The 45,315-nt window shown below is 64.4% G+C and carries 36 protein-coding genes and 1 pseudogene; 14 read left to right on the forward strand and 23 right to left on the reverse strand.

The features are described 5' to 3' along the window. Window positions 1–136 precede the first annotated feature (136 nt). Window positions 137–2,401 (reverse strand): marine proteobacterial sortase target protein, encoded by a 2,265-nt coding sequence (locus tag SO139_RS31055; RefSeq protein ID WP_449377833.1) that lies wholly within the window; start codon window positions 2,399–2,401, stop codon window positions 137–139. Window positions 2,402–2,587: 186 nt separating this feature from the next. Here SO139_RS31055 and SO139_RS31060 point away from each other — a divergent pair, with 186 nt between their 5' ends. Then, the gene (locus tag SO139_RS31060; protein WP_449377832.1) at window positions 2,588–3,349 is read left to right on the forward strand and encodes a helix-turn-helix domain-containing protein; all 762 of its coding nucleotides are present in this window, start codon (window positions 2,588–2,590) and stop codon (window positions 3,347–3,349) included. Window positions 3,350–3,397: 48 nt separating this feature from the next. Here SO139_RS31060 and SO139_RS31065 read toward each other — a convergent pair whose 3' ends face one another. Next, a complete protein-coding gene (locus tag SO139_RS31065) occupies window positions 3,398–3,958 on the reverse strand; it encodes a hypothetical protein (protein WP_474798595.1) in 561 nt (186 codons plus the stop codon). Between SO139_RS31065 and SO139_RS31070 the strand changes: the two genes are divergently transcribed. Continuing rightward, on the forward strand, window positions 3,938–4,879 hold the full coding sequence (locus tag SO139_RS31070) for a hypothetical protein (RefSeq protein ID WP_474798593.1): 942 nt from the start codon (window positions 3,938–3,940) through the stop codon (window positions 4,877–4,879). The genes SO139_RS31065 and SO139_RS31070 overlap by 21 nt on opposite strands. A 3-nt stretch (window positions 4,880–4,882) precedes the next feature. On the opposite strand, the gene SO139_RS31075 is transcribed toward SO139_RS31070, so the two are convergent. Then, the gene (locus SO139_RS31075) at window positions 4,883–6,436 is read right to left on the reverse strand and encodes an acyl-CoA synthetase (RefSeq protein ID WP_449377829.1); all 1,554 of its coding nucleotides are present in this window, start codon (window positions 6,434–6,436) and stop codon (window positions 4,883–4,885) included. 268 nt (window positions 6,437–6,704) lie between these two features. Between SO139_RS31075 and SO139_RS31080 the strand changes: the two genes are divergently transcribed. The 7 genes from SO139_RS31080 to SO139_RS31110 all read left to right on the forward strand — a co-directional run bounded on the left by SO139_RS31080 (window position 6,705) and on the right by SO139_RS31110 (window position 15,627). Then, complete coding sequence (locus tag SO139_RS31080) at window positions 6,705–7,841, forward strand: acyl-CoA dehydrogenase family protein (RefSeq protein WP_449377841.1); 1,137 nt, start codon at window positions 6,705–6,707, stop codon at window positions 7,839–7,841. 117 nt (window positions 7,842–7,958) lie between these two features. Then, window positions 7,959–9,119 carry an acyl-CoA dehydrogenase family protein gene (locus tag SO139_RS31085; RefSeq protein ID WP_449377828.1) on the forward strand — a complete coding sequence of 387 codons (1,161 nt, stop codon included), beginning with the start codon at window positions 7,959–7,961 and terminating at the stop codon, window positions 9,117–9,119. Between the two features lie 83 nt (window positions 9,120–9,202). Then, window positions 9,203–9,859, forward strand: coding sequence for a glutathione S-transferase family protein (locus tag SO139_RS31090; protein WP_449377827.1), 657 nt, complete (start codon window positions 9,203–9,205; stop codon window positions 9,857–9,859). A gap of 186 nt (window positions 9,860–10,045) precedes the next feature. Next, window positions 10,046–10,846, forward strand: coding sequence for a helix-turn-helix domain-containing protein (locus SO139_RS31095; protein WP_449377826.1), 801 nt, complete (start codon window positions 10,046–10,048; stop codon window positions 10,844–10,846). A 199-nt stretch (window positions 10,847–11,045) separates the two neighbouring features. Next, complete coding sequence (locus SO139_RS31100; protein WP_449377825.1) at window positions 11,046–11,912, forward strand: beta-keto acid cleavage family enzyme; 867 nt, start codon at window positions 11,046–11,048, stop codon at window positions 11,910–11,912. A gap of 113 nt (window positions 11,913–12,025) precedes the next feature. Next, window positions 12,026–13,642 carry an acyl-CoA carboxylase subunit beta gene (locus tag SO139_RS31105; protein WP_449377824.1) on the forward strand — a complete coding sequence of 539 codons (1,617 nt, stop codon included), beginning with the start codon at window positions 12,026–12,028 and terminating at the stop codon, window positions 13,640–13,642. Continuing rightward, complete coding sequence (locus SO139_RS31110; protein ID WP_449377823.1) at window positions 13,639–15,627, forward strand: acetyl/propionyl/methylcrotonyl-CoA carboxylase subunit alpha; 1,989 nt, start codon at window positions 13,639–13,641, stop codon at window positions 15,625–15,627. The genes SO139_RS31105 and SO139_RS31110 overlap by 4 nt, the downstream gene beginning before the upstream one ends. A gap of 88 nt (window positions 15,628–15,715) precedes the next feature. Here SO139_RS31110 and SO139_RS31115 read toward each other — a convergent pair whose 3' ends face one another. The 7 genes from SO139_RS31115 to kce form a co-directional block, all read right to left on the reverse strand. Then, entirely contained in the window at window positions 15,716–16,702 is a 987-nt protein-coding gene (locus SO139_RS31115) for an ABC transporter ATP-binding protein (RefSeq protein ID WP_449377822.1), read from the reverse strand. Beyond that, entirely contained in the window at window positions 16,699–17,709 is a 1,011-nt protein-coding gene (locus SO139_RS31120; RefSeq protein WP_449377821.1) for an ABC transporter ATP-binding protein, read from the reverse strand. The genes SO139_RS31115 and SO139_RS31120 overlap by 4 nt, the downstream gene beginning before the upstream one ends. Beyond that, a complete protein-coding gene (locus SO139_RS31125; RefSeq protein ID WP_449377820.1) occupies window positions 17,709–18,602 on the reverse strand; it encodes an ABC transporter permease in 894 nt (297 codons plus the stop codon). The genes SO139_RS31120 and SO139_RS31125 overlap by 1 nt, the downstream gene beginning before the upstream one ends. A 9-nt stretch (window positions 18,603–18,611) precedes the next feature. Beyond that, window positions 18,612–19,559 carry an ABC transporter permease gene (locus SO139_RS31130; RefSeq protein ID WP_449377819.1) on the reverse strand — a complete coding sequence of 316 codons (948 nt, stop codon included), beginning with the start codon at window positions 19,557–19,559 and terminating at the stop codon, window positions 18,612–18,614. Between the two features lie 43 nt (window positions 19,560–19,602). Continuing rightward, window positions 19,603–21,201, reverse strand: a complete 1,599-nt coding sequence (locus SO139_RS31135; protein ID WP_449377818.1) for an ABC transporter substrate-binding protein — start codon at window positions 21,199–21,201, stop codon at window positions 19,603–19,605. 190 nt (window positions 21,202–21,391) lie between these two features. Beyond that, window positions 21,392–21,580, reverse strand: a complete 189-nt coding sequence (locus SO139_RS31140) for a hypothetical protein (protein WP_449377817.1) — start codon at window positions 21,578–21,580, stop codon at window positions 21,392–21,394. A 98-nt stretch (window positions 21,581–21,678) separates the two neighbouring features. Continuing rightward, window positions 21,679–22,617 (reverse strand): 3,5-dioxohexanoate:acetyl-CoA acetone transferase, encoded by a 939-nt coding sequence (gene kce / locus SO139_RS31145; RefSeq protein WP_449377816.1) that lies wholly within the window; start codon window positions 22,615–22,617, stop codon window positions 21,679–21,681. Window positions 22,618–22,685: 68 nt separating this feature from the next. Here kce and SO139_RS31150 point away from each other — a divergent pair, with 68 nt between their 5' ends. Next, on the forward strand, window positions 22,686–23,462 hold the full coding sequence (locus SO139_RS31150; protein ID WP_449377815.1) for an SDR family oxidoreductase: 777 nt from the start codon (window positions 22,686–22,688) through the stop codon (window positions 23,460–23,462). A gap of 96 nt (window positions 23,463–23,558) precedes the next feature. Here SO139_RS31150 and SO139_RS31155 read toward each other — a convergent pair whose 3' ends face one another. Together SO139_RS31155 and SO139_RS31160 are read right to left on the reverse strand one after the other, a co-directional pair. Further along, on the reverse strand, window positions 23,559–25,109 hold the full coding sequence (locus SO139_RS31155) for an AMP-binding protein (RefSeq protein ID WP_449377814.1): 1,551 nt from the start codon (window positions 25,107–25,109) through the stop codon (window positions 23,559–23,561). A gap of 18 nt (window positions 25,110–25,127) precedes the next feature. Next, entirely contained in the window at window positions 25,128–26,282 is a 1,155-nt protein-coding gene (locus tag SO139_RS31160) for an iron-containing alcohol dehydrogenase (protein WP_449377813.1), read from the reverse strand. A gap of 387 nt (window positions 26,283–26,669) precedes the next feature. Here SO139_RS31160 and SO139_RS31165 point away from each other — a divergent pair, with 387 nt between their 5' ends. From SO139_RS31165 to SO139_RS31175, 3 genes are all read left to right on the forward strand, one after another. Next, window positions 26,670–27,869, forward strand: a complete 1,200-nt coding sequence (locus SO139_RS31165; protein ID WP_449377812.1) for an efflux RND transporter periplasmic adaptor subunit — start codon at window positions 26,670–26,672, stop codon at window positions 27,867–27,869. Beyond that, window positions 27,866–31,021, forward strand: coding sequence for an efflux RND transporter permease subunit (locus tag SO139_RS31170; RefSeq protein ID WP_449377811.1), 3,156 nt, complete (start codon window positions 27,866–27,868; stop codon window positions 31,019–31,021). The genes SO139_RS31165 and SO139_RS31170 overlap by 4 nt, the downstream gene beginning before the upstream one ends. 205 nt (window positions 31,022–31,226) lie before the next feature. Beyond that, on the forward strand, window positions 31,227–32,426 hold the full coding sequence (locus SO139_RS31175) for an ABC transporter substrate-binding protein (RefSeq protein ID WP_449377810.1): 1,200 nt from the start codon (window positions 31,227–31,229) through the stop codon (window positions 32,424–32,426). Window positions 32,427–32,617: 191 nt separating this feature from the next. On the opposite strand, the pseudogene SO139_RS31180 reads toward SO139_RS31175, so the two are convergent. The 4 genes and pseudogenes from SO139_RS31180 to SO139_RS31195 all read right to left on the reverse strand — a co-directional run bounded on the left by SO139_RS31180 (window position 32,618) and on the right by SO139_RS31195 (window position 37,217). Next, window positions 32,618–33,003: pseudogene (locus SO139_RS31180) on the reverse strand (MAPEG family protein). Between the two features lie 29 nt (window positions 33,004–33,032). Beyond that, window positions 33,033–34,115, reverse strand: coding sequence for a lipocalin-like domain-containing protein (locus SO139_RS31185; protein WP_449377809.1), 1,083 nt, complete (start codon window positions 34,113–34,115; stop codon window positions 33,033–33,035). Next, window positions 34,105–36,567 carry an ABC transporter permease gene (locus SO139_RS31190; RefSeq protein WP_449377808.1) on the reverse strand — a complete coding sequence of 821 codons (2,463 nt, stop codon included), beginning with the start codon at window positions 36,565–36,567 and terminating at the stop codon, window positions 34,105–34,107. Before SO139_RS31190 ends, SO139_RS31185 begins: the two co-directional genes overlap by 11 nt. Then, on the reverse strand, window positions 36,564–37,217 hold the full coding sequence (locus tag SO139_RS31195) for an ABC transporter ATP-binding protein (RefSeq protein WP_449377807.1): 654 nt from the start codon (window positions 37,215–37,217) through the stop codon (window positions 36,564–36,566). Before SO139_RS31195 ends, SO139_RS31190 begins: the two co-directional genes overlap by 4 nt. 146 nt (window positions 37,218–37,363) lie before the next feature. Between SO139_RS31195 and SO139_RS31200 the strand changes: the two genes are divergently transcribed. Further along, window positions 37,364–38,695: an MFS transporter gene (locus tag SO139_RS31200; protein WP_449377806.1), complete on the forward strand. Its 1,332-nt coding sequence runs from the start codon at window positions 37,364–37,366 to the stop codon at window positions 38,693–38,695. Between the two features lie 172 nt (window positions 38,696–38,867). Here the strand turns inward: SO139_RS31200 and SO139_RS31205 are convergent, their stop codons facing one another. From SO139_RS31205 to soxA, 7 genes are all read right to left on the reverse strand, one after another. Further along, the gene (locus SO139_RS31205) at window positions 38,868–40,076 is read right to left on the reverse strand and encodes an MFS transporter (protein ID WP_449377805.1); all 1,209 of its coding nucleotides are present in this window, start codon (window positions 40,074–40,076) and stop codon (window positions 38,868–38,870) included. Window positions 40,077–40,333: 257 nt separating this feature from the next. After that, on the reverse strand, window positions 40,334–40,486 hold the full coding sequence (locus SO139_RS31210) for a hypothetical protein (RefSeq protein ID WP_498541112.1): 153 nt from the start codon (window positions 40,484–40,486) through the stop codon (window positions 40,334–40,336). Window positions 40,487–40,592: 106 nt separating this feature from the next. Then, a complete protein-coding gene (locus SO139_RS31215) occupies window positions 40,593–41,633 on the reverse strand; it encodes an MBL fold metallo-hydrolase (RefSeq protein WP_449377803.1) in 1,041 nt (346 codons plus the stop codon). Between the two features lie 350 nt (window positions 41,634–41,983). Then, window positions 41,984–42,442, reverse strand: a complete 459-nt coding sequence (locus SO139_RS31220) for a DsrE family protein (protein ID WP_449377802.1) — start codon at window positions 42,440–42,442, stop codon at window positions 41,984–41,986. Continuing rightward, the gene (soxB, locus tag SO139_RS31225; protein ID WP_449377801.1) at window positions 42,439–44,187 is read right to left on the reverse strand and encodes a thiosulfohydrolase SoxB; all 1,749 of its coding nucleotides are present in this window, start codon (window positions 44,185–44,187) and stop codon (window positions 42,439–42,441) included. The genes SO139_RS31220 and soxB overlap by 4 nt, the downstream gene beginning before the upstream one ends. A 57-nt stretch (window positions 44,188–44,244) precedes the next feature. Then, window positions 44,245–44,565, reverse strand: coding sequence for a hypothetical protein (locus SO139_RS31230; protein ID WP_449377800.1), 321 nt, complete (start codon window positions 44,563–44,565; stop codon window positions 44,245–44,247). Next, window positions 44,562–45,315 (reverse strand): sulfur oxidation c-type cytochrome SoxA (soxA, locus tag SO139_RS31235; protein ID WP_498541113.1); only part of this gene is annotated, 754 nt, incomplete at its 5' end. The genes SO139_RS31230 and soxA, both read right to left, overlap by 4 nt.

Genomic DNA, 45,315 nt, shown 5'->3' on the forward strand with positions numbered 1-45,315 from the left:
GACGATGAGAGTGTGGCGCGTGCGCGCCCCAAACTCGCAATGACGGTGTTGAGACAAAAGGCGCGCGCGGCTGTTTGGGGCGGGTGACGGGCAGCCGCGCGCGCTGAAGAAGAGGAGGTGGCTGAGACCTCCTCTTTCATCCGGCGTCAGTGAGCAAAGGCTGACGCCGGTTGAACACGAACAGGACCAGGCTGAGCAGCAGCACGATCAGTCCCGCGATCATCTTCAACTCGGCCGAGGTTGCCGTCTTCGGCAGGCGGACCGTGTCGGCTGCCGCAGGCGTCGGACGCCGCGCGGTCGGCTTGGTACTCGCATCGGCATGACGCTCGCGGAGCTGCGTCGGCGCTAGTTGCGGTCGTTCGCCGAACACCTTTTCGAAGTCCCAGCCGGCCGGCAGGTTGATCGGCAGCTCACTGAGCCTCAGCGGCTGGCCTTCGGGGCGGCTCGGCGTCTTGTCGACGGCGACGAGGCTGGTCAGTCGGGTGACGATCTGGTGCTGCAGCGCCAGCCGCAAAATGGCCTTGTCGGCATCCTCGGGGCTCATCTGGCGCATCGTCCGCGCCACCTCGGCGTCGCCGATCTTGCGATTGGCCCAGAGCTTTGACAGACCCTTGCCCTCGGCGGCGTTCTGCAGAGGCAGCGTCACTGACCACGGCCGGTCACCGACGCGGCCCTTGATCTCGAGCGAGCCAGCAAGCTTGTCGAGCTTTGCCGCAAGCACCAGCGGCTCGTCGCGATACACGTCGGGAATGATCGCCGGCGTAATATCGGCCGAGGCGTCCGAGAACCTGGCGGAGAGGCCAGTCACGGCCGGATTTTCCAGCTTGGCGAACAGGCCGCGCATGCGTTCCTCGACCTGCTCGACCGAGCCGATATGGGTGAAGGCGCCGCGTCCGAGCTCGGACGCGCGGGTCATCAGATAAGTGTTGGGCGCAGAGCCGATGCCGACCATGAAGATGCGTGAGCGGCCGCGCATCGCCGTGATCGTTTCGAACAATTGCTGCTCATTGCCGATTGCACCGTCGGTCAGGAACACGACCTGGCGGACCATGCTGGTGTCGCCGAGACTGTCGGTCAGCGCGGCGCGCATCGCCGGCACCATCTCGGTGCCGCCGCGGGCTTGAAGCGCGTCCACGAAAGCGGTTGCCTGCCGCACATGCTCGATGTCGGCGGGCACTGATGTCGTGAACAGCACGTCCATGGTGTCGTCGAAGCGGATGACGTTGAAGCGATCGTTCGGCTGGAGGCGCGCGAGGGCGTAGTTCAGGCTCGCCTTGGCCTGGATGATCGACGTGCCGCCCATCGAGCCGGAATTGTCGATCACGAACACGACTTCGCGCGGCAAGGGCTTTTGAGTCGCTTGCTCGATCGACGGCGGGGTCACGAAGGCGAGCAGGTAGTCGGCGTCGCCGACATGCTCGCGGAACAGGCCGACCGATGGCGCCTTCTCGGCAGCGGGCTTCCAGGTCAGCTCGAAATCGCGATCCGCAGGCACGGTGTCGTCTGCGAGACGAACGACCCGCGTTGCATTGTCGGGACTCTCGATCTTGACGGCATGGTGATGGCTCTTGACCTCGCCGAGCGCAAAGCCGCCCTGGAGGTGAACCGTGATGCTGGTCGGATTGACCGGCAGATTCTTGGCGGGATCCAGCACGGGCGGCGATATGCGATCACGATCCGGAACCGGGTCGGTCTTGCTCGCGCCCCAGCCGGAGCCATCGGACTGGAAATCGACGCTCTGTACGATCGGCGCCGGATTGTAGCGTGGCCCGACCACGAGCGGCACGCGCAGCGAATATTCGTTGCCGGACTGGTGCACCGGTTCCTGATATTCGATCTGCACCAGCACGGTTTCGCCCGGGCCGATATTGGCAACCGAGTTGGTAAAGATGTTCGGCCGTTCCTGTTCGGTGAGCGCGGCCTTCTGGCCGTCGCGGCGCGCCTGCTCGTAGATCACGCGCGCCTGTTGCCGCTCCTTGATGTCGCCGACGATGACGCGGTCGCCGACCACCATCTTCAGCGTGTCGACGGCACCGTTGTTGGCCATCGGATAGACGTAGGTCGCCTCGACCCAGTCCTTGGAGGGATTCCTGAACACTTGCGTGACACGGGCCCGCAGCGTCGGGCCGGAGACGGTGATGTCGACGTCGATGCCGAGACGGATGGCCTCTGTGGTGGCACCGTCGTCCTTCAGAAACAGCGTCCCCGAACGGGCCTCGCCGGGTTGCAGCAGGCTTGCCTGCTCTGACGTGGCCGACCAGCTCGGCACGAAGCTCACGAGCAGGGCCACGAAGGCGATCAGGATCACGGCAACGCCCTGCGCCAGCAGAAACAGCCCCAGATTGATCAGCTTTCGCAGCATGGGGTGCTCGTCATTGTCGGTCTCGTCATAAATGCTCATTTCACCTGCTCCCGAAGCACGTTTGGCTGGCCTCTATTTCGGCCGCGGAGGCTTGATTTCGCGAGCAGAATGATCGGCAATGTTCGGCCGCCGGCCACCTGGGCCGGCCGCCGCGGAGACGGCCCCGTACGGTTTTGTGCTGATTTGTCCGGCCTGCTAGAATGTCCGTCTGGAGCAGGAATAACGATGCATACGCCGGACAAGCAGCTTACCGATGAGCAAAGCCGCGAGGTCGCGGAGAAAATCCGCGAGGAGCTTGCCAAACGGCGCATCTCCCGGCAGGCGCTGGCCGAGCAGGCCAAGCTCAGCCTGTCGACGCTGGAGAAGGTGCTGGGCGGCCGGCGCCCGTTCACGCTGGCGACCACGGTGCGGCTGGAGCAGGCCCTGGGGGTCGCCTTGCGGAAAAATCACGCCGCGCCGCCGGCGCCTGCCGCAGGCAACGATGTCGCGCCCGACAGTCTCGGCTCCTATTCGCACCGCGCGGTGACCTGGCTCGAGGACGTCTACATCACGCTGCGGCCGTCATTTGGCGACAAGGATGCGCTCTTTGCCTACCGCACCGAGATCGCCTGGGAGCCGAAGGTATCGTCGCTGGTCTTCCGCGAGGGTGAGCGCACGGACGCTGCCTATGAGCATACCGGCGAGGTCGCCGTTCCCCATCAGTCCGGCTTCATCTATCTCGTCATCAACCGGCACGGGCAGCATCGCGTGATCACGGTGTCGCGGCCGACAGTGGCCGGCGAGATGTATGGCATCATCTCGACGTTGCGCGCCGGACCGGGCTCCCAGCTGACGCCGATCGCGGCACCCATTGCCCTCGTGCCGGCGCGAAACGTCAAGACGCCGACCTTGGGGCGGATTTCTCCCGACAACGTCAATTACGCGCTGTACCGTGACCATCTGCGCCGCACGGTGGACGAATCGTTCGCGCTTTTCCTTCCGGTCTAGCGGCTCTTTCGTTCCGGCGTCGCTTTTTGTTGAATTCATTTGCCCGTGTCATTCATGCCCAGTTCGCAAGCCGAGCCCGACGCCGAGCGTCCGCTGTTCTCCGTCATCATTCCACTCGATGATCACCGCGGGCAGTGGCAGCGATCCTGGTCCGGTTGGAACGCGCAGAGCGTCGATAGATCCTTGTACGAGATCATCTTTGTCGTACCGCCCGACCGGCTGCTCCGTGCCGAGCTCAAGAGTATCGTTGGAGATCAGGCTCATCTCGAATATGCCGAATCCGATCATGATATCGAGCTGAGCGCGCTCGGCGCCACGAAAGCCCGAGGTCGCTTCCTCTTCTTCACGGAATCGCATTGCTGGCCCGAGCCCGACGTCCTCGAACTCTGCATCCGAACTATCGAGGATCAACCCGGCTGGTCGGGCTTCTCCTGCAAATCGATTCCGATTTGCCACAATTCTCTGTCGGAAGCGGAAGCTGCGATGTATCAGGCCGACATCGAGTTCGGTATGAAGTTGCATCCTTGGCTCAAGGTGCTCGACCAATGCTTTGTGACGCGACGTGATGCATACGAGGAGTGCGGAGGCTTGCGCAGCGAGTTCGGCCATTTCGCCGAATGGCTCCTCGCTGCCAGCTATCATACGCGCGGCCACGCGATTGGCTATTTGGAAGAAGCCCGCGTACATCACTATTACATCGGCAGGCTCGATGAGCTCGAGATGTTCACGCGCGATTTCGTGGAAGGTGAGATTCGCTACCTGAGCGAAGGACGGCGTGAACCCGGCAGCGAGCTTCTGGAAATTCCCGTCGAATGGAGCCGCCAGGACAATTTCGATCCCGCGCTTGCGCGGAGAGCGTTTGGCGCGCTGGTGCTTGATGGCCGTTCTTGGTCGAAGCCAACTCACGAGACATGGCGCGGATTCCGGCGCTGGATCGGACCTGCGCTGTTTGGCGACCTCCACTCGCGCAGTGCGGCGCGGTTCGCGGCTGCCTATGACCGCTGCGTCCTGACCGTTCTGACGCGTGTCGGCTCGCGCGAGAGCGTAGCGCGATGGATGAAGCGTTACATCGCGGCCCTGATCGATTTTCAGCGTCTCGAAAGCATCCACCGCGTTCGCAACGCCAAAGGCGCTCCCTTGCAGCGGTTGGGCGATCCCGTGCTTGCGCAGGCCGGCTTCAATGCGGCGGAGATCTGGCAGGGCCGCGCCTTCCGCTGGAGTGAGCCCGAAGCCGCGGTCCGGATCAGCGCACGACCCGGCCGCAATGTCGTCCGTGTTCAATGCCTCAACGTCCGCGGACCGCTCGACCGAATCGGGCTTCGCTTCTATCTCGACGGCGCGCGTATCGCCGACCGATCGATCGCGATCCAGGAGGACGGCTTCGAGCTGCGCCTTCAGCTGCCATCGTCGGGCGAGTCCACGCTGGCGTGGACCTGCCCGCGTTTTGCGGCCGCGGGCGATCCGCGCCGCCTCGGCTTGCCGGTGGTGGCAATCGAAGTGACTAATGACGTTCAGCCGCGCGAGGCCTGAGGCTCAGGCGGTCGCGGGCGTGGCTTTGTCGGCTTCCGAAGCCGCCGAAAATTCCTTGCGCAGCGTCGGCTTGTGGATCTTGCCGGTGGCGTTGCGCGGGAGCGCGTCGACGAAGCGGACCTGGCGCGGGCATTTGAAGCGCGCGAGATTGGCGGCGCAGTGCGCGAAGATGTCCGCTTCGCTCAAGGCTAGTCCGGGCTTGACCGCGACGATGGCAAGGCCGACCTCGCCCCATTGTGCATCGGGAATGCCGATCACGGCGGCTTCCGCGATGGCCGCGATCTGATGCAGGGCGTTCTCGACCTCGGCCGGATAGACGTTCTCGCCGCCGGAAATGTACATGTCCTTCCAGCGGTCGACGATGTAGTAAAAGCCCTCCTCGTCGACGCGGCTGGCATCGCCCGTGTGCAGCCAGCCGTCAGTGAAGGAGGATCTGTTGGCTTCCGGCCGGTTCCAGTAGCCGGGCGTGATGTTCGGTCCTTTCACCCAGAGCTCACCAAGCTCGCCGACAGTGGCATCACTGCCGTCCGGCCGCACGATCCGCACCTCCGTATGCAGCACCGGCTTGCCGGCGGAGCCTGCTTTCCGCGCCGCATCCTCGCGGTCAAGCACCAGCACCGCCGGCGAGGTCTCGGTCATGCCGTAGCCCTGCTGAAGCGCGACACCGCGCGCCTCCCAGACCTTCAGCAGCGGCACCGGCATTGGCGCGCCGCCGACGCCGCAGGTCGCCAGCCGGCCCAGATCGGTGGTCGTAAAGGCTGGATGCTGCGCCATGAACTGGTAGATCGCGGGCACGCCGAAGAACACGTTGATGCCCTGCGCGGGATCGCCGATCAGTTGCAGCGCAAGGCCGGGATCGAAGGCGCGCATGATCAGCACGGTGCCGCCGGCATGCAGCGCAGGGTTGGTGTAGCAATTGAGCCCGCCAGTGTGGAACAGCGGCAGCACGGTGAGCAGCACCGTGGACGGCCCGATGCCGGCGGGGCCGCCGAGGTTGACGCAATTCCAGAACGTCATGCCATGGGTGATCGTCGCACCCTTGGGATGGCCCGTGGTGCCCGAGGTGTACATGATGGTCGAGATGTCATCGAGCGTCACTTGCTCGATCCTGTCGAGCGGCTTTGACGCCGCGATGCCCGCTTCGTACGAGCCCCCAGGGCCAAGCAGCAGCGTCGTGCCAACGCCGCAAAGCTTCGTCACCGCAAGCGCGGTCTCGCCGAGATCGCCGTCATGGACCATCACTTTCGGCGCGCAATCGGTGACGATGAACTGCAATTCCGGAACGGTGAGGCGTGTATTCAGCGGCACGAAGACCGCGCCGAGCCGGAAGCAGGCGAACTGCACCTCGAGCGTATCGGTCGTATTTTGAGCCAGCACGGTGACGCGATCACCGCGCGTGACGTTCAGGCCGTCGCGCAGATGCGTGGCGAGGCGCGAGATCCGCGCGTCGAATTGTTCGTAGCTGAAGCGACGCCGGCTCGCCAGGTCGACGACCGCGATCTTGTCAGGCGCGCGGCGGCTGTGATGAGCGATCCAGTCGTAATGGCGAACGGTCAAGTGTCCCTCCATTTGCGGTCTTGCGCCGTCTGCCTCTCATTGCCTTGCAACATGCCAGGCCGGCCCCGAGGGGCTGGCCTGAGTTTTTTGCAAGTTTCTTTTTTGGTTCGGAGTTGCTCCGCGAGGGGCTAAACTGTCTTGCGTTGAGTTGCTGGAGCATGGCCCGACGGAAGTCGGATGCTCCCGGCCAGCCACTCGACGCAAGTGGGCGGGTGGTGTTCCGGCCATGGTGGCAACAAGAATCGCCGCCAGCGAAAGCGACCACGCGATGACGAGCCCGTTCTATACCGCCGAGCACGACGCTTTCCGCGCCGTGATGCGCCGCTTCGTCGAAAAGGAGATCGAGCCTCACGCCCAGGAATGGGACGAGGCCGGCGAATTCCCGCGCGCGTTGTATCGCAAGGCTGCGGAGATCGGCCTTTTGGGGCTCGGGTTCCCCGAACAATTTGGCGGCAGCCCCGCCGATCAGTTCATGAAGATCGTGGCCAGCCAGGAGCTGGCGCGCGCCGGTGCTGGCGGTATCAGTGCGTCGCTGATGAGCCATACCATCGGCTCACCGCCGATCGCGCGCGCAGGCCGCGCCGAGATCAAGGCGAGGGTGCTGCCGCAGATCCTCGCCGGCGAAAAGATCTCCGCGCTCGCGATCACCGAGCCCAGCGGCGGCTCCGACGTTGCGAACCTGCGCACCAGGGCACAGCGCGATGGCGATCATTACGTCGTGAGCGGCGAGAAGACGTTCATCACCTCGGGCATGCGCGCCGACTATCTGACCGTTGCCGTGCGCACGGGCGGCGAGGGCGCCGGCGGCGTCAGCCTGCTTCTGATTGATGGCGATACGCCCGGCCTGTCGCGCACCAAGCTGAAGAAGATGGGCTGGTGGGCCTCCGATACCGCGACGCTGCATTTCGACGACTGCCGCGTGCCGGCCGAGAACCTGATCGGCGAAGAAGGGCAGGGCTTCAAGATCATCATGCAAAACTTCAACAGCGAACGCATGGGCATGGCGGCCGGCTGCACGGCCTTTGCCCGCGTCTGCCTCGACGAGGCGGTCGCGTATGCCAAAGAGCGCAAGACCTTCGGCAAGCCGCTGGCCCAGCACCAGGTGATCCGTCACAAGATCGTCGACATGGCGCAGAAGGTTGCTGCCAGCCAGGCTATGCTGGAAATGCTGGCCTGGCGGCTCGAGCAGGGCGAGAGCCCGGTCGCTGAAATCTGCATGATGAAGAACCAGGCGACGCAGACGATGGCGTTCTGCGCCTCGGAAGCTGTGCAGATCTTTGGCGGCGCCGGCTTCATGCGCGGCATCAAGGCCGAGCGCATCTACCGCGAGGTCAAGGTCAACGCCATCGGCGGTGGTACCGAGGAGATCATGAAGGATCTGGCTAGCCGGCAGATGGGGTTGTGATCTTCACCGTCATTCCGGGGCGACGCGAAGCGTCCAATCCGGAATCTCGATATGTAGGACTCATCTCTGGATTCCGGGTTCGCGCTTCGCGCGCCCTGGAATGACGAAGGGAAAGAAATGCTGTTCACTGTCGACCACGACGACATCCGCCGCTCCCTGCAGAAATTCATCGCAGGCGAGATCAACCCCCATGTCGATGACTGGGAGAAGGCGGACGTCTTCCCAGCGCACGAGCTGTTCAAGAAGATGGGCAGCCTTGGCTTCCTCGGGCTGAACAAGCCGGTCGAGTTCGGCGGCTCGGGGCTCGACTACTCGTATGCACTGATGATGGCGGAGGAGTTGGGGTCCATCACCTGCGGCGGGGTGCCGATGGCGATCGGCGTGCAGACCGATATGGCGACGCCTGCGTTGGCCCGCTTCGGCTCCGACGAGGTGCGGCGTGAGTTCCTGGCGCCCTCGATCGCAGGCGATTTCGTCGCCTGCATCGGCGTCTCCGAGCCCGGCGCGGGCTCCGACGTCGCCTCGATCAAGACCAATGCGCGTTCCGACGGCGACGACTACGTCATCAATGGCGGCAAGATGTGGATCACCAACGGCACGCAGGCCGACTGGATCTGCCTGCTCGCCAACACCGGCGATGGGCCCGTTCACCGCAACAAGTCGCTGATCTGCGTCCCCATGAAGAGCAAGGGCGTCACGGTGGCACGCAAGCTCGACAAGATGGGCATGCGTTCCTCCGACACCGCGCAGATCTTCTTCGACAATGTCCGCGTGCCCAAGCGCAACCGGATCGGCGACGAGGGCAAGGGCTTTACCTATCAGATGATCCAGTTCCAGGAGGAGCGGCTGTGGGGTGCGGCCGCCTGCCTGAGGGCGCACGAATACATTATCGACCAGACCATCGAATATACCCGCAACCGCAAGGCCTTCGGCCGGAGCATTCTTGACAACCAGGTCGTGCACTACAAGCTTGCGGAGATGCAGACCGAGGTCGAGCTGTTGCGTGCGCTGGTTTATCGTGCCGGCGAGGCGTTGGTGGCGGGTGAGGACGTGACGAAGCTCGCGACGATGGCCAAGCTCAAGGCCGGCCGTCTCGGCCGCGAGCTCACCGATGCCTGCCTGCAATATTGGGGCGGCATGGGCTTTACCAACGAGACGCCGGTCAGCCGCGCCTATCGCGATAGCCGCCTGACCTCGATCGGCGGCGGTGCCGATGAAGTGATGCTGATGGTCTTGTGCAAGATGATGGGAACGCTGCCCGATAGCATCAGAGTCTGAGCATGATCTTTTCGGAAAACCACTGCACACTTTGCGCTGCCGCGGCCCTTCGGGTCCGGATCATGCTCTAGGGGAACCGCCCGATGATCACGCTCTATCACTGCGACGCCGCGCGCTCCTTCCGCCCGCTCTGGATGCTGGAGGAAATGGGTCTGCCGTATGAGCTGAAGATGCTGCCGTTCCCGCCGCGCGTCTTCGCCAAGGAGTACTTGGCGATCAATCCACTGGGCACGATCCCTTTTTTGATCGACGGCGAGACACGGATGACGGAGTCTTCCGGTATCTGCCACTACCTCGGCACCAGATACGGGCCAACTCCGCTGATGGTCGATGCCAATGATCCCGATTTCGGCGCGTTCCTGAACTGGATGTATTTCAGCGATGCGACACTAACCTTCCCGCAGACGCTGGTACTTCGCTACGCCCAGCTCGAGCCGGAAGAGCGGCGCAATCCCCAGGTCGCCGGCGACTATGCAAAATGGTTCCTGGGTCGCCTGCGCGCGGTGGAGGCAGCGACCGCAAATGCCGAGGCCTTGTGCGCCGGCCGCTTCACCGCCGCCGATATCGTGATTGGCTACGCCCTGCGGCTTGCAGAAAGCATCGGGCTTTCGCGCGATTTCGGTCCAAATGTCGCAGCCTACTGGGCGCGCCTGCAACAGCGCGAGGGTTTCAAGCGAGCAGTAGCGGCGGAGCGTAAGGCGGGAATCGAGCAGAACGTCGCGCCAAGGCTGAGGGCGTGAGGGAACCGTCATTCCGGGGCGCCCGAAGGGCGAGCCCGGAATCTCGAGATTCCGGGTTCGATGCTTCGCATCGCCCCGGAATGACGACTATTTGTGACAGCGCTATCCCGTCGTGACACCATGCAAAATTCCGCTAAGGTGGCCACGTCCGCAGCGGCCAAAAGAGCTGTGCGAGGAGGACCGCCGATGGAAGATAAGGGTCGCGAATCCGACCATTTGATGCTGATCACGCCGGAGCGCGTGTTCTATGCGGGGTTACTCGGCCGGCCGCGCCGGCGGACCGCCGGTTGCTGCCACGTCTATGTCGCGATCAAGGGCAGCCTGCATCTGACCATCGACGACGTCCACACCACCGACATCCTCGTCGTGACCCTGCCGAACCAGCGGCACACCATCGCGAGCGACTATCGCACGGTCATCAGCGTGACGCTCGAGCCCGAGAGCATGCCGGACGGCGTGATTGAGGCACTGGCCGAGCGCCTGACCGGACCGGACAAGGCAGCCTACGCGCGAAAGATCCTCGCGGCTTATGCGTTCCTGCGCCAGCGCCGCTATGGCGATGTCACCACCGCCGAATTCGACGAGATGTGCTTTGGCGAGGCATTGTCGCGCCGTGTGCTCGATCCGCGCGTGATCCGGGCGATCGCGCGCATCGAGCGCTTCTCCGGCGAACCGGTGACGGCGGACACCTGTGCGGCGGAAGCCAGCCTCTCGGCTTCGCGCTTCCTGCATCTGTTCAAGGAAGAGACCGGCATTTCCTTCCGCTCCTTCCGCGCCTGGAAACGCGCGCGGCATCTCCTTCATTTCGCCAACCAGGACCTCAACCTCGCCCATCTCGCGCAGGACATCGGGTATCCCGACAGTACTCATTTCAGCCATTCGATTCGCCGCTTCTATGGCCTGAAGCCGCGCGCCATCTTCGTCGGTTCGCGCGATCTTGCGATCTATCGCAGCGGCGAGACGGCGAAGCTTGCGGAAGCAAGCTAGACTCGCTTCGGGTGGGTTAGCCGAAGGCGTAACCCACCACTTCTGCATCCGCGGGACGCGCCTGTGGGTTACGCTTCGCTAACCCACCCTACGCAGCTACTGCTACGGCAGCCATCCCTAGCTTCTCCGCGCAAGAAGCCGCAGCTTTCGCGTCACATGATCGCAGCGTTGCATTCTCAACCTGCGAGAACCCCAACGCATGAGCGACAAGGCCGTCATCACATGTGCGCTCAACGGCGTGCTCACCGACCCCCGGCAGCACAACGTGCCGGTGACGCCCGAAGAGATGGCGCGCGAGGCCCGGGCTGCGTTCGACGCCGGCGCCAGCATCATGCACATCCATCTGCGCCAGCAAGCGCCGAACAAGGGGCACTTGCCGTCCTGGGAGGTCGGCGTCAGCAAGGAGATCCAGCAGGCGATCCGCGAAGCCTGCCCCGGCGTGATCATCAATCACACCTCGGGCGTGTCGGGGCCGAACTACAGCGGCGCACTCGATTGCATTCGCGAGACGAAGCCGGAGATCGCCGCCTGCAACGCCGGCTCGCTGAACTATCTGAAGGTGAAGGCCGATCACACCTGGGCCTGGCCGCCGATGATGTTCGACAACGCAGTCGAGAAGGTGAAGGACTATCTCGACGTCATGAACGCGGTCGGCACCATCCCCGAGTTCGAATGCTTCGACGTCGGCATCGTCCGCTGCGTCGGCATGTACACCCAAGTCGGCATGTACGAGGGGCCGCTCGAATACAATTTCGTCATGGGCGTTGCCTCCGGCATGCCCGCTGATCCCGAGCTGCTGCCGATCCTGCTCAAGCTGAAGCGTCCCGAGGCGCATTGGCAGGTCACGGCGATCGGCCGCGAAGAAATCTGGCCCCTGCATCAGCGCTGCGCCGATCTCGGCGGGCACCTGAGGACCGGCCTCGAAGACACCTTCTATCTCGCTGACGGCAAGAAGGTGACGTCGAACGGTCAATTGATCGAAGCGGTGGCCGCTTGTGCACGTCGCGCCGGCCGCGAGATCGCGAGTCCGGCCGAGGCGCGGAAGATTTTTGGGACGAACCGGTAGGTATTACCCCCACCGTCATTGCGAGCGAAGCGAAGCAATCCACAATGTATCCGCGGAAACAGCCTGGATTGCTTCGTCGCTTCGCTCCTCGCAATGACGGGTAGGATAGAGCTATGTCCATCATCGAAAACACCATTTCCGCCGGCAACGCCGCCTACCACGCCAACCGTGACGGCATGCTGGCGCTAATCGACCGGATGCGTGCGCTGGAAGAGCGCACGCGCGGGGCGTCCGCCGCCGCAAAGGATCGCTTCCACAAGCGCGGCCAGCTGCTGCCGCGCGAGCGTGTCGCGCTGGTTCTCGACCCCGGCGCGCCGTTCATCGAGCTCTCCACGCTGGCCGGCTACATGTTCGACGTGAGCGATGCCAACACGAGCGTGCCCGGCGGCGGCGTCATCGCAGGCATCGGCTTCGTCTCCGGCATCCGCTGCATGGTCAGCGCCAGCGACGCCGGCATCGATGCCGGCGCGCTGCAACCCTATGGCCTCGACAAGACGCTGCGCGTGCAGGAGCTCGCGCTGGAGAACAGGCTGCCCTATGTGCAGCTCGTCGAAAGCGCCGGCGCCAATCTCCTGCGCTACCGCGTCGAAGACTTTGTTCGCGGCGGCAACATCTTTCGCAACCTCGCGCGGCTCTCTGCGGCGGGCCTCCCCGTTGTCACCGTGACGCATGGTTCGTCGACCGCGGGTGGTGCCTATCAGACGGGTCTGTCCGACTACATCGTCATGGTGCGTGGCCGCACCCGCGCCTTCCTCGCGGGACCGCCGCTGCTCAAGGCCGCAACCGGCGAGTTCGCGACCGAAGAGGAGCTCGGCGGCGCCGAGATGCATACGCAGATCTCCGGTCTCGGCGACTACCTCGCCGAGGACGACCGCGATGCCCTGCGCATCGCGCGTGAAATCATGGCAGCGCTGGAATGGGAGCGGCCGGGCCGGGCGAGCGCGCACTACAAGCCGCCACGCTACGATCAGGACGAGCTGCTTGGCATCATGCCGATGGATCACAAGCGCCCCGTCGACATGAAGCAGGTCATCGCGCGCATCGTCGACGATTCCGACTTCACCGAGATGGCGCCGAATTATGGCCCCGCCACCATTTGTGGCCATGCCCGCATCGAAGGTCAGGCGATCGGCATCATCACCAACAACGGTCCGCTCGATCCGGCCGGAGCCAACAAGGCGACGCACTTCATCCAGGCTTGCTGCCAGACCCGCACGCCGTTGCTGTATCTGAACAACACCACCGGCTACATGGTCGGAAAATCCTATGAAGAGGCCGGCATGATCAAGCACGGCTCGAAAATGATCCAGGCGGTGACGTCGGCGACGGTGCCGCAGATCACCATCTATTGCGGCGCTTCCTTCGGTGCCGGCAATTACGGCATGTGCGGCCGCGGCTTCCATCCGCGCTTCTGTTTCTCCTGGCCCAATGCCAAGACCGCCGTGATGGGCGGCGAGCAGGCGGCCGAGACCATGGCGATCGTGACGGAAGCTGCTGCCGCGCGCCGCGGCAAGCCGATCGAGAGGGACAAGCTCGAGGCCATGAAGGCAGAGATCATCGGCGTATTCGACGGCCAGATGGATGTGTTTTCGACCAGCGCCCGCGTGCTCGATGATGGCGTGATCGATCCGCGCGACACTCGCGCGGTCCTCTCCGAAGTGCTCGCGATCTGCCGCGAGGGCGACGCTCGGACGCCCCAGCGCATGCAATTCTCGGTGGCCCGCCCATGAGGAACGGATCAGTGCAGCACCGGCCGTTCTTCAAGGTGTTGGTCGCCAATCGCGGCGAGATCGCGCTGCGGGTGATGCGCAGCGCGCGCCGTCTCGGCCTTGGCGTCGTCGCGGTCTATTCGGATGCGGATCGCGATGCCTTGCATGTGCGGCAGGCTGACCAGGCCGTACGGATCGGCGAAGCCTTGCCGGCGCAATCCTATCTCAACATATCAGCCATCATTGCCGCTGCGAAAGCGAGCGGGGCGGATGCCGTGCACCCCGGCTATGGCTTCCTCGCCGAGAACGAGGCGTTTGCGAAGGCTTGCAAGGATGCCGGCCTCGTCTTCATCGGCCCGTCGACCCAGGCAATCGAGGCGATGGGTAACAAGGCCGGCGCCAAGGAGATCATGAAGAAGGCCGGCGTGCCTATCGTGCCGGGCTATCAGGGCGCCGACCAGAGTGACGAGGTGATGCTCGCGGAAGCCGGGAAGATCGGCTTCCCCGTGATGATCAAGGCGGTCGCCGGCGGCGGCGGTCGCGGCATGCGGCTGGTGGCTGATGCCGCGGCCTTCCCCGACGCGCTGTGCAGCGCGCGCTCCGAAGCGAAGGCCGCGTTCGGCGATCCCACGGTTATCCTCGAACGCGCGATCCAGGACCCGCGGCACATCGAGATTCAGGTATTCGGCGACTCCTATGGCAACGCCATTCATCTCGGCGAGCGCGATTGCTCCGTGCAGCGACGGCACCAGAAGCTGATCGAGGAGGCGCCGTCGCCGGCAGTGACGCCGGAGTTGCGTGCGAGAATGGGCGAGGTCGCGGTCGCAGCCGTGAGGGCGCTGCGTTATGAGGGCGCCGGCACGCTGGAATTCCTGCTCGACGAAAGCGGCGAGTTCTACTTCATGGAGATGAACACGCGCCTGCAGGTTGAGCATCCCGTGACCGAGGCGATCACCGGCCTGGACCTCGTCGAGCTGCAACTGCGCGTCGCCCGCGGTGAGCCGCTGCCGGTCAAGCAGCAGGACATCAGGTTCTCCGGCCACGCCATCGAAGTGCGGCTGTGCTCGGAGGACGCCGCACACGATTTCATGCCGCAGTCCGGCCGCATCGCGCGCTGGCAGGTGCCGGACGGCATCCGCGTCGAGCACGCGCTGCAATCGGGAACGGAGATTCCGCCGTTCTACGATTCCATGATCGCCAAGGTCATTAGCCATGGCGCGACGCGCGAGGAAGCGCGAGGTCGCCTGATCTGCGGGCTGGAACAGCTCACCGCCTTCGGCGTCGCCACCAACCAGGCGTTCCTGATGTCGTGCCTGCGGCATTCCGGCTTTGCCAAGGGCGAGACGACGACGGCGTTCATCGGCGCGCATCGCGATGAGCTTCTGGTGCCGCGCAAGGACGGAGCGTTCGGCGCTGCGCTCGCAGGCCTGTTGCTTTACGTCACCAACCCGCACGCCCCGTCGTGGCGCGGCGGGCGGAGCTTGGCGACGACGTTTCCGCTGCCGGTGAAGATCGAGATCGAGGGGCACACGCATGAGCTCGAAGTCACGCGCGAGCGTGATGGCAGCTACGTGGTCTCCACTGATGGACAAATGCATCGGTTCGAGGTCGATGAGCTAGATTCAGAGACGATTCGTTTCCATCACGCCGGCCTCATGGACACCGCAAAATTCCTGCGCGATGGCGGTCGGCTTTGGCTCCAGCACCGCGGCTTCCCGCTCGTGGTCGCCGATCTTACCCACGCCGCGCCGAAAGCCGCCGCAGCGAATGGCGGCGACGGCAAGGTCCGCGCCGCCATGAACGGCCGCGTCGTCGCAGTGCTGGTCAAGCCAGGCGACCGCGTCCTCGCCGGCCAGCCGGTGATGATACTGGAGGCGATGAAGATGGAGCACGTCCACAAGGCCGGCATCGATGGCGTGGTCGTGGCGATCGATATCGCCGAGGGTGAGCAAGTGAAGACGGGGAAGGTCGTGGTGGAGATCGAGCCGCAAACACCGCAATCGTAGGGTGGGTTAGCCGGAGGCGTAACCCACCACTTCTCTCGACGTAGAAACAAAAGAGGTGGGTTACGCTTCGCTAACCCACCCTACAATTCTATTGCCCTCGCCCCGTTCCCTCATTGAGCAAGCACGCCACCTGGTGCCCCTCGCTGGCCTCCACCAGCGACGGTCGCTCCGTGTTGCATCGCGCCATCGCAAAGCGGCAGCGCGTGTGGAAGGCGCATCCCGATGGCGGATTGACCGGGCTCGGCACGTCGCCGTCGACCAGCGGCGTGAGCCGCTTCGCGTGCGGATTGGCGATCGGGACCGAGGCGAGCAGCGCCTGCGTATAGGGATGGCGCGGATTTCTGAACAGCTCATCCTTGTCCGCGATCTCGACGATGCGACCGAGATACATCACGGCGACACGGTGGCTGATGTGAGCGACCACCGCCAGATCATGCGCGATGAACAGATAGGAGAAGCCGTGCTGGCGCTGCAGGTCGATCAGGAGGTTGATGACCTGCGCCTGGATCGAGACGTCGAGCGCGGAGACGGGCTCGTCGCAGACGATTAGCCGTGGCTGAAGCGCGAGCGCGCGGGCAATGCAGATGCGCTGGCGCTGGCCGCCGGAGAATTGATGCGGGAAATTGCGCATCTGGTCGGGCCGCAGGCCCACCTGCTCGAACAGTTTTGCGACGCGCGTCTCCAGCGCTTTCCCGCTTGCGAGGCCATGCACTGCGAGAGGCTCGCCGACGATGTCGCCCGCTGTCATGCGCGGGTTGAGCGAGGCAAAGGGGTCCTGGAACACGATCTGCATCGAACGGCGATGCGGCCGCAGCTCGGTCTTGGAGAGATGCGTGATATCCTCACCGTCGAGGCGAATCTGGCCCGAGGTCGGCTCGACCAGCCGCAGCACGCTGCGCGCCACTGTCGACTTGCCGCAGCCGGATTCGCCGACGAGGCCGAGCGTTTCGCCCGTATGAAGCGAGAAGCTGACGCCATCGACTGCATGCACGGTGCCGACCCGCTTGCGCAGCACGCCGGCGCGCACCGGATAGTGCTTGAAGAGGTCGGTGACCTCGAGCAACGTCTCGCTCATGCCACCTCCTCCGCGACCTCGGCCGCACGCCAGCAGGCGGCGAGATGGCCGCCACCCCAATCCTGAAGCGGCGGATATTCGGCCTCGCAGCGCTTGATGGCGAGCTTGCAACGCGGCGCGAAGGCGCAGCCTTTCGGCAGCCGCACCAGCGACGGCACGGTCCCGGGAATCTCGTTCAGCCGCGCCTGCGCCGCGACGCCGGATGCCGGGACCGCCGGGATCGAAGCCATCAACCCGCGCGTATAGGGATGTTTTGGTGCAGCGAACAATGCTTCCACCGTCGCTTCCTCGACCTTCTTCCCCGCATACATTACGATCACGCGCTGCGCGGTCTGCGCCACGACGCCGAGGTCATGCGTGATCAGCACGAGGCCGGTGCCGAGCTCCTTCTGAAGGTCGAGGATCAGCGCGAGGATCTGCGCCTGGATCGTGACGTCGAGCGCGGTGGTCGGCTCGTCCGCGATCAACAGCGCCGGCCGGCAGGCCAGCGCCATCGCGATCATCGCGCGCTGGCGCATGCCGCCGGAAAGCTGATGCGGATATTCCTTCGCGCGCCGGGCCGGCTCGGGAATGCGCACCAGCCGCAGCATCTCGACCGCGATGTCTTGGGCCTCTCTGGTCGAGATGCTGCGATGCAGCCGCACGGCCTCCGTGATCTGGTCGCCGATCCGCATCACCGGATTGAGCGAAGTCATCGGCTCCTGGAAGATCATGGAAATGCGGTTGCCGCGAATGGCGCGCATCTTCGCATCATCCAGTGCGAGCAGGTCAGTGCCCTCGAGCGTCACTGAGCCGCCGACGATGCGGCCGGGCGGGTTGGGCACGAGCCGCATCAAGGAGAGCGCGGTGACGCTCTTGCCGCAGCCGGATTCGCCGACGATCGCCAGCGTCTCGCCGCGCCGCACCTGGAATGAGACGTCGTCGACGGCCTTGAAGAGTCCGGAATTGGTGAAGAACACCGTTTTCAGGTTCCTCACATCGAGCACGAGATCGGAGGTGTCGCTCATCAGCCCCGCTGCCTCGGATCCAGGATGTCGCGCAGCGCGTCACCGAACAGATTGGTGCCGAACACGGCGAGGCTGATCGCGATCCCCGGGAAGATCACCAGCCACGGTGCGGTGCGGACATATTCGGCAGCCGATTCCGACAGCATGCGGCCCCAGGACGGGTAGGGCTCGGGAATGCCGAGGCCGAGGAAGGAGAGCGAGGCCTCGGTGAGGATGGTCGAGCCGAGCTGCGCCGTGGCGAGCACGATCAGCGGCGCCAACGTGTTCGGCAGCACGTGGCGGAGCGCGATCCGCATCTCGCTCATGCCGATCGATTTGGCGGCTTCCACGAACGGCTGCTCGCGCAGGGCCAGCGTGTTGGCGCGGATCACGCGTGCCACCGTCGGGATCAGCGGAATGGCGATCGCGATGATGACGTTGGGCAGCGACGGCCCAAGCGCGGCCGTCATCACCAGCGCCAGCACCAGGAGCGGCAGCGCCTGAAGGATGTCGGAGACACGCTGAAACACGAGATCGACCCAGCCGGAGAGATAGCCCGAGGTGAGGCCGACGATCACGCCGATGGAGGCGCCAAGCGCGGTCGAGCCGATGCCAACCGCGAGCGATATCCGCGCACCGTGGATGATGCGGCTGAAGACGTCGCGGCCGAAAGAATCCGTGCCCATCCAGTGCAGCGCGCTCGGGCGTGCCAGCGCATGCGCGGCATCGACGGTGAGGGGATCGAAGCGGGCGAGGAAATTGGCGAAGATCGCCGTGAACACGAACAGCGTCATGATGATCAGCCCGGCCGCGCCCAGCACATGCCGCTGCGCCAGGAACAGCACGCGCCGCCAACCGCCTGTCGCGCCCGCACCGGCGCGCTTCAGTTCGAGATCATAGTCGATCGCGGCCAAGCAATTCTCCTAGTCCGTATACCGGATGCGCGGGTCGAACACGGCGTACAGCATGTCGACGGTGAAGTTCGCGAACACCACGACGACGGCGATGAACATCACGAGGTTCTGCACGATGGGATAATCCCGCCAGCGGATCGCCTCGACCAGGAAGCGCGCGACGCCGGGAATGTTGAACACGGTCTCGGTCACGATGAGGCCGCCGATCAGGAAGGCCGCTTCGATGCCGATCACGGTGATCACGGGCAACATCGCGTTCTTCAGCGCATGCTGATAATTCACGGCGGCATCGGAGGCACCCTTGGCGCGTGCGGTGCGGATATAGTCCTGCCGCAGCACCTCCAGCATCGAGGAGCGCGTGATGCGCATGGTGAGCGCGGCGCTGCGGAAGCCGACCGCGGCAGCCGGCACCGCATAGGTCGCAAACGCCTCCACCCAGGTCTGCGGATTGGGATTGAAGATCGGCATCTGGCCGAACATCGCGACCGACGCGGTGAGGATCAAAAGCCCGAGCCAGAACGAGGGTAGCGACAGCCCGCTGAGGCTGACGACACGCAACGCATAGTCGAGTTTTGTTCCCTGCTTCACCGCGCTGATGACGCCCAAGGGAATGCCGATCGAGGCGGAGAACAGCAATGCGAGCCCGGCAAGCCGCGCGGTGATGGGAATCCGTGGCAGTATCTCCTGGAGCGCCGGCTTCTCCGAGACATAGGAGTAACCAAAATCGCCGCGAAGAAAGCCGCCGATCCAATGCAGATACTGCATCACCAGCGGCTGATCGATGCCGAGCTCCTTTTCCAGATTGGCCTTGTCTGCGGGATCGACGTAACCGGCAGCCGCAAACAGGATATCGACGATGTTGCCCGGCACGATGCGCAGCAGGAAGAAGATGACGATCGAGATCCCGAACAGGGTCACGAGCATCAGGAAGAGGCGGCGCACCAGATAGGCAAACATCCCAACGCCTCCTGCCGAGCCCCTCAGCTGCCCGTCCGCCGCATTACTTGTCCAGCCACAGATCCTCGTAGCGGTAGCCATTATAGGACGAGTTGGTCATGATCGTCACACCCTTGACATAGGGCTGCCAGCAGGTGCCCATGCGGCTGTGGAAGATGATCGGGCGGGCGACGTCCTCCTGCAGCTTCTTGTCGATCTCCCAAACCAGCTTCTTGCGCTTGCCAGCGTCGGTCTCCTGCGACTGCACGTCGAACAGTTTTTCGATCTCCTTGTTGCAGTAGTTGGTGTAGTTGCGTTCGGAGCCGCAGGAATAGTTCTCGTAGAAGGACTGGTCGGGATCATCCACCGCATTGCCGGTGAGGTTGAGTCCGATCATGTAGTCCTTGCGCGCGACCTTCGGGAACCAGTTCGCGGTTTCCACGACGTCGAGCTCACCGTCGATATAGATGCTCTTGAGCTGGTCGATCAGGATCACCGCGGGGTCGCGATAGACGGGAATGTTGCGCGTGGAAACCTTCACGGCGAGATGCTTATCCGGCCCATATCCGGCCTTTTGCATCAGCTTCTTCGCCTCCTCGCGGTTGGCGTTCACGTCCGGGCCGTAGCCGGGAATGGTCTCCAGCATCTCCTTGGGCATCCCCCACAGGCCGTTCGGCGGCGGCAGCATGGTGCCGCCGATGTCGCCCTGGCCCTCGAACATGATCGAGATGAACGCCTTGCGGTCGAGCGCCAGCGCCATGGCGCGGCGGATGTCGCTATTGTCGAACGGCGGCGCGCTGGAGTTGACGATGATGTTGGTCGCGACATTGGTCGACGCGATCTCGCAGATCGCATTCGGCGCCTGCGACTTGACGTCCTTCACCAGCGGGATCGTCACCTCGGTCGGGAAGGTCATGTCGAACTTGCCGGCGACGAAAGCGAGGATTGCGGTCGAACGGTTCGGGATGATGGTGAACTCGATGCCGTCGAGATAGGGCCGGCCCTTCTTCCAGTAGTCGGGATTGCGGGTCAGCTTGATCGATTCATTGGCCTTGAACTCGACGAACTTGAAGGGACCGGTGCCGATCGGATGCGTGCGCATGTCGCCGGGCGTGACGTGGCAGGGATAAACCGGCGTGTAGCCCGAGGCGAGCAGCGCCAGCAGCGAGGGCTGCGGCCGCTTCAGGTTGAACGAGACCTCGAGATCGCCATTCGTCGAGATGTCATTGACCTCGTTGTACCAGGCCTTGCGCGGGTTCTGCCGGAACTTTTGCTGCGACTTGCCCATCAGCATGTCGAAGGTGCATTTGACGTCGGCCGAGGTGAACGGCTTGCCGTCGTGCCATTTCACGCCCTGGCGCAGCTTGAAGGTCAGCGTCTTGTTGTCATTGACCCAGGCCCAGCTTTCGGCGAGCTCGGGGACGATGTCGTCCATGCTGTTCTGCGGCTCGTCCTGCTTGTAGATGACGAGATTGTTGAAGACGGGCATGAAGGGAATGTTGACCGAATAGGTCGCGCCTTCGTGGATCGAAGCATTTGCGGGGCTGTCGCGGTGGTACATCCGCAGGATGCCGCCTTGCTTGCCCTCGTCGGCCAACGCGATGGTTGAGACCGTCAGCACCGATAGCGCCGCCATCGCGGCGAGCGCCGTCACGCTCCGCATGCTTCTCTCCCTCGAGCCTCAAGGCCTTGTGCGGCCTGTTTGATCACGACGATAGCCATGCGCGCGAGGGCAGGCAACGGCCAAGGCTGGCGGCGGCCTTGGCAATTCGGATGACGTAAAGCCGCATGCCGCAGTCTCTCACGATGTGAGAGAGGCTGATGTCGTCATTTCGATTGGAACCAGATCGTCTTTAGCGTTGCGCCTGCGCGCGGGATGGCAGCAGCGCCAGTGCGATCGAGGGCAACGGAAAGAACAGGGCGCCCAGGACGAACCAGACGCTCCGCGAGCGTCCCTTCTCCGCCGCGAATTTCGCAGTGCAGCGGCCGCACAGGATCAAGATGGCAAGAAGGCCGGCAATGAAGAGAAACGCGGCGAGCATGGGGGCTCCTGTCAATGCCTGCTGAGCATACAGGACCGCGGTCGCGGCGACGACGGGCGACAACATCCCAGCGAAATCAAAATCCAGAGAGTTGCGGACTACACCTGCAACGTGTCGCCACCCTTCAAATGCAGCATCTCGCGCGCCTCGTCGGAGCTGGCGACCTCGAGGCCGAGGCCCTCGATGATCTTGCAGGCAAGGCGCACCTGCTCGGCATTGGAAGAGGCCATGCGGCCGGGCGCGGCCCAGAGCGAGTCTTCCAGGCCGACGCGGATATTGCCGCCCATGGCGGCGGCCATCGCCGCGATCGGAAGCTGATGCCGTCCGGCGCCCAGCACCGACCAGATGAACTTGTCGCCGAACAGTCGCTCCGCGGTGCGTTTCATGTGCAGCACGTCCTCGGGATGCGGGCCGATGCCGCCCTGCAGGCCGAATACGGTCTGAATGAACAGCGGTGGCTTCACCAGGCCCTGATCGAGGAAGTACTGGAGATTATAGAGATGCGCGGTGTCGTAGCATTCGAACTCGAAACGGGTTCCGGTCTCGGACAGCGTCCTCAGCACGAACTCAATGTCCTGGAAGGTGTTGCGAAACACGATGTCCTTGTTCTCGACATGCTTGCGTTCCCAATCATGCTTGAAGGTCTTGAAGCGGTTGAGCATGCCGAAGAAGCCGAAATTCATCGAGCCCATGTTCAGCGAGGCCACTTCCGGCTTGTAGACCGCGGCAGGCCGCACGCGCTCGTCCACCGTCATTGTTGGCGAGCCGCCGGTGGTGAGGTTGATCACGGCGTTGGAACGCTGCTTGATGATCTTGAGGAACGGCGCAAAGGCCTCCGGCGATTGATCCGGCTGACCGGTTTCGGGGTTGCGCGCGTGCAGGTGCACGATCGCTGCACCGGCTTCGGCGGCTTCCACCGCGGCGTCCGCGATCTCCTGCGGCGTCACAGGCAGGGCAGCGGACATCGACGGCGTGTGGATCGCGCCGGTGACGGCGCAGGTGATGATGACTTTGCGGGCCGATACCTTGCTAACCATGGGTTTGCAACTCCGAGGCGGCTGTGATCTACCGTCACGCTTAGCATCAAGACACGATCGGAGCCATCATGGATCTCGACATCAAGGGGTTGCGCGTACTGGTGACCGCGGGAGCGGGCGGCATAGGGCTTGCAATCGCCCGCCGCTTCCTCGCCGAAGGCGCAAAGGTGCATGTCTGCGATGTCGACGAGATGGCGCTTGCCGCGCTTGCGAACAGCGATATCGCAATTACGCGCTCGCAATGCGACGTCGCTGATCGCGCCGCGGTGAAGACGATGTTCGACGAGGCGGTCCGCGCGCTCGGTGGGCTGGATGTGCTCGTCAACAACGCCGGCATCGCCGGCCCGACCGCGAAGGTCGAGGAGATGAATCCGGAGGACTGGGACCGCTGCGTCGAGGTCTGCCTTACCGGCCAGTTCAACTGCACGCGGCTCGCGGTGCCGCTGCTCCGCGAGAGCGAGAACGCCTCGATCGTCAACATCTCGTCCGCTGCCGGAAAGGTCGGCTTCGCCATGCGCACGCCTTATGCGGCGGCGAAGTGGGGCGTCATCGGCCTCACCAAGTCGCTGGCGATCGAGCTCGGCCCCGACAAGATCCGCGTCAACGCCATTCTGCCCGGTCTCGTCGCCGGCGACCGCCAGCGCCGGGTGCTGGAAGCGAAGGCGCAGCAGCGTGGCATCTCCTACGCCCAGATGGAGCGCATCGCGTTCTCCTATACCTCGATCAAGGACTACGTCACGCCGGAGCAGATCGCGGACCAGATCCTGTTGATGGCAAGCCCCCGCGGTCGCACCATCTCCGGCCAGGCGATCTCGATCTGCGGCGATACGCAGATGTTGGGGTAGGGCGTACCGACAAATTCAGTCGTCGTCCCGGCCTTCGCCGGGACAACACAGAATGTGTGGCGCGCACTTTCCCCATCCATGCCGCGCAAGAACGCCTCACACGATCCTGGACGTCTTGTTCCCCCAATAGCGATCCCGTAGCAGGCGCTTGTAGAGTTTTCCGGTCGGCAGGCGCGGCAATTCCTTTTCGAAGTCGACCGAGCGCGGCACCTTTTGCCGCGACAGTGATTTGGCACAGAACACGATCAGCTCCTCGGCGAGCGCCGGCCCCGGCACCACGCCCGGCATCGGCTGCACCACTGCCTTCACTTCTTCGCCGAGATCGCTGTTGGGCACGCCGAACACCGCGGCGTCGGCGACCTTCGGGTGCGTGATCAGCAAATTCTCGCATTCCTGCGGATAGATGTTCACCCCGCCCGAGATGATCATGAAGGTGGCGCGGTCGGTGAGGTAGAGGAAGCGGTCCGCATCGACATAGCCGACGTCGCCGACCGTGCTCATGCTGCCATCGGCCGAGCGCGCTTCCTTTGTTTTCTCGGGATCGTTGAAATATTCAAAGGCCGAGGCCGTCTTGAACCACACCGTGCCGGCCGTGCCCGTCGGACACTCCTTCATGGTCTCGTCGAGAATATGCAGGTCGCCAAAGAGCACCTTGCCGACGGTGCCGCGATGGGCGAGCCACTCTTCAGTGTTGCAGGCGGTGAAGCCGAGCCCTTCGGTCGCGCCGTAATATTCATGAATGATCGGCCCCCACCATTTGATGATGTCGTCCTTCACCAGCGCCGGGCAGGGCGCGGCAGCATGGATCGCTATCTCGAGAGAGGACAGGTCGTGGCGGGCGCGCACCTCCTCCGGCAGCTTCAGCATGCGCGAGAACATCGTCGGCACGAGCTGGGTGTGGGTGACGCCCCATTTCTCCACGAGCTCGAGGTAACGCTCGGGATCAAAACTCTCCATGATGATCACGGTGCCGCCCATGCGGATCGTCAGATTGACCGCGGCCTGCGGCGCGGAGTGATAGAGCGGCGCCGGCGACAGATAGATCATGCCCTCGCGGTAGTGCCAAAGTTTCGTGAGGAATTCGAACAGTGGCATATTGTGCCGCGGCGGCTCCTCCGCCAGCGGCCGCAAGATGCCCTTCGGCCGTCCCGTCGTGCCTGACGAATACAGCATAGCCGTGCCCAGCCATTCATCGGCGATCGGCGTCTTCGGCAGGCCTGCCGTTGCCTGCTCCAGCCCGACGATGCGGTCGCTCTCACCGGGTCCATCGGCGACGACGCAGAGCTCGACCTTTGGACATTCCTTCAGCGCTTCGCGCGCGATGTCGAGCTTGGCCACCGAGGTGATCAGGATACGCGACTGGCTGTTGGTCAGGATGTAGGCGAGCTCGCTCGGCGTGAGGAACGAGTTGACGCACGTATAGTAGAGCCCGGACCGCTCGCCCGCGCCGCAGGCTTCGAGATAGCGCGAATTGTTCTCCATGAAGATCGAATAGTGGTCGAGCCGCTTCAAGCCCTGCTCGCGAAACAGATGCGCCAAGCGGTTGCTGCGCGCGTCGAGCTCGCGATAGGTGACGGTCTCGCCCGTGCCGGCCATGATGAAGGCGGACTGCAGCGGGCGCCGACGGGCATGCGTACCTGTGTACATCGATCCTCCGAGGTTGCGTCATGCGGCGAGAAGCAGGATTTCGCGCACTTGCGCTGGCGTATCAATCTTGCGTGGGTTGCGCGGCACCCAGGGGGTGCGCATCGCCTGCTCGGCGATGCCATCGAAATGCTCGGGCGATACGCGCACATCGGCGAGGCTGCGCGGCATGCCCAGCGAGCGGATGAAGGCACCCAGCACGTCGGCGGCATCTTTACCGGGAAAGCCCATGGCGGCGGCGACGATCGCCTGGCGCTCGGCATTATCGGGCGCGTTCCAGCGCATCACTGCCGGCAGCATGACGCAGGAAGTGTAGCCATGCGGCACGTCGAAGGCCGCGCCCAGCACGTAACCGATGCCGTGGCTCGCGCCCATGGGAACGCCGGCGGCGAGCGCGCCCATCGACAGCCAGGTGCCGATCTGCGCATCCATCCGCGCGTCGAGATCTGAAGGGTTGGCCTTCACCCGCGGCAACGCATCGGCGAGCATCGCAAGCCCCTTTACCGATTGTGCGTCGGCATAAGGGTGCGTCTCGCGCGAGCAGATCGCCTCGACGCAATGGTCGACAGCACGGATGCCGGTCGAGAGGAACAGCCATTCCGGCGTATGCACGGTGATGGCGGGATCGAGGATCGTCGCGCGCGGCACCATCAGCGGATGGCGCAGCATCTGCTTCACATGGGTGCTGCGGTCGGTGACCCCCGCGATGGAGCTGAACTCGCCGCCGGCGATCGTCGTCGGCACGCTGATCTGGCGGACGCTCGGCGCATTCATCTCGGGCACGACGCCCTTGCGAACGCGGATGCGCTCGATGCCATCGGTGCTGTCGATGTCGTTGGCAAGGCAGAGTTGCACCGCCTTGGCGCCGTCGGTGATCGATCCGCCACCGACGGTGACGATCAGGTCCGCCTTCACGTCTCGCGCCATGTTGGCGGCCGCGATCACCGCCTCGCGCGGCGTGTGCGCTTGCATGGCGTCGAATACGCCCGCACAGCGTGCGCCCAGTGCTTCTCTGATCGTTTGGATTTCGTCGGTCTGCCGATTGAGCGTGCCGGAGACCATGAGGAAGGCGCGGTTCGAGCCCAGGCGGTCCATCTGCGCCAGAATCGCGCCTGCGGCCGGATGGCCGAACACGACCTCCTCGATCGCGCCGAAAACGACACGCCCTTGGTGCACGCCTGTCCTCCCGGACAATTCGTCTTTTCTGTTTGGAATAATCTAGCCGAGCTTGCCCCGCGCGTCATGCGCGAAGACGCTGGTGCAGAGAGATGCCGTAGGGCAAAGGCGGACGCTTTGCCCACCCAGCACAGTTGGGCAAGCGGGGAAAAACGAAAACGTCCTGCCGTTCACGAGCCCGGTGAACAATCTATCCGGGTTCGGCCACCTAATCGCCGCCTGCACGACCGACTGTGTCCGCACAACCCGCCATCCGGCTAGGGCACACCGCCCAGGATTGCCTTGTCGTCCGTCTTGAAGAGTTCATCATTGAAACCCATCTTGTGCCCCCTGCGGGTAAGTAAGTACCCTGTTTGCCGGCGCAGCCACCAAGGAAGGGGGCAAGACATGAGCGAGCCGAACCCGAGGCAGCATTCAGTCCGACGGCGATGCGCGCCGCGTTCTTTCCTGGCGGCGCTCGCGCTCACGGCTGCTGGCCTCCTCGTCGGCTGTGACAAGCCGGCCTCGCAGGCGGCAGCTCCGCCGGCGCCCTCCGTCACCATCGCTCAGCCGGTCAAACGCACCGTCACCGATTGGGAAGAATTCACCGGCCGCTTCGAGGCGGTGGAGGAGGTACAGGTACGCCCGCGGGTCGGCGGCTTCGTCACCTCGGTCGAATTCCAGGACGGTGCGATCGTTCACGCCGGCGATCTTCTTTATGTGATCGACTCGCGTCCGTTCGAGGCGGCTGCCGAGCAGGCTGACGGTCAGCTTTCGGACGCGCGCGCCAAGGTGGAGCTTGCCAAGCGGGAGCTCGATCGCGGCCTGAACCTGGTCCAGACCAGCGCCGTCTCCGAACAAGTCGTCGACCAGCGCCGTCAGGCCTTGCAGGCCGCGCACGCCGCCGAGATGCAGGCCGAAGGCGCACTGAAGGCCGCCAAGCTCAATATCGAGTTCACCCATGTGGCTGCGCCGCTCACCGGCCGCGTCAGCCGCCACCTCGTCAGCCCCGGCAATCTCGTCCAGGGCAGCGACACCGGCACGTCGACACTGCTGACCTCGATCGTGTCGCTCGATCCGATCTACATCTATTTCGACATGGACGAGGCGACCTACATCAAGAACAGCAAGCTCTGGTTCGAAGGCAAGCGCCCAAGCTCGCGCGATACGCCGAACCCGGTGCAGGTGACGTTGGCCGGCGAGACCAAGCCGTCGCATGACGGCACGATCAACTTCCTCGACAACCGCCTCGATGTCTCCACCGGAACGCTGCGCAGCCGCGCCGTCATCCAGAACACCGATCTTTCGATCCTGCCGGGGCAGTTCGGCCGTGTGCGGCTGATCGGGAGCGCGCCCTACGAGGCGCTGCTGATTCCGGACGTCGCGGTCGCGACCGATCAGTCCCGCAAGATCGTCTTCGTGGTCAAGCCGGACGATACCGTCGAGGCGCGCCCTGTGACGCTCGGTCCGCTCGATGAGGGGCTGCGCGTCATCCGCGAAGGGCTGAAGGCCGACGACCGCGTGATCGTCGACGGCATTCAGCGTGCGCGCGTCGGCGCCAAGGTCAATCCGCATCAAGCCCAAGCGCCAGCGGGTGGCAAGTCATGAATCTCGGCCGCCTCTCCATCAACCAGCCCATCCTGGCGATGGTGCTGTCGATCGTGCTGCTGATCGTCGGCGCGCTCGCCTACACCACGCTGCCGGTCTCCGAATATCCGCAGGTGGTGCCGCCGACGGTTGTGGTGACCACGCAATATCCCGGCGCGTCCGCGCAGACCGTGTCCGACACGGTTGCCGCTCCCATCGAGCAGGAGATCAACGGCGTCGAGGACATGCTGTATCTCTACAGCCAGGCGACCTCGAACGGTCAGCTCACCATCACCGTCACCTTCAAGCTCGGCACCGATCTCGACAAGGCCCAGGTGCTGGTGCAGAACCGCGTCGCGATCGCGCAGCCGCGTTTGCCTGAGGAAGTCCAGCGCAACGGCGTCACGACGCGCAAGAACTCGCCCGACATCCTGATGGTCGTGTTCATGCTGTCGCCCGACGACACCTTCGACCAGCTCTACATCTCCAACTACGCGCTGCTCCAGGTCCGCGACCAGCTGCTGCGGCTCGACGGTGTCGGCGACATCCAGATTTTTGGCGCGCGCGACTATTCGATGCGGCTGTGGCTTGATCCCGATCGCATCGCCAATCTCGGCCTGACCTCGACCGAAGTGCTGGCCGCGATCCGGTCGCAGAATGTGCAGATCGCGGGCGGCCAGATCGCCGAGCCACCGATCGCGGACCGCGCCTTCCAGCCGAACCTGACCTTCACCGGCCGCCTGAAGGACCAGAGGCAGTTCGAGGACATCCTGATCAAGGCCGGCTCCGACGGCCGCACGGTGCGCCTGCGCGACGTCGCCCGCATCGAGCTCGGCGCGCTGTCCTACACCACCAACAGCTTCCTGCTGCGCAAATCGGCGGTCGCGATGTTGGTCACCCAGAGACCAGGATCGAACGCGCTCGCGACGGCGAAGAACATCTCCGACACCATGGTCCGGCTCAAGGCGAGCTTCCCGAAGGGCCTCGACTACAACATCGGCTACAACCCGACCGAGTTCATCGCGCAATCCGTCCACGAGCTGATCAAGACCATCTACGAAGCCATGCTGCTCGTGGTCATCGTGGTGCTGGTCTTCCTGCAGGGCTGGCGGCCCGCGATCATTCCGATCATCGCGATCCCGGTCTCGCTGGTCGGCACCTTCGCGGTGATGGCGGCACTCGGCTTCTCCATCAACAATCTCACGCTGTTCGGCCTCGTGCTCGCCGTCGGCATCGTCGTCGACGACGCCATCGTGGTGGTCGAGAACGTCGAGCGCCATCTCGAGCACGGCATGAGCCGGCGCGACGCCGCGCTCAAGACCATGGAGGAGGTCGGCGGCGCGTTGGTGTCGATCGCGCTCGTGCTGTGCGCGGTGTTCGTGCCGACGGCGTTCCTGGGCGGCATCTCAGGACAGTTCTTCCAGCAATTCGCCGTCACCATCGCGGTCGCGACCGCAATCTCCTGCTTCTGCTCGCTGACGCTGTCGCCGGCGCTGGCCTCGCAGATCCTGGTGCCTCACGAAGAGAAGCGGCCGCCGGCGCGCTGGAATTTCATCGCGCGCGGCTGGGACGCGTTCACCGGCGTCTTCAACCGCGCGTTCGAGCGGTTGTCGCACGGCTATGCCAGCGTCGCCAACTTCGTGATCCGGCATTCGGTGGTGATGCTGCTGATTTACGTGGGCCTGATCGGCAGCGCCGGCTGGCTGATCGCGACCACGCCGCAAGGTTTCATCCCGGCGCAGGATCGCGGCTATGTCATCGTCTCCGTGCAATTGCCGGGCGCGGCGTCGCTGGCGCGCACCACCGAGGTCGTGCGCGAGATCGAGCGCATCGCGCTGGATACGCCGGGCATCATCCGCGTCGCCGCCTTTGCCGGCTTCTCGGGCGCCACGCGCACGCAGGCCGGCAACGCTGCAGCGCTGTTTCCGGTGTTCGACGAGCCGGAGGTGCGTCTGAAGAAGGGTCTGTCCGCGAACGCCATCACCGCCGAGCTGCGCAAGCGGCTGTCGAGAATCGAGGGCGCGTTCATCATCGTCATTCCGCCGCCGGCCGTGCCTGGCATCGGCACCGGCGGCGGCTTCACCATCCGCATCCAGGATCGCCAAGGCCGCGGGCCGGAATTGCTTGCGGCAGCGACCGACGAGCTCGTGGCTGCCGCACGCAAGACGCCGGAGCTCACTTCGGTGTTCTCGCCCTTCACCGCGAACACACCCCAGGTCTTCGTCGACATCGACCGCACCAAGGCGCAGAAGCTCGGCGTTCCCATCGCCAACATCAACGATACGATCCAGACCTATTTCGGATCGACCTATGTCAACGACTTCAATCTGTTCGGCCGCACCTATCACGTCACCGCGCAAGCCGACCAGCCGTTCCGGAAAGAGACCAGCGATCTCGCGCGGCTGCGCACGCGCAATGCGTCCGGCGATATGGTGATGCTCGGCAGCGTCGTCGATTTCCGCGACGTCTCGGGCCCCGACCGCGTTGCACGCTACAATCTCTACGCGGCCTCCGAATTGCAGGGCGAGCCGGCGCCGGGCACGAGCTCGACCACCGCGCTCAACGCCATCAAGAAGCTCGCGGACGACACCTTGCCGAGCGGCTTCTCCTTCGAATGGACGGACCTGTCCTACCAGCAGGTCACCGGCGGCAATGCCGGCCTCTATGTGTTCCCGATCTGCGTGCTGTTCGTCTATCTCGTCCTCGCCGCGCAGTACGGCAGCTGGACCTTGCCGTTCGCGGTGATCCTGATCGTGCCGATGTGTTTGCTCGCTGCCACCATCGGCGTGCGCATCATGGGGCAGGACGTCAATATCCTCACGCAAATCGGCTTCGTCGTGCTGGTGGGGCTTGCCGCCAAAAACGCCATCCTGATCGTCGAGTTCGCCCGCGACATCGAGCTCGAGGGCAAACCGCGGCTGGAAGCCGTGATCGAAGCCTGCCGCCTGCGCCTGCGGCCGATCCTGATGACGTCCTTCGCCTTCATCCTCGGCGTGCTGCCACTTGTGGTCTCGACCGGCTCGGGCTCGGAGATGCGCCAGGCCGTCGGTGTCGCCGTGTTCTTCGGCATGCTCGGCGTCACGCTGTTCGGCCTGGTCTTCACCCCGATCTTCTACATGATCGTGCGCAACCTCGCCGACGGGCGCGGGAAGAAGCCGGCGGCCGCAACTTGATGGTCATTGTGGCCAAGGGCGTATCCGCGCTCACAGTGTCGTCCCGGATCTGCGCTCTGCTTCGCTGCGCTTGTCCGGGACGACGAGCTGAGTTTGGCACGCCTGCGCCCATACTAACGGCTGAGGCCGAAATGGATGGGCATTGCCGGGGTTCTTCACTAGTATCCGCGCGATTTCAAAACAGAAAACTGCTGGGAGTTAAAATATGAAATCAGCATTTTTGGCCGCCGCCGCGGTGTCCGTGTTGTTGGTGGTGCCGGCCTCCGCGCAAACCGCCAATCAAGGCGTCAAGATCGGCATCCTCAACGACCAGTCCGGCGTATATGCCGATTACGGTGGCAAATGGTCGGTTGAAGCCGCCAAGATGGCGATCGAGGATTTTGGCGGCGAGGTGCTGGGGCACAAGATCGAGCTCGTCACCGCCGATCACCAGAACAAGCCAGATCTTGCCACCTCCATCGCGCGGCGCTGGTACGACGTCGAGAACGTCGACATGATCACGGAGCTGACGACATCGTCCGTCGCGCTCGCGATCCATGAGCTCTCCAAGGAAAAGAAGAAGATCGACATCGTCGTGGGTGCTGCGACATCGCGCCTCACCGGCGATGCCTGCCAGCCCTATGGCTTCCACTGGGCCTATGACACCCGCGCGCTCGCGGTCGGCACCGGCGGTGCGCTGACCAAGGCCGGCGGCGACACCTGGTTCTTCCTCACCGCCGACTATGCCTTCGGCTACGCGCTGGAAAAGGACACCAGCGAGATCGTCACCGCCAATGGCGGCAAGGTGGTCGGCTCGGTCCGCGTGCCCCTCAACTCGTCGGACTTCTCCTCCTTCCTGCTCCAGGCGCAGAGCTCGAAGGCCAAGATCGTCGGCCTTGCCAATGCAGGGCTCGACACCACCAACTCGATCAAGCAGGCCGCCGAGTTCGGCATCGTCACCGGCGGCCAGAAGCTTGCTGGCCTCCTGATGACACTGGCCGAGGTCAATGGCCTTGGCTTGCAGGCCGCGCAAGGCCTGGTGCTCACCGAGGGCTATTACTGGGATCTCAACGACAAGACGCGCGGTCTCGGCGAACGCTTCTTCAAGCGCACCGGGCGAATGCCGAGCATGATCCACGCTGGCACCTATTCGGCGACGCTGAGCTACCTGAAGGCGGTCAAGGCCGCCGGCACCAAGGATCCGGAGGCGGTCGCCAAGAAGATGAAGGAACTCCCGGTTGACGACGCCTTCGCGCAAGGCAAGGTGCTCGAGAACGGCCGCATGGTCCACGACATGTATCTGTTCGAGGTCAAGAAGCCGTCGGAATCGAAGAAGCCCTGGGACTACTACAAGCTGCTCGCCACCGTCCCCGGCGACAAGGCCTTCTTTACCGTCAAGGAGAGCGGCTGCCCGCTGACGAAGTGAGTGGCAAGGGCAACGTCAGCTCCACAACTCCGGTGTCGTCCCGGCGAAGGCCGGGACCCAACCCCAGGGAGTAGTTGCGGCGCAAGATCGCGTTTATCAATCTTCGCCAAACTCCGCCCTGAGGTTATGGAGACCGGATCTGCGCTTCGCTTGTCCGGGACGACGATGGTGATTGTTGCCGCCACCTTGCCTCAATGCACCAGCCGCCACAGCACCGCGACGAGCGATCCTATCCACAGCGCGATGCTGGCGAAGGCCTGGATGGCAAATCCCCGGCCGCGCTTGGCGGCTTCCTTGGAATAGCCGATGAAATAGACGATGCGGCCGATGATCCAGACCGCGCCGATTGCGGCCGCGATGGCGTCACTGACATAGATCGCGAACAGCCAAAGCGATGGCAGATCGGCATCCATTCCAGCGTGTTCATCTGGATGCGGAAGGCGCGCTCAAAGTCGGGATGGCCCGACATCGCTGGCACCTTGACGCCAGTCTTCGCACGCGACCGTGCGACATTGATGGTGGTGTAGAAGCAGAACGCTACGGCGAGCAGCGTGATGAGCGCGGTCAGGTGATACATCGCACGGTTCCCCTCGGATCGGCCGATGCTCAATAGCCCGTCAGCTCGAGATAGCCAACGCCGTCATGGCTGCCGGAAAAGCTGATCGGGCCCTCCCAATAGGAAAAGCCGGTGCCCATCCAGGCCGCGGGGTTGAGCGGCTTGCAGGTGATCGTCAGGGAACGCGAGGGGACTACGATCTGCCATTCCACCGGCAGTTTGCGCCCCGCAACCTCGGCCCATCCCCTCGGCGTCATCCGGATGTCGGCGGCAAAGATTTGCTGCGTGCGGCCGTCGGGCGAAATCCAGTTGCCGAACGGATCGTCCTTGCCGTCCTTCTGCCGCAGCCGGTACAGCATCAGCTTGTCGCCAGATGAGAGATGCAGCGACAGCCAGTCCCAGCCGGTCTGGTCGGCGCCAAGCGGCTGGCTGCTCCATTCGCGGTCCATCCAGGCTTGCCCCGACACATCGACCGCCTTGTCGTCGATGACGAGGCTGCCGTGCGCACGGAAAAACGGCTGGCTGTAGTAATACGACGCCTGGCCGCGCTCGGACTTGCGGCTGAAACCACCGTCGCCTTGCAGCACCACCGGACGATCAGCCTGAAGCGTCAGTGCGTAGCTGAAATCGGTGCCTGACGCCTTCAGCGTCAGCGGCGCCAGCTTGCTATCATCGGTGCTCTCAGTGCCCTTCATCTCCCAGTCGTCGATCCAGGCCGCGAACGGCTTTGCATCCACACCCGCCTGCCCGACGCCGCCGCGGGCGAACAGCTCGTTGAAGCGATGGGTGTCGGCGCGGGTCACCGCGGCATGGCCCATCCAGAGCTGTTGATTGGCCCAGCCCTCGCGCTGCGGCCCAGCCTCGGCGGCCTGGCGAAACAGCGTCCATTGCAGGCCGCAAGCCGCGCCACTGGCATCGATCAGATTCGCCGTGAGGTACCACCACTCGATGCGGAAATCGGGGTGCGGGCCGTGGTCGGCGAGGAAGGAAAACACTTTTCCAGGCGTGACCTGCGCAAAGCCATCTGCGGTCTCGCCGAGGCCGGCGTAACCTTGCGCCGCCGTGCGACGCGACAGCGCCAATGCGGCGAGGGCGCCGGCAAATGCGCGCCGCGATAGTCCGTCAGCGCTCATTGGCAAACACCTTCACGAGATCTGCCGGCTGCATCCGCGCGAGCCGCGCCACCGGCAGCAAGGCGGCCAGCAGCGAGGCGAGTAGCGCCACCGCGACCAGCTCGACCAGTTGCAGCGGAAACACGTGGAACGGCAGGCGCCAGCCGAACGCTTTTACGTTGACGATCGCGATCAGGCACCAGGCCACGACGAGACCCAACGGCAATGCCAGCAGCGCCGTGAACAGCGCAACCGCCAGCGTCTTGGTCAGTTCGATCGCAGCAAGGCGCGACCGCGTGAGGCCGATCGCCCAAAGCGGCGCGAGCTGCGGCAGGCGGGAGTTGGCGAGCGTCAGCAGGCTGGTCAGCAGCGCGATGCCGGCGACGCCGAGAGTGAAGGCGTTCAGTGCTCCCGTCACCGCAAAAGTGCGGTTGAAGATGCGGATCGATTCCGCTTTCACCGTTGCCTGGTCGGCGACGCTGCGGTCGTCGAGAGCAAACTGCTTCTGCAGCGCCGTGATCAGGCCGGGAATCCTGTCTCGGGGAACGATGAGTCCGATCCGTGTCTGCGGCGTCTGGGGAAAGCGCCGGATCAACGCCGCGACGTTCACGGCGAGCTGCCCCTTGGGATTGCCGTAATCGGCATAGATGCCGGCGATGTCGAGCACCCAGCTACCGCCCGGCGCGGGGATCTCGATGACATCGCCGACGCGCAGGTTCAATCGCCGGCTCAATTGCTCGCTGACGAAGGCGGCATCGCCCGGCACGAGCTGCGCCCAGGCGCGCGGCGCGGCTTCGAGTAGCGGCCAGCGCTCGCGATAGAGCGGGTGGTCGGGCAGGCCGAACAGCTCCACCGGCTGTCCTTCGAGTTGCGTCTCCGCCCGCCCGCCGCTCAGGATCGCCTGCACCTCGCCGCGCTCGCGCAGCCAAGTCCGGATCGCAACCGCCTTCGCGTTGTCGGGCGCGCCGATATAGACGTCGGCGGCCAGCCGTCCGTTCAGCCAGGTGACGAATGTGCGGCTGAAAGTTTCCACCATGGTTGAGACGCCGACATTGACTGCGAGTGCGAGCAGCAGCGCCATCAGCGCCAGCGAGAGGCCTGATAGCTGCTGTCGGCTGTCGGCCCAGAACCACAACGCAAGCGGGCGGCGCGCGCGGCGCTGGCCAATGAGCAGGATGATCTCGAGCAGCGCGGGAAGGATCAGCGCCGCGCCCAGCATCAGCGCAGCGAGCACGCCGAAGCCGGCGATCAGCGTATCGCCATAGCGCAACAACAGCAGCGCGATTGCGAACACCGCACACGCTGCCGCACCTTGCAGGATCAGCCAGCGCTGCTGCGCCTGCTGCCAGGCCTGCGGTTGCGCAGTTGCAAGCAGCGGCAGCCGCATCGCCTTGACCAGACTCGTTGCCGCCGCGATCATCGCGCCGATGATGCTGATCCCGATGCCGGCGAGCCACCATTCGCCGCGGAGCGAAAGTTGCCCCGGAATCTGCGCGCCATAGAGCCCGCGCAGCGAGGCCGCGACATCCGGCAGCAGCGCCGCCGCGATGACATAGCCGCAGACGAGCCCGACGAGCCCCGCAGCGAGCGCCAGCACCACCAGCTCGATCACCAGCACCGTGTTGAGCAACCGTGCCGAGGCGCCGCAGGCCCGCAGCGTACGCAGCATCGGCAATCGTTGCTCGAAGGCGAGGCCGACGGCCGAATTGACGATGAAAAGTCCGACGAAGAACGACAGCAGGCCAAAGGCGGTGAGATTGAGATGGAAGCTGTCGGTGAGGCGTTCGAGCTCGGTCTCCGCGCTCGGCTCCATCAGCTGCAAGCGGTCGCCGACGACGCTCGCGAGCGGCGCAGGCTTGCTCTTGGCCTTGCCGATCAGGAGCCGCGAGAGCTGGCCTTGCTTGCCAAGCAGCCGCTGTGCGACGCCGATGTCGACCACCAGCACGTCGGGCACGAGCTGCGGCTGCGCATGCAGTGGTGGCAGCTTTGCGCCGCTGCTGATCAGCGGCGCCGCGCCCTCCGCCGCGTCGAGATCGGCGAGCGTCTCCGGCGCCACCAGTGTCTGGCCGGGCGCGGCGACGAAGGCGCGCAAGTCCGACGCGCCGAGCCGCGGCGCATTGCCGACCTCGGCCGGCAGCGTCACCGGCTCGATGCCGAGCAGGCGGAACGAGCGTCCGTTGATCTGGACGCGGCCCTCCACGACCGGCGACACCGGCCAGCCGGCGCGGCTGAGCGCAACGAACAGGTCCTGAGAGAACGTCGCGGCATCGGGCGCGACCAGCATCGGCGTGCGCACGCCGCCGAACGTCGCCGCAGCGCGATCGTAGGCATTGCGCGCCTGCTGGTTGATCGCCTGCACGCCGCTCCACAGGGCGGTTGCCGCAATCAGGCCGATCAGCAGCGTCGCGAGCTGCATCGGATGTCGCCGCCAATGGCTGAGCAGCACGGCAAGGATCCAGAGCGCGCGCCTCATGTGATCCGCCCCGCATGCAGCGTGACGTGGCGGTCGAGCGTGCCGGCCAGGTGCAGGCTGTGCGTCACCATCAAGAAGCCGCAGCCGGTGCGCGCCACGAGATCGCGCGCCAAGGCGAGCACGTCGTCCGCCGTGGATTCATCCAGATTACCCGTCGGCTCGTCCGCGAGCAGCAGTGACGGCTTGATCGCGAGTGCCCGGCCGATCGCGACCCGCTGCTGCTGGCCGCCAGAGAGCTGCTCGGGGTAGCGTCTCAACAGCTTGCCGAGGCCGAGTCGCTCGATCAGCTCGCCGTGCCAGGCGGCATCGTGCCGGCCGGCGATCCGCGCCTGGAAGGCGAGATTGTCCTCGACCGACAGACTCGGGATCAGGTTGAACTGCTGGAAGACCAGCCCCAGCCGGTCGCGCCGCAGCGCTGCCCGCCCTGCATCCGGCAGCGCCGTCATATCGGTGCTTTCGAGCATGATCGTGCCGCCGTCGGCGCCATCCAGCCCCGCGATCAGGTGCAGCAGCGTGCTCTTGCCGCTGCCGGATTCGCCGGTCAGCGCGACACGCTCGCCGGGGCGCACGTCGAGATCGACGCCGCGCAACACATGAACCGGCTCGCCGGCCGAGGAGAAGCTTTTGGAGAGGTTTTTGATGCTCAGCACGATGAATGGCGCCGCACGGAATTAACTGGAATGTTGCGTAGCATAGTTGATGCGGAAATGTCGGGGTTGTGTTGCCGTTCAAGCCGTTGTTAGCTCGCAAGACGGCCAGATCAAAAGCGCCGAAAAACGGCGAGACGGGGAGAAATATGAGCGCTCAGGGAACGCCCAAAGCGGCGGGCAGCACGACAGCCAAGGCAACGCCGAAGGGCGCCTGGACCGTCACCTTTCTCCTGTTTCTCTTCATGGTGGTGAATTTCGCCGACAAGATCGTCGTGGGACTCGCCGCTGTGCCGATCATGACCGACCTGAAGCTCGCGCCGGAGCAGTTCGGCCTGCTCGGCTCTTCCTTCTTTGTCCTGTTCTCGATCTCGACCATCGTGGTCGGCTTCATCGTCAACAAGGTGCCGACGCGCTGGGTGTTGCTGACGCTCGCGGTCATCTGGTCGCTGGCGCAGTTTCCGATGGTCGGCACCGTCAGCTTCGCCACGCTCGTGATCTGCCGCATCGTGCTCGGCGCGGGCGAGGGGCCGGGCTTCTCGGTCGCCGCACACGCGATCTACAAATGGTTTCCAGACGAGAAGCGCACGCTGCCGACCGCGATCCTGTCGCAGGGTTCGGCCTTCGGCGTCATTCTCGCGGTGCCCGCGTTGAACTGGATCATCGTCAACCACTCCTGGCACTATGCCTTTGGTGCGCTCGGCGTCGTCGGCCTGATCTGGGTCGCGGCCTGGCTTGCGCTCGGCAAGGAGGGGCCGCTGGAGGACACGCAACTGCTGGCGGCCACCGAGCCGAAGATTCCCTATGTCCAGCTTCTCACCTCGCGCACCTTCATCGGCTGCGTGGCGGCGACCTTCGGAGCCTATTGGGCGCTGTCGCTCGGTCTTACCTGGTTCACGTCCTTCATCGTCAAGGGACTCGGCTTCTCGCAGTCGGATGCGGGCTGGATATCTATCCTGCCGTGGGTATTCGGTGCCACCATCGTCATTCTCACGGGCTGGATCTCGCAGGTGATGATGGTGCGCGGCGCGACCACGCGCGTTGCGCGCGGCGTGCTCGGCTCGGTGCCCCTCGTGGTCGGCGGCCTCATCCTCGCGGCGATGCCGCACGTGCAGGGGGCGGGGTTGCAGATCGCGCTGCTCGTGGTCGGCTCGGGCCTGTGCGGGGCGATCTACGTCGTCTGCCCGCCGATGCTTGGCGAGTTCACACCGGCTTCGCAGCGCGGCGCCGTCATCGCGATCTACGGCGCACTCTACACGCTCGCCGGCATCATCGCGCCGGCCGTAATGGGCAGCGTGATCCAGCGCGCCGGCTCAATGGTCGACGGCTACTTGACCGGCTACACCATCAACGCCGTGGTCATGATCGGTTCTGGCGTGCTCGGCCTGCTGCTGCTCTGGCCGAACACGGAAAAGGCGAGGCTAACGCGTGGGGCCGGCACTCAGGCCGGTGTGTTGAAGGGCGTGGTGTCGCCGACGTAACGCGCCGCCACCACCACTGTCGTCCTGGACCAGCGAGCGTAGCGAGTGCTGATCCAGGGCCCATGATCACAGGACAACGGAATTGGCACGCTGGTCGCTCCAGCGTGTTTCAAACAACTGCCATTCGGGGTAATGGGTCCTGGCTTTCGCCGGGACGACAGCGGAGAGAGCGCTACTTGGCGCCTTCCGGTCGCCGCTCCGTCAGCAGCGACAAGAACACCGTGGCCACCATGAACACCACCGACGCGCCGAATACCCAGTGCGGCGCGTTCTGGTCCATGATCCAACCGAACAGCAGCGGGCTGATGATGCCGCCGAGGTTGAAACCGGTTGAGACGATGCCAAAGGCGCGCCCGGCTGCGCCCGCCGGCGCCGCATTGCGCACCAGCATGTCGCGCGAGGGTGCGATCACGCCGGAGAGGAAGCCCGCAACAGTCATCGCAACCGTCAGCAGCAAGCCGGGCAGTGCGACGAGCGCAATCAGAAGCACGATCGCCGCGTTCACGGCAAAGCAGGCGGCGGCGAGCTGGCCGTGGCGTTCGGTGCGGTCGGCGAGAAAGCCGCCCGCGAGCACGCCGACGGCGCTTGACCCCAGAAATGCCGTTAGCGCGACATTGGCGGCGGAGTAGGACGCGGCATAGCCGCTCATCAGCGCGACCACGCCGAAATTGCTGATGCCGGCAACTGACAGGCTGAGCAGCATGAACAGCACGGTCAGCATGATCAGCGCCGGCGTGATGACCGCCTGTCTTGGCGCGGCTTCGTTTCCCGGCTTCTTCCTGTGCGCGCCGGCGTCGGGAATGTTGATCACGATGAGCAGCAGCGCGCAGAGCACGCCGATCGCGCCCGATGCGATCAGCGCGCCGGTGCCGCCCGAAACCGTGACGAGCGCAGCCACGATCGCCGGTGCCACCGCGCCACCGAGATAGCCGGCAAATGTGTGGACCGAGAAGGCGCGGCCCATCCGCGCCTCGTCCATGTGCTCGGCGAGGATCGCATAGTCGGCCGGGTGATAGACGCTGTTGGCAAGGCCGAGCAGCACCGCGCAGATGATCAGAGAGACGTAGCTTAAGTGCAGGCCGAGCAGTACGAGGGAGAGTCCGCCGATTACGAGCCCGGTCAGCAGGATCTTTCGCGCGTCGAAATGGTCGACGAGGTAGCCGGTCGGTGCCTGGGTCAGGCCGGACACGACCGCAAACACGGTGAGCGCAAAGCCGAGCTCGATATAGCCGACGCCGAGCTGGCTTTTGAGGAACGGAAACAGCATCGGCAGAACCAGGATGTGGAAATGGCTGATCCAATGCGCGATCGAGATCCCCGTCAGCGTGCGTAGCGCGCTGTCGGTCTTTCCCTCTTGCGGTGCGGCGAGAACGTCGGCCATCGCAGTTCCGTTTCACTTCCTACTATCGAAGCGCAAACTATCGGCGCGCGCGGTTATTTGTCCATGAATGCCCGCGCATGGCAGGTAGTGCGGGCATAGTGCGTCCCCACAGTCGTTCTGGCGTAAGCCAGGACCCATTACCCCAGGGCGTAGTTTGGCGAAGACTCGTCGTTCGGTACCGCGACCGATCACAATCGAGAGATCACGCGGTATGGGTCCTGCTTTCGCCAGGACGACATTGGAGTGCGTTGCCGCCCTCACAACGGCTCGTCATCGGTGCCGTAGCGGTCGCGTTTGGGGGTGGCGATGTCGCCGTCTTCATCGTCGTCGTCGGTATCGGGCGGCGGCTGCGGCTTTCTCTTGGTGTCGTCCGCTTTCTTCGGCGGGTTCTTGTTGCCGGCCTTGGCCATGACCTTCTCCGGATGGTGATGCGTCAGCGCATGTTAGCCGGCTTGGGACCAATTTTCTTGACCTCTCTCAAATGGCGAGGCGCTAAGCGGCGCCACCTGGATGGCATCACACCCGTACCACCGGCCCGCCCGCCTTCTTCCAGGCGTCGATGCCGCCCGCGATATGCGCGGTGTTGGCGAGCCCGGCCTGTTTCGCCGCGGCAACCGCCATCGCCGAGCGCTCGCCGAAGGCGCAGAAGAACAGCACGCGGCGACCAGTGGCGGCCGCCACCTCGCGCAGCATGCCACCGGGTTTCAGGCTCTCCTCGATCGACGGATAGGGTGCATGCAGCGCGCCCTCGAGCATGCCGTGCTTGGCGCGCTCATTGCTCTCGCGCAGATCGACCAAGAGGATGTCGGGCCGGCCGAGTGCGCGCATCGCATCGACGGCGCTGAGCGCGCGGCCTTCCTTCTCAAGCTCCTCCTGATGCAGGCCGACATGCATGTTGGCCGGCACCGCCACATCCATCATCTTCGGATTGGGCAGCTTCAGGTTGGCCATCAGCTCGATATATTCGTCGACCGAGCGCACCTGGAGACGGGGATTGTGGCGCTTCTCCTCGCCGATGGTGGAGACGGTATCGCCCTTGTAGTCATGCGCGGGGAAGACCAGCGTCTCCTCCGGCAACTTCAAGAGGCGATTGAAGATCGAGTCGTATTGTGCGCGCGAAGAGCCGTTCTGGAAGTCGGTGCGGCCGGTGCCGCGGATCAGCAGCGTGTCTCCGGTGAAGACGCGGTCGCCCATGAGATAGGAGTAGGAGTCATCGGTATGGCCGGGCGTATACATCACGTCGAGCGACATGCCCTCGATCGTCACTTTGTCGCCGTCGGAGACCCGCATCGCCACCACGTCGGCCTTGCTCTGGTCGCCCATGATGGTCATGCAGTGGGTGCGGTCGCGTAGTTCGCCAAGCCCGGTGACGTGGTCGGCATGCAGGTGGGTGTCGACGGCCTTGACCAGCTTGAGGTCGAGCTCGCGCAGCAATTGGCAGTAGCGGTCGACCTTCTCCAGCACGGGATCGAGGATCAGTGCCTCGCCGCCGGCGCGACTGGCCAGCAGATAGCTGTAGGTCCCGGAAACGCTGTCGAACATTTGGCGGAAGATCATGGCGGAACCCCCGGCGTGAACTGGCTTCCAAGATTCTACTACGGCGCGGGTCAAAAAGAGAAGTAATTCACTGCCTAAACAGGAAGATTTAGAAAATTTTATTCCGCGTGATGAGGGGGCAAGAGGCCGATTTGGGGCCGGCAGGGCCCAAGAGACGTTAGGGTCATGTTGCCTCAATTACCGCTGTCATTCCCCGCGAAGGCGGGGAATCCAGTACGTCGCAGCTTCTCCGTGTCCCCTGGCCAACCTGTCAGCGATGTGTCCGAACAGGTGTCAGCCATGTCCCCGGGCTAAACACTTCGCGGGCGATGACACCGAAGGTGTCGCGACGCTGTGCCACGGCAACAGGCTTACGGCCTTACCAGCGTGTAGCCATTCTCGGTCAGGAACAGGATCTGGCCGACCCCGACCTGAACGGGCGTCGCGGATGGGATGAAATCCGGCCGCCGGCCGCTCTCCCGCTCGATCGTGTCGACGGTGTTGAGGCAGATGTCGAAGCGGACGCCTTGCGCGATCAGGCTTTCGACCTGCTTGCGGTGGTCGTTGGCGCTGAGCAGGAGGTCGATGCCGGGACCGAACGCGACCACCTCGATCGCAACCTTGTCGGGGTCATAGGCTTTCAGGAGATTGTTGGCGACGCTGAGCACCAGCGCCTGCTTCTTCGCATCACCATCGGAGAGCTGGAGCACGATCTTGTGCTCGGCAAACGGCTTGTCCTGCAAGGGCACCTGCTGCGCGAAGGCAGGCAGCACCATAGGCCAGGCGACCAGCGCCAACAGCATCGCGCGACGATTTGGCGAACGCATCATCCCTGTCCTGCAATTCCCGGATTGTCCTCGACGCCCCTCAGCGCGACGCCGGAGCTTTTGTTCTCGGGCATCCGTCCGGAGCGCAGATATTTTGCGACCACGTCCCAGACAGGCGCGCCCTGCTGGGCGTTGACGGACGCCCAGCCCGCGACCTTGTAGCGTCGGTGCGCCTCGACCGGCATGCCGCTGTCGAGCGTCAGCGCCGAGATGCGGCTGCCGATCGCGGCTGTCGGCGTGCAGGTGTAATTGAGCCCGCCGGCGCGCACCATATCACCGCCCTGCTGGTGGTAGGGATCGGGGTTGAAGAGGTTGTCGCAGATGTCCTCCAAGACGTCCTTGATCTGGCCGCCCGTCATCTCCTGCACATAGGTCTCGGGATAGGAGATTGCGGTCTCCGCCAGCACATCCTCGAGCGTGAGCGGCTGGCCGGCGAGCGCGGTGACCCCCCAGCGAAAGCCCGGAGACAGCGCGATCTCGGTATCGAGCTCGTGGCGCAGTGCCGCGCAGATGAGCTCATCCACGGGGCCGGAAAAGTTGCCGCGGCGATAGAGCAGGCGGTCGGGCGTTGCGAGCTTCTCCGACCAGTCGGTGACGTGCGGCGCGCGCACCTTGCCGATCAGCTCGGCCATCGCCGGATCCGGCTTCAACAGCTCGGAATAGACCGGCAGCAGATGGTATCTGATGTCGCTGACCTTGCCCTTGGCGAGCTGGAGATCGAGCACGGCGAGAAATTTTCCGTTCGAGCCGGCATTGCTGACGAGCGTCGTGCCATTCGCATTCTTCACCGCCACCGGTTGCGGGACGGCGTCATGGGTGTGGCCGCCGAGAATGACGTCGATGCCGGTGACGCGGCTCGCAAGCTTCAGATCGACGTCCATGCCGTTGTGCGAAAGCAGAATCACGGCATCGACCTTGTCATTGCCGCGCAAGCCGTCGACCAGTTTTTGCAGCTCCTCCTCGCGGATGCCAAAGGTCCAATCCGGCGTGAAGCGCTTCGGATGCGCGATCGGCACGTAGGGGAAAGCCTGGCCGATGATCGCGGCGCGATAGCCGCCGAACTCCTTGATGGTCGAGGGCTTGAACACGCGCCCCGTCGCCTTGTCGAATGCGCGTGCGTCGTTGAACGCGGCTTCCTCAGTCAGGAAGACGTTCTGCGCCAGAAACTCGCCCTTGAAGCGCTCGAGATTGTCGCGCAGCGCCTGCTCGCCATAGGTGAACTCCCAATGGCCCGTCATCGCCTCGATGCCGAGCAGATTCGCCACCTCGACCATGTCGCGGCCCTGCATGGTGTTGGCAAGGCCGGTGCCCTGCCAGAGGTCGCCGCCGTCGAGCAGCAGCGAATGCTGCTCGCCGACGTCGTTGCGTAAGCGGTCGATCAGCGTCTTCAGATGCGCAAAGCCGCCGAGCCTGCCGAAGCGGGCCGCGGACTTCTCGAACTCGAAGCAGGTGAAGGCATAGGCGTCCGCGCTGTCGGACCGGATGCCGAAACGCTCGAGGAAGGCGCGGCCGACCAGATGAGGCGGCCGTCCCGCCATCTCGCCGATGCCGATATTGACGCTGGGCTCGCGGAAATAGACCGGGTTGAGCTGCGCATGGGTATCGGTGAGGTGCAGGACGCGCGCATTGCCGAAGCGTTCGAGGTCGTAGATGCTGGTGGTCTCCGCGCCGCGCGCAAGCCGCGGCAGCCCGGCCGTGACGGCGGCAGCGCCTGCGGCTCTCAGGAAATCGCGGCGGCGGATGGTCATCCCAAATACTCCGCCCCTTAAAGAAGAAGATCGTCCAACAGTTCCACGAGAGCCAGTCTAGCGGATTTCCATCGCCTTCCAGGCTTCTTTTTCCGACGTCGCCTGGAAGATCGAGGCCTTCGCCAGCGCTTCGGCCTCCTTGGCGGCGGCAACCGCACGGTCGAAATCGCCGCCATCGCCGGCCTTCTTCGCGGCGGCCAGAGCCGCAATGGTCGGCGTCCACTGGTTGCGCAAGCCGGCCGCTTCCTTGCTGGCGGCTTCCGCCGCAGCATAGGCCGCCTTGTAGTCGGCCTCGCTCGCCGCGCGCGCTGGCGCTGCGGCAGCCATCAGCAGCAACACGAGTGCGACTGATCGCATTCCGATCATCGACGGGGTCATGGCCGCGCTCCCGGGCCGGAGATCGGCAGGCCATTGGCGACGTAGGACAGGAAATATTCGACGTCGCGGTATTCGTCCGACTGCGGTTCCAGTGGAACCGCGCGGGTCTGGCTGTTGCAGGTGACGAAGCGGCGGCTGGTCGTGCCCATGCCGCTCCATTCCGAGCGGTAGATCGGCATCGCGTTCAAAATGCCAAGCGCCGGCGCCAGCACTTCCGCGCGGATGCGCTCGCCCGGGCTCTGCACATGGCAGCTCGCGCAGGAGAAGTTCATCTGCCCACGCCGCGTGTAGAAATAGCGCTTGCCGTTCTCAAAGGCCTCGAACGCGCGCGGATCGTCGGGAATCTTGATGTCCATCAGTTTGCCGCGCGAGGTGAAGGCCATGTAGGCGGTCAGCGAGGCCATCTCGTCCTTGACGTAGGAGTAGGGCGCCTCGCCATTGGCCTCGCGGCAGCGGTTGAGCGCGAGCTCGAGCGTGACGACCTTGCCTTCCTTCTGGTCGAAGTAAGGATAGTTCTGGCGGATGCCGATGCCGCCGTTCGGGAAGCAGTCGGCGTAGGTCTTGCCGTTCTTGAACGGGGTCGAAAACATCTCCTTGCCGGCATCGAGCGCGAACTCGTAAGGCGGGAATTCCTCCTTCTCCTGCCACTGCCGCTTCATGTCCTCGTTCATGGAATAAGGACCGTTGACGAAATCCTCGTGCTTCACGTTCGGAAATTTCTGGAAGAAGAAGTTCTGGAACGCCTTGGCA

The organism is Bradyrhizobium sp. UFLA05-89 (genome assembly GCF_059803475.1).

Coding starts and splice junctions, on each gene's coding strand:
- SO139_RS31055 (WP_449377833.1), bottom strand. CDS start 2,401: ATGAGCATTTATGACGAGACCGACAATGACGAGCACCCCATGCTGCGA.
- SO139_RS31060 (WP_449377832.1), top strand. CDS start 2,588: ATGCATACGCCGGACAAGCAGCTTACCGATGAGCAAAGCCGCGAGGTC.
- SO139_RS31065 (WP_474798595.1), bottom strand. CDS start 3,958: ATGGCCGAACTCGCTGCGCAAGCCTCCGCACTCCTCGTATGCATCACG.
- SO139_RS31080 (WP_449377841.1), top strand. CDS start 6,705: ATGACGAGCCCGTTCTATACCGCCGAGCACGACGCTTTCCGCGCCGTG.
- SO139_RS31085 (WP_449377828.1), top strand. CDS start 7,959: ATGCTGTTCACTGTCGACCACGACGACATCCGCCGCTCCCTGCAGAAA.
- SO139_RS31090 (WP_449377827.1), top strand. CDS start 9,203: ATGATCACGCTCTATCACTGCGACGCCGCGCGCTCCTTCCGCCCGCTC.
- SO139_RS31095 (WP_449377826.1), top strand. CDS start 10,046: ATGGAAGATAAGGGTCGCGAATCCGACCATTTGATGCTGATCACGCCG.
- SO139_RS31100 (WP_449377825.1), top strand. CDS start 11,046: ATGAGCGACAAGGCCGTCATCACATGTGCGCTCAACGGCGTGCTCACC.
- SO139_RS31105 (WP_449377824.1), top strand. CDS start 12,026: ATGTCCATCATCGAAAACACCATTTCCGCCGGCAACGCCGCCTACCAC.
- SO139_RS31110 (WP_449377823.1), top strand. CDS start 13,639: ATGAGGAACGGATCAGTGCAGCACCGGCCGTTCTTCAAGGTGTTGGTC.
- SO139_RS31115 (WP_449377822.1), bottom strand. CDS start 16,702: ATGAGCGAGACGTTGCTCGAGGTCACCGACCTCTTCAAGCACTATCCG.
- SO139_RS31120 (WP_449377821.1), bottom strand. CDS start 17,709: ATGAGCGACACCTCCGATCTCGTGCTCGATGTGAGGAACCTGAAAACG.
- SO139_RS31130 (WP_449377819.1), bottom strand. CDS start 19,559: ATGTTTGCCTATCTGGTGCGCCGCCTCTTCCTGATGCTCGTGACCCTG.
- SO139_RS31135 (WP_449377818.1), bottom strand. CDS start 21,201: ATGCGGAGCGTGACGGCGCTCGCCGCGATGGCGGCGCTATCGGTGCTG.
- SO139_RS31140 (WP_449377817.1), bottom strand. CDS start 21,580: ATGCTCGCCGCGTTTCTCTTCATTGCCGGCCTTCTTGCCATCTTGATC.
- kce (WP_449377816.1), bottom strand. CDS start 22,617: ATGGTTAGCAAGGTATCGGCCCGCAAAGTCATCATCACCTGCGCCGTC.
- SO139_RS31150 (WP_449377815.1), top strand. CDS start 22,686: ATGGATCTCGACATCAAGGGGTTGCGCGTACTGGTGACCGCGGGAGCG.
- SO139_RS31155 (WP_449377814.1), bottom strand. CDS start 25,109: ATGTACACAGGTACGCATGCCCGTCGGCGCCCGCTGCAGTCCGCCTTC.
- SO139_RS31165 (WP_449377812.1), top strand. CDS start 26,670: ATGAGCGAGCCGAACCCGAGGCAGCATTCAGTCCGACGGCGATGCGCG.
- SO139_RS31170 (WP_449377811.1), top strand. CDS start 27,866: ATGAATCTCGGCCGCCTCTCCATCAACCAGCCCATCCTGGCGATGGTG.
- SO139_RS31175 (WP_449377810.1), top strand. CDS start 31,227: ATGAAATCAGCATTTTTGGCCGCCGCCGCGGTGTCCGTGTTGTTGGTG.
- SO139_RS31185 (WP_449377809.1), bottom strand. CDS start 34,115: ATGAGCGCTGACGGACTATCGCGGCGCGCATTTGCCGGCGCCCTCGCC.
- SO139_RS31190 (WP_449377808.1), bottom strand. CDS start 36,567: ATGAGGCGCGCGCTCTGGATCCTTGCCGTGCTGCTCAGCCATTGGCGG.
- SO139_RS31200 (WP_449377806.1), top strand. CDS start 37,364: ATGAGCGCTCAGGGAACGCCCAAAGCGGCGGGCAGCACGACAGCCAAG.
- SO139_RS31205 (WP_449377805.1), bottom strand. CDS start 40,076: ATGGCCGACGTTCTCGCCGCACCGCAAGAGGGAAAGACCGACAGCGCG.
- SO139_RS31210 (WP_498541112.1), bottom strand. CDS start 40,486: ATGGCCAAGGCCGGCAACAAGAACCCGCCGAAGAAAGCGGACGACACC.
- SO139_RS31215 (WP_449377803.1), bottom strand. CDS start 41,633: ATGATCTTCCGCCAAATGTTCGACAGCGTTTCCGGGACCTACAGCTAT.
- SO139_RS31220 (WP_449377802.1), bottom strand. CDS start 42,442: ATGATGCGTTCGCCAAATCGTCGCGCGATGCTGTTGGCGCTGGTCGCC.
- soxB (WP_449377801.1), bottom strand. CDS start 44,187: ATGACCATCCGCCGCCGCGATTTCCTGAGAGCCGCAGGCGCTGCCGCC.
- SO139_RS31230 (WP_449377800.1), bottom strand. CDS start 44,565: ATGACCCCGTCGATGATCGGAATGCGATCAGTCGCACTCGTGTTGCTG.